Origin of the sequence: Microbacterium sp. (genome assembly GCF_031179285.1) — a bacterium.
Taxonomy (GTDB): domain Bacteria; phylum Actinomycetota; class Actinomycetes; order Actinomycetales; family Microbacteriaceae; genus Microbacterium.
Map to the genome: position 1 here is coordinate 7,760 of NZ_JAPSHY010000011.1, position 56,291 is coordinate 64,050.

Here is a 56,291-nt window from a genome sequence, read left to right on the forward strand (position 1 = left end):
GCCCGGGTGGCCGGGGCGCGGCCACCCGGGCCGGTCGCCGGATCGCTCCGGCGACGGGATCAGTACTTGCGGTCGGCCAGGACCGCCTTGGCGGCCTCGGCGGAGTCGAACTCCTCGCTCGGGACGACGATGTACGAGTCGACCTCTTCGCCGGCGAGGGTCCTCTCGACGACCTCGAGGGCGGTCTCGCCGAACAGCGGGTTGTATTCGTGCACGTAGCTGAGCTGTCCGTCCGCGAGCGCCTGCATGGCGTTCTTGGTGCCGTCGATCGTGGCGATCTTGACGTCGGTGCCGACGACGAGACCTGCCTCCTCAGCAGCCTGGGCGGCACCGAGACCCATCTCGTCGTTCTGAGCGAACACGAGCTGAATGTCGTTGTTGTTGGCCTTCAGCATGGTCTCGAAGACGCTCTTGCCCTCTTCGGCCGACCAGTTCGCGGTCTGCGCGTCGAGCTTGGTCAGCGCGGCGTCGCCGAGGCCCTCATCGAATCCCTCGTTGCGCTCGTTGACCACACCGACTCCCGCCGGACCCTCGAGCACGACGTAGTTGCCGCCGTCGGGGAACGTCTCCGCAGCCCACGTGCCGACCTGCTTGGCGACCTCGACGTTGTCGGGGGCGATGCGGGTGACGTAGAGGCTGTCGTCATCGGGCTCGATGCCGCGGTCGAGCAGGATGACCGGGATCTCGGCCTCCTGCGCACGCTTGAGCGAGTCCTCCCACCCAGATGCCTCGGTGGCGGACAGCAGGATGACGTCGACGCCCTCGTCGACGAACGACGTGAACGCGTCGATCTGCGACTTCTGATCGAGGTTGGTCGCGGGCGCGTACTTGAGTTCGTATCCGGCGTCCTCCGTGAAGGTGTCCTGAATGTTCTGCTCGTTGGCTTCCCGCCAGGCTCCCTCCGGACCGACGGCGACGAAGCCGACGGTCGTCAGTTCGCCGGAGCCGCCGTCGCCGTTCGAGCCCTCGTTCGATTCGGGCGTCGAGCAGGCGGCGAGACCGAGCGCCAGCGCGCTGACTGCGGCCAGACCCAGCACGGTGCGAATGCGCGTGTTCACGGACATGTTCTCCTCCTTGAGACGTCGGGGTTCTCCCCGGCAGATGTGTGGACCCTCGTGGTCCCCTGCGTGATTGCGGGACGCCGATCCTCCGTCGTCCTGTGGTGATGTTACCGGGAACAATTTCTGAAGCACAATACGGAACTGAAATCCGACCGAATCCGTGATCGGTTTGTTAGTTACCGGTCACAGTGCGGCCGACGTCGTCCGATCGGCCGCGATCATCTCGACGACGGTGTCGACGGTGACTCCGGGGCCGTTGCTGAGCTCGCCGATCTTCTCGCGATCCTTCAGCACGACGATGCGGTCGCTCAGCCGCACCACCTCCTCAAGCTCTGAGGAGATGAAGACCACCGCCATGCCGTCGCCGGCGAGCTGGGTGATCCGCCGCTGGATGTCGAGCTTCGCGGCGATGTCGATGCCGCGGGTCGGCTCATCGAGGATCAGCACGTGCGGGCGCACGGCGAGGGCACGGGCGAGGAGCACCTTCTGCTGCGTTCCGCCGGAGAGCAGCTTGACCGGCCGATCGAGATCGTCGGGGTCCAGGTGCAGCGCCTCCACATAGGTGTCGATCAGGGCGGCGGCTTCCGACGGTGACAGCGGCCGCGACCAGCCCCGGAGCGCCTGCAGCGACAGCACGATGTTCTCGCGCGCGGTGAGCTCGCCGATGACCCCCTGCGTGCGTCGGCTCTCGGTGGTCATGGCGATGCGATGCCGAAGAGCCACCGATGGACTGCGCAGGTCGACCTTCGCGCCGTCGACCCACATCTCCCCGCTGTCGGCGCGCACCGATCCGCTCAGCAGCGACGCGAGCTCGGTGCGGCCGGAGCCCCGAAGTCCCGCCAGACCGATGATCTCGCCGTGCTGCACCTCGACGTCCATCTCGTCGAGTTCGCCCCGACGCCCGAGCGATGTCGCCTGCAGCGCGGGCGTGCCGTCCGATGCATAATGATGGGCTTTGCGCTCCGACTTCAGAGCGCGAAGGCTCTCGATGTCCTTTCCCAGCATCTGGGAGATCAGATCGGCTCGCTCCAGGTCGCGCGTGGCATGCTCGCCGATCAGGCGGCCACCGCGCAGCACCGTCATCCGATCGCTGATCGCGAACGCCTGCTCGAGGAAGTGCGAGACGAAGAGAATCGCCACCCCTCGCTCGCGAAGGCCGCGGATGACCCGCATGAGCGTCGCGACCTCGGTCTGGTCCAGACTCGAGGTCGGCTCATCGAGAACCAGGACCCTCGGTTCGTCGAGGACTGCGCGTGCGATCGCGACGAGCTGCTTCTGAGCGGGGGAGAGCATCGACAGCGGAGTCTTCGGGTCGAGATCGTCCAGACCCAGGCGGGCGAGCGCCCCCGCAGCATCCGCTCGCGTCCGCCGCCAGTTGATGCCGAACCTGCCGCGCCTCTCGCGCCCCAGCGTCACGTTCTCGCCGACGCTGAGGTTCGGGCTCAGTCGGGTCTCCTGGAAGACGGTGGCTATCCCGGCCGCCTGCGAGTCGGCGACGCCCGAGAAGCGGCGCTCTTCGCCGGCCACGACGAGCGTCCCGGCCGCAGGCATGCAGGTGCCGGTGAGCACGGCGATGAGCGTCGACTTCCCCGCGCCGTTCTCCCCCATGAGTGCGTGCACCTCACCCTGGAACAGCCGGAAGTCGACGCTGTCGAGAGCGCGGACTCCGGGGAACTCGACCGTGATGCTCTCCAGCTCCACGATGGGCACGGCACCGGAAGCGGCCATCAGCGTACCGCCCGCGGGGCCGCCGACGATGCGCGCGGCACGAGCTCGGTCGGGATCCGAGTGAGCGGCGGGATGTCGCGCTCCTCCATCGCGGCGCGGAGCATCTCCACGACGGCGCCGCCGAGCGTCTGGAAGTCCTGGCGCACGGTCGTCAGCGGAGGGAGGAAGTGACGTGCCAGCGGGACGTCGTCGAACCCGACCACGCTCAGATCCCCCGGTACCTCGAATCCCTTGTCGTGGAGCCCGTGGATGAGGCCGATCGCCATGTCATCGTTGGCGACGAACACCGCCGTGTAGTCGGGCAGACGGTTCAGCCCCATGGCGAAGTCGTACGCGAAGTCCGCCGTCCAGTCGCCGACGACGATGGGCCGCTCGCGTATCCCCCAGGACTTCGCCCTGGAGTGGAAGGCGCGCTCCCTGGCGCGGGCATCGAGCCAGTCCAGGGGACCGGCGATGTGCAGGATGTCCCGATGCCCGAGTGCGACGAGGTGATCGACGACGAGCGTCGTCCCCGCATGCTGGTCGATCGAGACGGTCAGGAATGTCGGATCGGCATCGGCCTTCACGACCAGCATCGGGACGTTGAGTGAGATCCTCCTGAGCGCCGCGACCGACGACGAGCGCGGGGCGATCACGCACAGGGCGTCGACACCCTGGGTGACGAGGTTGTCGACGGCGTCCTGCGGCGACAGCGCATCATCGTCGTGGAGGGCGATCGGGGTCACCGAGTAGCCGGCCGCCCTGGCGGCGAGTTCGACGGCGCGCAGGATGCTGGTGGGCCCGAACGCGACGGCACTCTCGATGATCACGCCGATGCGGCGGGTGCGCTGGGTGGCGAGAGCGCGCGCCACGAGATTGGGGCGGTAGTCGAGCTCCTCGATCGCCTCGAGCACGCGCCGCCGGGTGTCGGGCTTGATGTTCGGGTGGTCGTTCAGGACCCGCGACACGGTCATGTGCGAGACGCCGGCGATCACTGCCACCTGACGGATGCCGGGCTTGTCCGAACCGACGTTCACCATGCGCACCTCCGTCGGCCCGGCCTGGGGAGATGTTACCGAGAACAGTTCCGGACGCGCAATCGTGCCGGGCGCTCACCCGCCACGCAAGACCGCGGGTCAGCCGGGACCGCGGCGTCAGCGCCGGCGCTCGCTGACGGCGACGACCGCGAACACGAGGCAACCGACCCCGGGCACGATCAGCGGTACCAGCTGCCAGGTGACGACGGCAGTGAGAAGGAGCGCGGCGACGAGGTAGACGGCGCCGGGCACATCGGCGACGAGTCGTGCCGGCACGGTTCGCACGGCCAGGCGCCAGCCGGTCTCGGCCGACCAGCCGCTCGCAGCGAGCAGCAGCGCCAGTCCGAGGGCGACGAGACCGGCCGCGCCGGCGATCCCCACCAGGGGGCCACCGGGCAGGACTCCCCCGGCGGCGAGTGACACATCCAGCACGAGCAGCAGGGCGGCGAGCACGGCCACGCCCCCGACGACGAGTCCGCCTGCCAGCGCGCGCCGGACATCGACGAGGAAGAGCCCGACGCCGGAGGCCTCCGCCGCCAGGAAGCGTCGAAGGTGCCGGATTCCGGCGGCGAGCGCCGCGGGAGCCGTGATGATCGGCAACGAGCAGGCGACGACGAGGATGCCGACCCAGAGCACCTCTCCGAACAGGGCGAAACGGTTCGCCGCCCCCGGCCACCGCAGGACGCTGCCGTCGACCTCCGGCCGACGACGGCGTTCCCGGGGTGCCCGGCGGCCCATCAGCCCTTCAGACCCTGCGTCGCGACGCCCTCGACGAGGAATCGCTGGAAGACGATGAAGAAGGCCAGCACCGGCAGCAGGGCGAGCACGGACACCGCGATGGTCGCGCCGAGGTCGGAGGTCGACGTCTGGTCGTTGAAGATGCGCAGCGCCAGGGGAACCGGCTGCTTGTCCGGCGAGTTCAGATACAGCAGGGGTCCGAGGAAGTCGTTCCAGCTCCAGATGAACGCGAAGATCGACGACGTGATGAGGGCGGGTTTGATGAGCGGCAACGTGATGGAGAAGAACACTCGCGGATGGCCCGCTCCGTCGATGCGGGCGGCCTCGTCGAGCTCGCGCGGCAGGCCGCGGATGAACTGCACCATGAGGAACACGAAGAAGGCCTCTGTCGCCAGGAACTTGCCGATCAGCAGCGGAATGAACGTGTCGACCAGTCCGAGGTTACGGAACAGCATGTACTGCGGGATGATCAGCACGTGGAACGGCAGCAGCATCGTGCCGATCATGATCGTGAAGAGCACCGCGCGGCCCTTGAACTCCACGCGGGCGAAGGCGTAGGCGGCCATCGACGACGAGATCACGATGCCGATGACGGAGCCGACGGCGAGGATCAGCGAGTTCGCGAAGAACTGCCACAGCGGCACCCCCGCCACCCCTCCCAGCACCGTGATGTAGTTGTCGATCGTCGGGTTCTGCGGCAGCAGCCCCTGGTTCGCGCCGAACTCGGAGTGCGGCTTGAACGACGCCGCGAACATCCAGACCAGCGGGTAGAGCACGATGGCGGCGAGCGCGATCGCGACGACTGCCCACACGATCGTGATGACACGTGCCTTCGTGCGCGCGCGTCCGGTGCGAACGGGGCGCCTCGCCTGACGATCGTCGACGGCCAGCAGCGTTCTGGTCTCGCTCATCGGGAATCACCTCCGTAGTGGACCCAGTTCCTCGAGGTGCGGAACATCAGGAATGCGATGACTCCGACGGCCAGCAGCAGCACCCACGCCATGGCGGATGCGTAGCCGAGCTGTCCGTCACGGAATGCGCGCGTGTACAGGTAGACGGTGTAGTAATTCGTGGCACCGGCAGGACCGCCGGTGCCGGAGCCGATGATGTACGCCGAGGCGAAGATCTGGAACGCGTGGATCATCTCCAGCAGCAGGTTGAAGAAGATCACCGGCGACAGCATCGGCAGGGTGACGTTGATGAACTTCCGCCATGGGCCCGCGCCGTCGACGGATGCCGCTTCGTAGAGTTCCGCAGGCACGCCCTTGAGGCCCGCGAGGAAGATCACCATGGGAGCACCGAACTGCCAGACGGCGAGCAGGATGATCATCGGGAGCACCAGGGCCGGGATGCCGACCCACCCGCCGATCTCGATCCCGAAGAAACTCAGCGTGCCGTCGACCGGTCCGTCGGTGGCGAACATGGCGCGCCAGACGATCGCGATCGAGACGCTGGCGCCGATCAGCGAAGGGGCGTAGAAGGCGGAACGGAAGAAGCCGGAGCCGCGGGTGCGCGCATTCAGCAGCAGTGCGATGCCGAGCGCGGCGGCGAGCTTGATCGGCGTGCCCACGAGAACGTAGGCGAGGGTGATCTGGACGGAGCCCCAGAACTTCTGGTCCTCCATCATGCGTTCGAAGTTGCCGAGGCCGATCCACTCGGGCGAGCTGAAGATGTTGTACGACGTGAACGCGAGGTAGAGCGAGAACAGCATCGGACCGGCGGTGAGGCCGATGAATCCGAGCAGCCACGGGGAGAGGAAGACGTAGCCGGCGACGGTGTCCCGTCGAAGGCCGCGACGGCGGCGCCCCGCTCCCCGGCCGTCGGCCGAGGAGCGGGTGCCGGAATCGGCGACGCGGGAAGCGGTCGGCGCGATCGCCGATTCGGTGGACATCGTGTGATCCTTTCAGCGTCAGCCGGCGAGGATGACTTCGGCCTCGTCGAAGAATTGCGTGACCGCGTCGTCGACGGTGATCGCTCCGAGGCCCAGCGACTTGCCGAGGTCCCAGAAGGTCTGCTCGATCGAACCGTAGCCGACGACGGGCACGGGGGGCGCGTCGCCGATGCGGTCGGACACCGATTCGATGTAGTCGGCGACCAGTTTGTCAGGACCCTCCAGCTTCGCGCCCTCGAGCTTGCTCGAGGAGGCCGGGAAGCCGAGGCTCGTTCCGAAGATCTCGCCCGCCTCCGGAGAGTTGACGGCGAAGTCCAGGAAGATGGCGGCGGCTTCGGGGTGCTTCGTGCTCGCCGACACGGCCATCTGCAGACCTGCCTGGCGGTAGAGATCCTTCGCACCGTCGTCACTGGTGGGTGGCGCCACCATCGACAGGTTCGCGTTGCCGGTCTCCGCCAGGTATCCGCCGAGGAAGTTCGACCAGGTCATCTCGCTCGCCGTCAGCTTCGCGCCGAGGCCGGACGTCGGGGTGATCTCCTCGAGCTTGGACTGCGGGATGCCGACGCCGTCGCGCACGGGTGCGCCCGATTCCCAGAACTCGCGGAGCTGATCCTCGTCGAAGCCGAGCTCACCCTCGTCGGTGAACAGGTTGCCGCCCTCCTGTCGCAGCAGGAGTTCGAAGTTCTGAATGCGCTGCGTGTAGTCGGTGCCGCCGAAGACGGTGCCGCCCGACGCCTCGGTGACGCTCGTCATCCACTCGTCGTAGTCCTCGTACGAGGTGCCGCCGGCGTACGGCTCCACGCCCACCTGGCCGAGAAGGTCGTCGTTCTGGAACATCGCCCACGCGCTGTAGCCGGTCGGCAGGGAGTACTGCGTCCCCTCCAGCTGACCGGTGCCGAGCAGTGCCTCATCGAACGTGGAGGTGTCGACGTAGTCGCCGTACTCGCCGAGGTCGAGCAGGAGTCCCGGCTGGCCGTATTGGCGGAGGTAGGTGTCCGAGAACTGCCAGACGTCGGGCAGGCCGTTGCCCGCCGCCTCCGTCTGACGCTTCTCCCAGTAGCTCGGGAAGTCGGTGAAGCTGCCCTCGATCGTGATGTTGGGGTGCTCTTCGTTGAAGGCGTCGATGAGCGCCTCGTAGCGGGCGGCGCGATCGTCGTTGCCCCACCAGGTGAAGGTCAGCGTGACCTTCTCGTCGGGGTCGTACTCCGAGCCGGTGTCGCCACCGGCTCCGCTGGAGCAGCTGGTGAGCGCAAGGGCGCCCACGGCGACGAGCGCCATGGTGCCGAGCCCGAGTCGCGTGGTGCGCGCGAGGCGCGAGGTGCGCGAATGGAACATCATTGTCCTCCTGGAGACGTCGCCGTGATCCGTGTCAGTGCGCCGGAAAGCGCATTCCTGATGCTAAGTTGAATCGAATCAATTCGTCAAGCCGGATGTACCGCACCGTTATAAAAGCCCTCACGGCGAAGCGCCTCACATCACGTTCCGTCGGCGTCGTCTCGAACATCGAGACGCCACACCCAGGTCGCCGATTCTCCGGGCGTCAGCTCGAAGACATCGTCGAAGAAGGGTGCGTCGCACAGCATCACCGACTCGCCGGTGCGCACGAACCACGTCGTCGGGCTGACCGGGTTGTCCGCCGCGGCCGTCATCGTCAGCACGGCTCCGCCCCCTCGAAGAGTCATCGCGTTGCCGCGGGATCCCATCGCCTTCTCCACCGGCACCGGATGGCCGTCGAGGAGCACCTCGGCATCGTGCAGGCTCGGCGCCGCCCGAAGGAACAGTCCGCCGTACCCCGCGGCAGGACGACCCGCGGTGGTCGGGCTGCCGAACCCGATCGGCTCATCGGCGACGTTCTGGAGCGCGCTGCGCCATTCCAGCGTCCAGCCCGGTTCGGGCGCCCCGTCGGCACACGCGAAGCGCAGCACCCTGGTCTCCTCCAGCAGCGGGCGCCCGGCGGCACTCCGCCAATCGAGCAGGAGACTGACGGCTGCGTCGCCCCCGTCCGACCGGATCTCGCGGACCACCTGGCTGCCGAGGTTGTCGAGCGTTCGGTATTGCCCGTCGGCGAACGTCGGTCCTCCCCAGAAGTTCGCACCCTGCGGTTCGCTCGCGAGCGTGACGTTGGCGATCGCCAGAGAGAGTCCGTGATGCCAGGGGTGGTCGGTTGGGCCGTCGTCGCTCACCACGCGACCGCTGAGGGTGCTGAGTGGGTGCAGGAATGGTCGCGGAGCGTCGCCGCCCGGCATCCGCTCGCCCGTGTCGATCACCGCGATCCGGACGTCCCCCGCCCGGACAACGAGCGTCTCGCCGTCCCGATCGACCCGGATGGGCGGGCTCTGGGCGTTCACGGCACCTCGACGGGCGCGTGGAGCGGGCCGCGCAGCGCGGGATCGGAGAGCTCGGCACGGCGGACGGACCGTCCAGCCGTCGCCGCTCGGTGCATCGCGGTCACGATCTCGAGAGCCCGCGCCGGGTCCGCGAACACCGCAGGCAACGGCGCGCCGTCCGCGATCGCGCGGTAGGCCTCGCCGAGCAGGGCGTCGTGGCCGGAGCGCTCCTCGAGGTCGGGAAGGGCCCACCCCGAGACGACGGCCGGGTCGACGCCCGACGCCGGCGTGATCCGCCAGTCCGCGTGAGTGTGCCCGTACAGGTGCTCGAGCTCGATGGTGGCGAGTTCGGTGTCGATGCGGAGCCGGCTCGACTCCCTTGCAGCGAGCGTGGTGGTCGTCATGGTGGCGATCGCACCGGACTCGAACACGACGGTCCCCTGCGACACATCCTCCATCTCGATGTCGTGAGCCAGGCGCCAGAATCTGCCGTCGGCCTCCGACCACTGGCCGAGCAGATGGGCGAGCAGATCGAGCTGGTGAACCGCCAGCCCGACGGTCGGGCCGCCGCCCTCCTCGGCCCAGGTGCCGCGCCAGGGCACGGCGTAGTAATCGGCGCCTCGACGCCAGAGAGTGTCGCACTGGGCGACGAGTGGCCGGCCCAGCGCGCCGGCCTGCAGCAGTCCTCTGATGTGGCGGACGGCACTTCCGGAGCGCTGCTGGAAGACGACCGCCAGGCGTCGTCCCGCGACCTCTCCGGCCCGCAGCATGGTGTCGAGCTCGGCGAGCGAGTTTGCCGGTGGCTTCTCGACGATCACGTCCGCGCCGGCGGCGAAAGCGAGGGCCGCCTGCTCGGCGTGCCCGGCCGGGGGTGTGCACAGGTGCACGACGTCGGGCGCGGCGCCGGCCAGCATCGACGGGAGATCCGCGAGAACATCCGGCGACCCGTGCTCCCCCGCGAAGGCGCGAGCACGCTCTTCGCTGCTGTCGGCGACGGCGACCAGGGTCACGTCACCGAGGCCCGCGATCGTCCGGGCATGAAGGTGTGCGACGCCCCCGGTTCCGAGGATCGCCGCCCGCACGCTCGCATCACCGGTCATGTTCCGTCTCTCTCACGTCGGGTGCTCTGTCCGGTCAGCCGGAGGTCGATCGCCGCACGACCAGCTCCGGCTGGAACACGATCTGCTCCGCGACGAACCCCTCGGGATCCGCCGCCTCACGCAGCAGCAGATCCACGGCCGTGTCGCCGATCAGCGCGGCAGGCTGGCGGATCGACGTCAGCGGAACCACGGCTGCGGCGGCGAAATCGATGTCGTCGTATCCGATCAGAGCGATGTCCTCCGGCACCTCGATCGCCCCCTGCATCACGAGCGCTTGCAGCACGCCCAGCGCCAGGAGGTCGTTGGCGGCGAACACCGCATCCGGCCGCTCGGACGTGGGGCGCGCGCGAAGAGCTTCGCCTGCGGCACGCCCCTGCAGCACGGTCAGCGCGTCGGTCTCGATCACCTCGAGGGAGGCGCCCGGTGTCTCGGCGACCGCCTGCCGGGCGCCCGCGAGCCGGTCGGCCACCTGCCGGATCCCCGCGGGGCCTCCGACGAAGGCCAGTCTGCGCCTGCCTTGCGCCAGCAGGTGGGCGGCCGCGAGGCGGCCGCCGGCGACGTCATCCACGGCCACCGACGAGACGCTCCTGTCAGGAGCCTGCCGGTCGACCAGGACCACGGGGGTTCCCCGCGATCGAAGCCGCTCCAGGCGCGTCAAGTCCTCACCCAGCGGGGAGATGAGCACGCCGTGAACCCGCTGTTCCTCGAACAGGTCGACGTATGCCAGCTCCTGGTCGGCGTTCTCATCGCTGTTGCCGAGCAGCACGGTCATGCCCGCTTCGGCCGCCCGGGTCTCCGCACCACGGGCGACCTCGGTGAAGAAGGGGTTGCGCACGTCGAGGACGACCAGCCCGATCGAACGGCTGCGGCCGGCTCGCAACTGGCGTGCGGCGTCGTTGCGGACGAACCCGAGTTCGGCGATCACGGCGAGGACGCGGTCAGCGGTGGCGGCGGCCACCTTGCCCGGGCTGTTCAGCACGTTCGAGACGGTCCCGACGGACACTCCCGCCGCTGCCGCGACGTCCCGGACGCTCACCGCCATCGTGCACTTCCCTCCACCGGTCAAGTCCTGCTGATGCTACCAGCGCCTCGGCAAGCGCATTCCCGGTTGCGCTGGGCGATGGGGTGCCCTATCTTTGAAACGATTCATTGCGCGGTCGCGGAAAACCCACGATCGCCCGCCGGCAGACGTGGTCGAGGGAGACGTTGATGCACCGCACGGGCACCACCCAGCGAGTCTGCTTCCAGATGCAGGTCGATCCCGCGCGCCTCGAGGAGTACCGCGAACGTCACCGCGCGGTCTGGCCGGAGATGCTGCGCGCGATCGAGGAGTCCGGCCGTCGGAACTATTCGCTGTTCCTCAGCGAAGACGGCATGCTCATCGGCTACTACGAGACCGAGGATGACGAGGCCGCGCAGCGCGCACTGGCCGCCGATCCACGCACGGCGCGATGGGAGGCGGAGATGGCTCCGTTCTTCGTCGCCCTGACGGGCACGCGTCCCGATCAGGGTGCTCCTCGGCTCGTCGAAGTGTTCCATCTCGAAGATCAGCTGCGCGCCCTCGGCGACAGCTGACCCACACTGGCTCCGACCTGAGTCCCATGACGAAAGCGACCGACATGACCACCCTCACCCCCGACGTCCTGACAGAGCTGACAGGACAGGCCATCGAGTTGCCGAGCTGGGCGTTCGGCAACTCCGGCACCCGCTTCAAGGTGTTCGGCACGCCGGGTACGCCGCGCGATCCGTACGAGAAGATCGCGGATGCCGCGCAGGTGCACGAGTACACCGCGCTCGCTCCGACCGTGGCCCTGCACATCCCGTGGGATCTCGTGAACTCCTTCGATGATCTGCGCCGGCACGCGGAAGGTCTCGGGGTGAAGCTCGGCACCATCAACTCGAACACCTTCCAGGACGACGACTACAAGTTCGGCGCACTCACCCACGAAGACCCCGCCATCCGTCAGAAGGCGATCGACCATCACTTCGAGTGCATCGACGTGATGAACGCCACCGGCAGCCGCGACCTGAAGATCTGGCTGGCCGAAGGCTCGAACTACCCGGGTCAGGCCGACCTCCGGGGGCGGCAGGATCGTCTGCAGGAATCTCTGCAGACGATCTACGCGCGCCTCGGCGACGACCAGCGGCTCGTGCTGGAGTACAAGTTCTTCGAGCCGGCGTTCTACCACACCGATGTTCCCGACTGGGGCACCTCGTACGCCCAGGTGAGCGCACTCGGCGAGAGGGCGAAGGTGTGCCTCGACACCGGTCACCACGCCCCCGGCACCAACATCGAGTTCATCGTGATGCAGCTGCTGCGCCTGGGCAAGCTCGGCTCCTTCGACTTCAACTCGCGCTTCTACGCTGACGACGACCTCATCGTGGGCGCCGCCGACCCGTTCCAGCTCTTCCGCATCCTGTTCGAGGTGGTGCGCGGGGGCGGTCTGAACAACCCCGATGTCGCCTTCATGCTCGACCAGTGCCACAACGTCGAAGACAAGATCCCGGGCCAGATCCGCTCGGTGCTGAATGTGCAGGAGATGACGGCGCGCGCCCTGCTCGTCGACCGCGACGCGCTGACCGCCGCGCAGAAGTCGGGAGACGTCCTCGCCGCCAACGCCGTGTTCATGGACGCTTTCTACACCGACGTGCGCCCGGCGCTGGCCGAGTGGCGCGAGTCGCGCGGGCTTGCCGCCGACCCGATGGCCGCATATGCGGCATCCGGCTATCAGCAGCAGATCGCCGCCGACCGCGTCGGTGGCGTGCAGGCCGGCTGGGGCGCCTGAGGGCGTCGCCACGAGACTTCGAACCGAGGACGGAACTGATGACGAACCCCACCGCCGCCGCGCTCATCGCGCGAAGCAACCGTTTGGGCGCCGAACCCAAGAACACCAACTACGCCGGCGGGAACACCTCCGCCAAGGGCACCGACATCGACCCCGTGACCGGCCGACCGGTCGAGCTGCTCTGGGTGAAGGGTTCCGGCGGCGACCTGGGCACCCTCACGGAGCAGGGCCTGGCGGTGCTGCGCCTCGACCGCATGCGCGCGCTCGTCGACGTGTACCCGGGCATCGACCGCGAGGACGAGATGGTCGCGGCGTTCGACTACTGCCTGCACGGCAAGGGTGGTGCAGCACCCTCGATCGACACCGCCATGCACGGCCTCGTCGACGCAGCGCACGTCGATCACCTCCATCCCGACTCGGGCATCGCGATCGCGACGGCCGCCGACGGAGAGCAGCTGACGGCGACGATCTTCGGCGAACGGGTGGCATGGGTGCCGTGGCGTCGCCCGGGGTTCCAGCTGGGTCTCGACATCGCCGAGATCAAGAAGGCGAACCCCCAGGCCGTCGGCTGCATCCTCGGCGGACACGGCATCACCGCGTGGGGCGACACCTCGGAAGAGGCGGAGTCGAATTCGCTGTGGATCATCGAGACGGCCGCTTCCTACATCGCACAGCACGGCGCTGCAGAGCCCTTCGGCGGCAGGCGGCCGGGTTTCGAAGCACTCCCCGAGACCGAGCGCCGCGAGCGCGCGGCGGCCCTCGCTCCCACCATCCGCAGCATCGCCTCGCAGGACAAGCCGATGATCGGGCACTTCACCGACGCCGACGTCGTGCTCGACTTCCTCGCCGCCGAAAAGGCACCGGCTCTCGCGGCCCTCGGCACCAGCTGCCCTGATCACTTCCTGCGCACGAAGGTGAAGCCGCTCATCCTCGACCTGCCCGCCACGGCGAGCCTGGAGGAGCAGCTCGTCCGGCTCCGCGAACTGCATGCGGAGTACCGCGCCGATTACCAGGCCTACTACGACGCGCACGCGACCGCCGATTCCCCGGCGATCCGCGGTGCCGACCCGCTGATCGTGCTCGTGCCGGGCGTCGGCATGTTCTCGTACGGCGCGAACAAGCAGACCGCGCGTGTGGCGGGAGAGTTCTATGTGAACGCCATCAACGTCATGCGGGGCGCCGAGGCGCTCTCGACCTACTCCCCCATCTCTGACGCCGAGAAGTTCAATATCGAGTACTGGGCGCTGGAGGAGGCGAAGCTGCAGCGGATGCCGAAGCCGAAGAGCCACCAGGGGCGCATCGCCTTCGTCACGGGCGCCGCCAGCGGCATCGGCAAGGCGATCGCCACTCGCCTCGCCGCCGAGGGCGCCTGCGTCGTCGTCGCCGACCTCGATCTCGAGAAGGCGCAGGCCGCCGCCGCAGAGCTCGGCAGCACCGACGTCGCGATCGGAGTGGCAGCGAACGTGGCGGATGCGGATGCCGTGCAGGCCGCGCTGAACGAGGCGGTGCTCGCGTTCGGCGGCGTCGACCTCGTCGTGAACAACGCCGGCCTGTCGCTGTCGAAGCCGCTTTTGGAGACCACCGAGAAGGACTGGGACCTGCAGCACGACGTCATGGCGAAGGGCTCTTTCCTCGTGTCGAAGGCGGCCGCGAAGGTGCTGATCGACCAGAGACTCGGCGGCGACATCATCTACATCTCGTCGAAGAACTCGGTCTTCGCCGGCCCGAACAACATCGCCTACTCGGCGACGAAGGCCGATCAGGCGCATCAGGTGCGGCTGCTGGCTGTCGAACTCGGCGAGCACGGCGTGCGGGTCAACGGCATCAACCCGGACGGCGTCGTGCGCGGCTCGGGCATCTTCGCCTCCGGGTGGGGCGCCAACCGCGCCGCGACCTACGGAGTCGCGGAGGAGGACCTCGGTCAGTTCTATGCGAACCGCACGATCCTCAAGCGCGAGGTCGTGCCCGAGAACGTCGCGGATGCCGTCTACGTGCTCACCGGACCCGAGCTCACCCGCACCACGGGCCTGCATATCCCCGTCGACTCCGGCGTCGCCGCGGCATTCCTGCGATGAGATTTGTCCTCGCGACTCCTCGAGTGCACGGCTCGTCGCCGAGTGCACGGGTTGTTGACGCCGACAAGCCGTGCACTCGCACGAATGCCGTGCATTCGGCGGGCTTCCGATGACGGTGCACGCGGTCGCCGCCGTCGACCTCGGCGCGACCAGCGGACGGGTCGTGATCGGCCGCGTCGGCCCGGGCGTTCTCGAGCTCGAACTCGTCTCGCGTTTCCCGAACGGCCGGGTCCACGGGCCGGCCGGGCTGCACTGGGACTTCGACGCACTCTACGAGCATGTTCTCGACGGTCTCGCGGAGGCGGTGCGCCGAGAGCCGTCGATCGAGAGCATCGGCATCGACTCCTGGGCGGTCGACTACGCCCTGGTGCGCGGCGGCCGTCTGCTCGGGCAGCCGTTCCACTACCGCGACGAGCGGACGGCACGGGGCGTCGCCGAGGTGCACGAGCTCATCCCGTTCACCGAGCTGTACGCCCGCAACGGGCTGCAATTCCTGCCCTTCAACTCGCTGTACCAGTACCGCGTCGACCCTGGGACAGCGGATGCCGACAGTGCCCTGCTCATCCCCGACCTGCTCGCATTCCTTCTCACCGGAGCACGCGTCGCGGAGCGGACGAACGCATCGACGACCGGGCTGCTCGGTGTGCACTCCGGCGAGTGGGACCTCGAACTCGCCGATCGCCTGGCGATCCCGCGCCATCTGCTGCCCGACCTCGTCGACCCCGGAACGGTTCTCGGCACTCTGCGTCCCGAGATCGCGACCCGCGTCGGCAAGGAACTCCCGGTGATCGCGGTCGGATCGCACGACACCGCCTCCGCCGTCGTCGCCGTACCGATGCTCTCGCCGGGAGCGGCGTACATCTCGTGCGGCACCTGGGGTCTGGTCGGGGTGGAACTCGCGCAGCCGGTGGTGACGGATGCTGCGCGCGAGGCGAACTTCACGAACGAGCGCGGTGTGGACGGCCGGTTCCGTTTCCTGCACAACGTCACTGGGCTCTGGCTGCTCAGCGAGAGCGTGCGCGCGTGGGAGGCGGAGGACGGCGCACCGATCGACCTGCCGAAACTGCTGGCGGCGGCATCCGCGGTCACCGGTGAGGGCTCGGTGTTCGACGCGGATGATCCGTCCCTCACCACTCCGGGCGACATGCCGGCGCGGATCGGCGCGCTTCTGCGCGCCGCAGGAGCTGCCGTGCCCGCCGAGCGCGCCGGATTCGTGCGCACCATCGTCGAATCGATCGCGGCCGCGTTCGCTGACGCTCTGCGAACGGTCGCCGAGCTCACGGGTCGCGAACTCGACAGCATCCACCTCGTCGGCGGCGGCTCACTCAACGCGCTGCTGTGTCAGGCGACCGCAGATCGTACGGGGCTTCCGGTGCTGGCGGGCCCCGTCGAGGCGACGGCGCTCGGGAACGTGCTGGTGCAGGCGCGATCCAATGCTGCCGCACCCCCGACCCTCGAGGGCATCCGGGCGCTCGTGAGCGAGACGCACCCGCCCCGGCGGTTCGAGCCGCGCTGAATCGTCGGGCGCGGGCCGGGCGGGTCAGAGCCCGAGGCGCTCGAGGTAGTCGTTCATCAGCCGGCGTTCCGGGTCGAACTCGGCCCGGAGGGCCGCGAAGTCGTCGAAGCGGGGGTAGCGGCTCTGCACCTCGGCTCCGTCGAGCGTGAACACCTTGCCCCAGTGCGGACGCGCCGTCGGCGGCAGCGCTGCCTCGAGAGTGGGAAGGAACGCGCGGATCGCTGCCTCATCGGGCCGCCATGTGAAGTGCAGTCCCACCGCGTCGACACCGTAGGACGAGCTCAGCCACAGGTCGTCGGCCTTGACCGTGCGGATCTCGTTCACCAGCAGCAGCGGGGCGATGCGTCCGGCGAGGAGCCGGATCGCCTGGATCGCGGCGACCGCATCGGCGCGCGGCACCAGGTACTCGCTCTGGATCTCCGCTCCCGCCGACGGTGTGAACTCGAGCTTGAAGTGCGGCAGGCGCTCGAACCAGGCGCCGGGTACACCGCCCTGTTCGGTGCAGGCGACGGGATCGACACCGAGAATCGGATGCCGCTTGCCCGGGGCAGGTTCCGCGCCGAGCCTTGCCAGCTGCTCGGTGCGTTCGCTCGTGTGCACATCGGGTTGGCGCTGCTTGACCCAGATCTGGTCGGCGACGTCGGTGTGCTGCCAGGTGGAGAAGATGCTCACGCTCGAACCTGCCGACGTGACGGCATCGAGGTCCGCGAGGATCTCGTCCCAGCTCGGGTGCTCGTACACGTGCTGGGCGACGGCATACGTGGGTTCAACGTCGAGCGTGACCTCGAGGACGGCGCCGAGCGCCCCCAGGCTGACGACCGCGCCGTCGAAGCCGTCGTCACCGCGGTTCAGAGTTCGCACCTCGCCCGAGGGGGTCAGGATGGTGAGTCCGCGGACGGCCGCGGCGAGCGAGCCGATGGCGTCTCCGGAGCCGTGCGTGCCCGTCGCGATCGCGCCGGCCACGGAGATGTGCGGCAGGGATGCCAGGTTCGACAGGGCGAGTCCCTCGGCCTCGAGTACGGGAGCAAGGTCCCCGTAGCGCAGGGCGCCGGCGACGCGGACGGCGTCTCGTCGATCGTTCACCTCGATCACCCGGGGCAGACGGTCCAGTGCGAGAAGCACGCCGGTGGTGTCGGCGATGTCGTTGAAGCAGTGACGGGAACCGAGGATCCGCACCGCCTCGCCGCGGGCGATGAGGCCCCGCAGCTCATCGACGGATTCGGGGTGCTCGATCCCGGTCGCCCGGTAGGTCAGATTTCCTGCCCAGTTCTGCTCCACAGCTGCTGCGTCCTCTCCGTGACCCGCCTGGTTGTCACCATGTCACCATGTGACCGAGGGCCAACCGCCATCGTCCCAGGTGAGGGGCAGCAGCGCGAGCTGGAATGCACCGCCGAGGTCCTCGTCGTAGTAGTGGATCGCGAGGGTGTCGCCCCAGACGGACTGGCCGCCCGGGCCGATGCGGGAGCCTTCGGTCGCGAGCAGCGGGGTCCCGCCGTCCTCGAGCAACGGCCTCCCCTCGCGGTCGACATACGGCCCCTGCGGTGCGTCGGCGCGGCCGACGGCGATGTTGTAGGTGCTCTTCACGCCCTGGCAGCACGCGTCGCGTGAGACGAAGAGGAAGTAGTCGCCGCCGCGCTCGAGGATGTAGGGCGCCTCGATCGCGTTCGGAGGCGCACCGCGGTCGGCGAGCGCGAGGGGCTCCGCATCGTCGGTGCGCATGCCGCTCGGCCATTCGAGTTCGACCATGCGGATGCCGCTCCAGAACGATCCGAACGACATCCACGGGGTCCCGTCCTCGTCGACGACGACGCCGGGATCGATGGCGTTGAAGTCATCCCCCGTGTCCGACTCCAGTACCGCGCCGCGGTCCACCCACTCGTAGTCGGGATCGTCGGGGTCGAGTGTCGTATTGGTCGCCAGCGCGATCAGCGAGGTGTTCTTTCCGAACCGAGAGGCCGAGTAGTACAGGTACCACGTGCCGTCATGCTCGATGAGCTCGGGGGCCCAGAGGTTGTCCACCCCGCGGATGCGGTCGTCCAGCCACGCGGGCTTCTGCTCCCACACCTCGCCTTCGTACCGCCAGTCGGTGCCGTCCTCCGACGACCGGATCTGCACGTTGCCGTCCGCGACGGTTCCGTTGCCGGTGGAGTACACGTACCAGACGCCGTCGTGCTGCGCGAGAGCCGGGTCGTGCACGGAGAGGTCGCCGGTGAGGGAGGCGGCTCCCGCCGGCGCACACGCGGCGCAGGCGAGCGCCGCCGCGATGATCACGGCGGCGCTCGCGAGACGCCTCATCAGCCGAGGGCGATCGCCGACCATGACACCGGCGGCAGCGTGACCGTGAGTTCGCCCGCGTCGACCCGGACCGTGTCGTTGGTGCGCACCGTGACGCGCTCCGGCTGTTCGAGCGTGTTCTTGGCATACACGTCGTCATCGCTGAGCGTGTGGCTCTCGAGCACCGACACGTCGCCGAGGCCGGTGACGTCGACGGTCACCGTGACCGCCTCGGTCTGACTGCGGTTCACCAGGAACACCGCCGAGCGGCCGTTCTCGGCGTCGTGGGTGGCGACGGCATCCACCAGCGAGACCTCGCCGTATGCCTCGGTCGTGTAGGTCGGCGCGTCGAGCTTCAGCTCGAGCGCCTCGCCCTGCGCGAGGCGCGAGGTGATCGAGAACGGGTAGAAGGTGGTCTGACGCCAGGCCGGTCCGCCCGGCTCCGTCATGATCGGCGCGATGACGTTCACCAGCTGCGCGAGCGACGCGCTGGTGACGCGGTCCGCGTGCTTGAGCAGCGAGATCATCAGGTTGCCGAAGACGACGGCATCCACCACGGAGTAGACGTCCTCGAGCAGGCGGGGGGCGACCGGCCAATTGTCGATGCCCTCGATCTTGTCGACACCGTGGAAGCGGTCGATGTACCAGACGTTCCACTCGTCGAAGGAGATGTCGATCTTCTTCGTGCTGCCGCGGACCGCGCCGACGTGGTCGGCGGTGGCGACCACAGTGTCGATGAAGTGGTCCATGTCGACGGCGGACGCCAGGAACGAGCCGATGTCGCCACCCTTCTCCTCGTAGTACGCGTGGCACGAGATGTAGTCGACGTCGTCGTAGGTGTGACCGAGCACGACGCGCTCCCACTCGCCGAACGTCGGCATGTGCGCACTGGAGGATCCACAGACGACGAGCTTGATGTCGGGATCGAGCTGGCGCATCCCCTTGGCGGTCTGCGAGGCGATCTTGCCGTAGTCGTCGGCGGAGCGGTGGCCGAGCTGCCATGGGCCGTCCATCTCGTTGCCGAGGCACCACATCTCCACGGCGAACGGCTCGTCGCGGCCGTTGGCGCGGCGCCGCTCGCTGAGCTCGGTGCCGCCGGCGATGTTGGAGTACTCCAGCAGGTCCAGCGCCTCGAGCGTGCCGCGGGTGCCGAGGTTGACCGCGAGCATCAGGTCGCTGCCGACCTTGTCGAGCCACGACGAGAACTCGTGAAGGCCCACCTCGTTCGTCTCGGTGGAGTGCCAGGCGAGGTCCAGGCGCCGGGGCCGCTGCTCCCGGGGTCCGACAGAGTCCTCCCAGCGGAAGCCCGAGACGAAGTTGCCGCCGGGGTAGCGGATCGTCGAGACGCCGAGTTCCCGCACCAGCTCGATCACGTCCTGCCGGAAGCCCTCCGCATCCGCGGTCTCGTGGCCGGGCTCGTAGATGCCGTCGTAGACGTGACGGCCGAGGTGCTCGACGAAGCCGCCGAAGAGGCGGCGCTGGATGCGACCGGTGACGAAGTGGGGATCGATGGTCAGACGTGCGGTGGGCATGGTGGTGCTTTCCTTCTCAGGGTCGTGGGAGGTCTGGGGCGCGCGAGCTGCTACTTGATGCTTCCGACGGAGAGCCCGCCCTGCCAGTAGCGCTGCAGGAAGAGGAACGACAGGATGAGCGGCAGCACCGAGATGAACGATCCGGTGGTGATGAGATTCCACACCTGCTCGCCACCCGCCCCCGCGTTGGACAGCGCCGTCCAGCGGTTGAGCCCGACGGTGACCGGAAGCAGCTGCGGATCGTTGAGAACGGCGAGCGGCAGGAAGAAGTTGTTCCAGGTGCCGACAACGCTCAGGAGCAGGACGGTCACGATGGCCGGGCGCAGGAGGGGAAGGGCGACCTGGAAGAAGGTGCGGATCTCACCGGCACCGTCGATGCGGGCAGCCTCGAGCATCTCGTCCGGCACGGCATCCTGCGCGTAGACGCGCATGAGGTAGACGCCGAAGGGGCTGAGCAGAGACGGCAGGATGACCGCCCACGGGGTGTTGATGATGCCGTACTGGCTGAGCAGCATGAATGTCGGGATGACGAGGGCCGTGAGCGGCACCATCACCGAGCCGAGGATCACGGTGAAGACGGCGGTACGCCCGCGGAAGCTGTACTTCGCGAAGCCGTAGCCCGCGAGCACGCACAGGACGGTCGCGCCGATCCCGCCGGCGAAGGCATAGAGGAACGAGTTGCCGATCCAGCGCCAGTAGATGCCGCCCTGGTGGCTGAACAGCCCCGCGATGTTCTCGAACAGGGCGAACGAGTCCGCGAACCAGAACGCGGGGCTCGCGAACAGGCCGGGGGTCGACTTCGTCGCGGCGACCGTGAGCCACCAGATCGGGATGACGAAGTAGATCGCCAGGATCACGAGGAAGACGTGAGACCCGATCCGGCGGCGGCCCAGGCCGCGGCGCACACCACGGTCGGCGTGGGTCGGGAGCCCGGTCGTGGTGGTCTCCGGTGCCGCGCCGTCGGCGGGGCGGGCGGTGCGGGAGAGAAGAGACATCATTTCAGTCCGCTCTGCTTGCGCGTGAGGAAGAGGAAGAAGAACGAGCCGATGAACACCAGGATGCCGAGCGAGAACGCGATCGCCGAGGCGTAGTTGAACTGGCTGTAGGAGAAGGCGAGGGAGTACGCGTACATGTTCGGCGTGTAGGACGCGTCGATCGCTCCCTGGGCGACGTTTCGCAGCACCACGGGCTCGGTGAAGAACTGCAGCGTGCCGATGAGGGCGAACATGATGATCATCACCATGGACGACGAGATCATCGGGATCTTGATCCGAGTGGCCGTCTGCCAGCCGTTGGCGCCGTCGATGCGGGCGGCCTCGTAGATCGACGGATCGATCGAGCGGAGCGCGGCGTAGATCACGATCATGTAGTAGCCGGACCACTGCCAGGTGACGATGTTCACGAGGCTGCCGAAGATGCTGTCCGGAGCGAGGAACTGCGGCGCCTCGAGGCCGACCACGCTGAACAGGGTCGCGGCTGGGCCGAAGCGGGGACTGTAGAGGAAGCTCCACATGAGTGCACCGATCACGACCGGGATCGCATAGGGCACGAAGATGAGCAGCCTCGACAGCTTCGAGAGCCACGAGCTCAGGCTGTCGAGCACGAGAGCGGCGGCGAGCGCGACGAGCAGCTGGGCCGGGATCATCACGATCGCGTACAGCAGCACGCGCCCCATGCCCCCGAGGAACAGCGGGTCGGAGAAGGCTCGCACGTAGTTGGCGATGCCGGTGAAGTCGGTGCCGGTCGCCAGCGTCGAGGTGAACAGGCTCATCCCGAACGCATACCCGAGCGGGAAGATGAGGAACGCCGCGAACACGACGAGGAACGGGGTCACGAAGAGCCATCCCCAGCGCTGCCTGCGGCGCACCAGGGTGGATCCACCGGACTGCGCGCGGTGCCCGCGGCCGCGGGATCCGGCCGTGGTGATCGTCTGGGTGGTCATGTCTGCTCTCTGCTCGTCGGAGTCGGTGCGGGGCGTCTGTCGGCGGGTGGTGCGGGGGACTCCGGCGGGGCCGGAGTCCCCCGGGTCTCATTTCAGCGTGAAGCCCTGCTCTGTGGCGTATTTCTCGAGTGACGCCTGCAGGTCATCGAGAGCAGCATCCGGCTCCTTCTCGCCCTGCACCATCGCGAACAGCTGCTCGGTGAGCTGGTCGTAGGCGTAGTTCTGGAAGGGGCTGAAGGTGAAGCCGGTGTAACCGGAAGCCGCCGGGAGGAACACGTCCTTGTTGATCTGCTGACCTCCGAAGAACGGGTACTCCAGGTCGCGGAAGTAGTCCGACTCGAGGATCGGCTTCCACAGCGGGAACAGGGCCGCCTCTTCGATGCCGATCTTCCAGGCCTCCTCCGTGCCGAAGATCTCCTTCGCGACCAGAGCCGCCGCCTCGGGGTCCTTGGCCTGGCTGGTCACGGCGAAGGTCGATCCGCCCCAGTTGATCTGCACGGGGTTCGCGAGGTCCCACTGCGGCACGGGAGCGACGCGCCACACGGCCGTCTCGTCGGCATCCGCGAGTCCCTGCAGGTAGCCGGGGCCCCAGGCTGCGGCCACATAGATGGCGTACGAGCCGTCGACGAGCTTCGTGTTGTAGTCGGCGGTGAACGCGTCGTCGGTGGCGACGAGTCCCTTGCTGACGAGGTCGTTCCAGTAGTTGAGGACCTTCTTCGAGCCCTCGTCATTGACCTCGATGCCGATCTCGGTGGGCTTGGAATTGTCGTACTCGAACGGCACGGAGCCCGCCTGGGCGAACAGCGCCTGGTTGTACGCTCGACCGTTGGTCGGGAAATCCGCCAGGACGCCGGGGGCTCCGGCATCCTTCAGCGCCTGCGCGGCCGCGGCGAACTCATCCCAGGTGGTGGGGGCCGCGATGCCGTACTGGTCGAGGATGTCCTGACGGTAGAGCATGCCCATCGGGCCACCGTCCACCGGGATCGCGTAGACCGCGTCACCCGAGGAGACGTCCTTCCAGGCGCCCTCGGTGTAGTCGTCCTTCACGTCGCCGGCGCCGTACTCGGACAGGTCGACGAGCGCATCGCGGATGGAGAAGCTCGAGAGCACCTCGGCCTCGAGCATGATGACGTCGGGCGCGCCGGAGCCGGCCTCGATCGCGGTGGAGAACTTCGTGTACTCGTCGTTGCCCTGACCGGCGTTGGTCCAGCAGATCTGTACGTCGTCGTGGCTCTCGTTGAACAGGTCGACGACCTGCTCGAAGGCCGGGTACCAGGCCCAGACGCTCACCTGGGTGGCATCGGCGTTGACGATCTTGTTCGTACACGAGTCGCCGCCGCCTGATGCGTCGGCGCCTGCGGCGCAGCCCGTCAAAGCGGCTGCCGCGACGGCGATGACGCCGGTCGCTGCGAGGATCTTCCTCTTCATGCGCTGTTTCCTCTCACGGTGCGTGGGACACCCTTGTCTCGGGAAGAGGGGCTCGAGTCGCGCGGAAGCCGGAGAGGCACACCGTCGGACCCAAGTCTCTACAACGTTGGAAAGTAAACGTTGTAGAGCCATGATGAACGAGGTTGACGCGTCTGTCAAGCAGCGTCGTCGGATCGTGATCGCGGCGGGCGCGAGAGCTCAATCCGCGCGGTGCGCGGACTCGCGCTCGACGATCCGGAACTCGGCGAGCAACTGCCGTGGTGCCTCGATCGCGTCGGCGCGCGCGATGCGATCAAGCAGCGTCGCCACAGCCGTCTTCGCGATCCAGTCCCGTCCGGGATCCACCGTCGTCAGCGACGGAATCGAGTACTCGGCCTCGTCGAGGTCGTCGAAGCCGACCACCTGCACGTCGTGAGGAACACGCACGCCGGACTCCTGCAGCACGCGCATCGCTCCGAGCGCCAGAGTGTCGTTCAGGCCGAACACGGCGTCGAACTCCACCCCTCGCGCGAGCAGCTCGCGCATCGAGTCGGCGCCGTTCGCCCGATGCCAGAGCGTGGTGTACCCCACGATGCTCTCGTCGAAGTCGATGCCGGCAGCATCCAGTGCCTGACGATAACCGCGCAATCGAAGCCCCGCCGAGCCGATCACCTCGCCCTCATGGGCGCCGATCACGGCGATCCGGCGGCATCCGCTCGCGATGAGGAACTCGGTCGCGGCCCGTGCCGCCTCGACGTTGCGCATCGTGACGTGGTCGGTGGGCCCGTCAAAGATGCGCTCACCGAGCAGCACCATTGGATAGCTCACGTCGAGCGCTCTCACGTCGTCCTGGCTCATGCCGAGAGCGCTGAAGATGAGCCCGTCCGTGAGCTGCAGCCGCGGACTGCGCAGCAGATCCAGCTCGCGAGCGCGGTCGCCGCCGGTCTGCTCGACGAGGACGACCACCCCGGCGGCCTCGGCCTCGTGGATCACTTGGGCCGCGAGTTCGGCGAAATACGCGAGGCTGAGGTCGGGCAGGGCGAGCGCGATCGCGCCGGTGCGCCCGGAGCGGAGGTTGCGTGCGGTGAGGTTCGGCGTGTAGCCGAGCTCGGAGATCGCGGCCTCGACCTTCTCGCGGGTGGACGGACGGATGTGCGGGTAGTCGTTGATGACGTTCGAGACCGTCTTGATCGAGACGCCGGCGATCCTCGCCACGTCGTGCAGCGTTGCCGCCATGCGCACCCCCTCATCCTGCGACCACTCTACAACGTTGCAGAATCGCTCCGCGCCCGCGAGTTCACCCTACAACTCCCGCCTCGCCCGAGTGCGGCCTGCGCCGTGACCCCACTTCTGTCGTGAAACCCCACTCTGTCGTGAGACTCCACTTCTGTCGTGAAACCCCACTTCTGTCGTGAGACTCCACGCCGGGCATGGTGTCTCACGCGAAAACCGAAGTCTCGCTCACGACGCCGTCTCGAGACACCACATCTGCCACCAGACACCACATCTGCCACGAGACACCATCTCGAGCACGAGACGCCACTGCCGTCATCAAACCCCGCCTGCGTTGTGAGACACCACGCCATGCATGGGGTCTCACGCGAATACCTGCGTCTCGCTCACCACGCCGCCTCGCCTCACCACCCGCACTTCTCCTCCACCGATGAGGAGTGAAGTCGTCTGTTCACACGTGCGGTGAATGACGACGCGAGGACGCTGGGCGGGCGGCGAGGATGCCGGGATGCCGTTGCTCCTCTCCGATCGCGCTGTGACCGAATCGCCGGTGCCGATCATCACCGCCGCCGAAGCGCGTTCCCTCGGCCTCCGCCTCTCGGGGCACGCGTGGCGACGCGTCCGCGTCGGGATGTATGTCGAACGCAACGCATTCGAAAAGCTCCCGCCCTGGCAGCGTTACGCGGTCCGGGTCCATGCCTTCGCACGCGCTCACCCGGATGCCGCGCTATGCCTCGAATCCGCCGCAGTCGTGCAGGGTCTTCCGCTGTTCGGCGAGCCGCGCGACATCCATGTGTTCGATCCCGATCGCCGCACGTCGCGCCGGTTCGGCGACGTTGTCGTGCACACCAGCATCCTGCCTCGCAGCGTCGAGCGCGTGCGCGGCGTGCTGGTGACGCGGCCGCTCGAGACGGTGTCCGATCTCGCGCGTGCTCTGCCACCGGCGCAGGCGCTGGCGACCGCGGACAGTGCGGTCTCGCCGGCACAGGGTGGCGGCCTTCGGGTCGAAGATCTCCAGGCCTTCACGGACAGCGTCCCGGACCGGCGCGGGCGCGCACGCGCACGATGGGTCTGGGAGCGCGCCGACGGACGCGCGGAGTCGCCGGCGGAGAGCATCAGCCGTGCCGTCATCGAATGGAGCGGGTTCGAAACGCCCGAGCTCCAGCGGGAGTTCCGCTACGACGGCCACCTCGACCGCGTCGACTTTCATTTCCCATCATGCGACGCGATCGGCGAGTCAGACGGCTGGCAGAAGTATCAGCTCGACGACGGTGCGTCAGCCGCGCGGCGACTCGCCGACGAGAAGCGTCGCGAAGACAGACTCCGGCGTAACGGCCACGCCTTCGCCAGATGGGACCTCGCGGATGCCTGGCGGGTGGCCCCGCTCGTGCGCGCACTCTCGTCCGCCGGTGTGCAGCAGACCGCCCCGGCGCAGTCAGCGATGCTGGCGTCGTTCGCCCGCACGGCGTTCTCCGCGTGAGACACCACTTTCCGCGCGAGACACCTCACCCCACCTGGTGTTTCGCGCCGCGACTGGCGTTTCACGCCGCGACTGGTGTGTCAGACAGAAGCTGTTCGTGCGTCACGCGGAACCGCCGTCACGGGCAACTCCGCTAATGTGACGCGAATGGCACTCACCGACCTCCCGCTCGATCAGCTGCGCACCTTCCGTCCGGACGTCGCGGAACCGGCAGACTTCGACGAGTTCTGGACGCGCACGCTCGAAGAATCACGCGCACTCGCCTCGGCGCCGAGGATCGCACCGGTCGCGACCCCGATCACGGAGCTGATCGTCGAGGACCTCACCTTCAGCGGATTCGGCGGCGAGCCGATCCGCGCCTGGATCACTCGCCCTCGCTCCGACCGGCCTCTGCCGGCCGTGGTCGAGTACATCGGCTACAACGGCGGGCGCGGAGCGCCGGGCGAACGCCTGCAGTGGGCGGCAGCCGGCTACGTCCATGTACTGATGGACACCCGCGGACAGGGCAGCGGCTGGGGATCCGGCGGGGACACGCCGGATCCGCACGGCTCCGACGGTTCCGTGCCCGGCTTCATGACCCGCGGCATCCAGAACCCCGAGACGTACTACTACCGCCGGGTGTTCACGGACGCGGCGCTGCTGATCGACGCCGTGGCCGACCTTCCCACCGTCGACGCGGACCGCATCAGCGTGACCGGTGGCAGCCAGGGCGGCGGCATCAGCCTGGCGGCGGCCGCGCTGAACCCCGCGGTGCGCGCCGCGATGCCCGACGTGCCGTTCCTGTGCCATTTCCGCCGATCGGTGCAGTTGACGCCCGAAAATCCCTTCAAAGAGGTCGAGCGCTATCTCGCCGTGCACCGCGGCCGGGTCGATGAGGTCTTCGAGACGCTCTCGTACTTCGACGGCGTGAACTTCTCACGTCGCATCTCGGCGAGCGCCCTCTTCTCGGTCGCGCTGATGGACGCCGTCGTGCTGCCCTCCAGCGTGTTCGCGGCATTCAATCACTGCGGCTCGCCCGACGCTGAAATCGCCGTCTACGAGTTCAACGGTCACGAGGGAGGGCAGATCGTGCAGTGGCTGCGTCAGACCGAGTGGCTCGCCGCACGCCTGTAGCGACAGCGGCCACGCGCCTCGTCGTCAGTCGGTGACGTGCCGCTCCTCGACGCCGTCGTAGTGCGACAGCGGACGGATGAGGGCGTTGGATCCGGCCTGCTCGATGATGTGGGCGGTCCAGCCCGTCACCCGCGCCGCGACGAACAGCGGCGTGAACGTGAGCGTGTCGAAGCCGATGAGGTTGTACGCGGGCCCTGACGGGTAGTCGAGGTTCGGGTAGATCCCCTTGCGCGCGACGAACTCGCTCTCGAGCGCGTCATAGAGATCCGCGACCTCGGTGCGACCGTAGTGCTCGACGAGCGTGTCGAGCGCCCCCTTCATGGTCGGCACGCGCGAGTCGCCCTTCTTGTACACCCGGTGCCCGAAGCCCATGATCTTGCGCTTCTCGGCGAGCGCGGTGTCCAGCCACGACGACACGTTCGCAGCGTCGCCGATCTCGTCGAAGATGTGCAGCACGGCCTCGTTCGCACCGCCGTGAAGCGGTCCCTTGAGGGCGCCGATGGCCCCGACGACGGCCGAGTACAGATCGCTGAGCGTCGAGGTGATCACGCGCGCCGTGAAGGTCGACGCATTGAAGGAGTGCTCGGCGTACAGGATCATCGAGCGGTTGAACGCGTCGACGACCACCGGATCGGGCAGCTCTCCGAAGGTCATCCACAGGAAGTTGGCGGAGTAGTCGAGGTCGTCGCGGGGCGCGATGACGTCCTCGCCGCGACGGCGACGCTGACCGTAGGCGACGATCGCCGGCAGTGCCGCGAACAGGCGGATGCTGCGCTCGAGGTTCTCCTCGGCAGTACCGCCCGCGTCCAGCACCGATCCGCCCGCCGCGGGGTCGGTCGCGCCCAGCAGGCTCACCGCGGTGCGAACCTCATCCATCGGATGCGACTCCCGCGGCACCAGATCGATGGCCGCCTTCACGTTGTCGGCGAGGGCGCGATGTCGGCGCTCCTCGAGGCGGAATGTCGCCAGCTCCTCCGGAGTCGGCAGCTCGCCGTGCCACAGCAGGTACGCCACAGCCTCGAACGGCTGGGTCGCTGCGAGCTCCTGCACCGGATAGCCGCGGTAGAGCAGGCTGTTGGTCTCCGGGTTGACCTTCGAGATCGCCGTCGTGTCGACGACAACGCCGGCGAGGCCCTTCTTGATGTCGGGGTCGGTCATGGTCACTCCTTCGTGATGGTGAAGTTGAAGACGCCGGAGTCGAAGTGGTTGTAGGACTCGTAGTCGATGAGGTCGTAGAGATCGGCGCGGTGCTGCATCTCGCCGAGCCGTGAGGTGAGGTGCCCCTCCTCGTTCAGCGTATCGAGTGCGCGTCCGGCTGCTCCCATCGCGATGCGCAGCAGCGAGACCGGCCAGATCACGATGCTGACGCCGGCGTTCTGCAGCTGGGCGGTCGAGAACAGCTCGCTCTTGCCGAACTCGGTCATGTTCGCCAGGATCGGCACGTCGAGTGCCGTCGCCATGGCCTCGAACTCGGCGAGGTCGCGCATCGCCTCGGGGAAGATCGCGTCGGCCCCGGCATCCACCAGCGCCTTCGCCCGATCGATGGCCGCATCCAACCCCTCCACCGCGCGGATGTCGGTGCGGGCCATGATGAGGAAGTTCGCGTCGCGCCGGGCGTCGGCCGCCGCGCGGATGCGTTTGATCGCAGTGCTCTCGTCGACGACGCTCTTGCCGTCGAGGTGCCCGCAGCGCTTGGGATTGACCTGGTCCTCGATGTGGGTGCCGGCGAGCCCTGCATCCTCGAGCTCCTGGATCGTCCGCGCGACGTTCATCGGCTCGCCGAAACCGGTGTCAGCGTCGACGATCGCCGGTAGGTCGGTCATGCGGGCGATCTGCTTCGCCCGCCCCGCGACCTCGCTCAGCGTGGTGAGTCCGATGTCGGGGAGGCCTAGGTCGGCCGAGAGCACCGCTCCTGAGATGTAGACGCCGTCGAAGCCCTTCTGCTCGATGAGGCGGGCCGAGAGAGGGTTGAACGCGCCGGGAAACTGCAGCAGCTCACCCGAGCCGAGCCGCTCCCGCAGCAGCCGCCGCTTCTCACCGGGTGCGACGTTCGAGTACAGCATCAGAACAGCCCACCGGGCGCCGGCGTGATCTCCAGCAGTCCCGGCCTCGCGATGATCGAGAGTTCACCGACCTCGGCTGCGGGGAGTTCCGGCAGGCGCTGGACGAGCGAGAGGAAGCGCTCGATCTCGGCGGGTTCGAGCACGGGCTCTGCGAGGATGCGGAACTTCGCGATGTAGTCCTCTCGGGCGAACGGACGGGCTCCGAGCGGATGGGCGTCGGCGACGGCGATCTCGTCGACGACGGTGCTGCCGTCGGTGAGGCGGATCTCGACGCGACCTCCGAACGCCTTCTCGTCTGGGTCCTCGGAGTGGTAGCGGCGCGTCCACTCGGCATCCTCGGCAGTCGTGACCTTCTGCCACAGCGCGATCGTGTCCTGGCGCGACGCGCGCGACGGCGTGTACGAGTCGACGTGGTGCCAGCCGCCGTCCTGCAGGGCGACCGCGAAGATGTACGGGATCGAATGGTCGAGCGTCTCGCGCGAGGCGGTCGGGTCGTACTTCTGGGGGTCGTTCGCGCCGGAGCCGATCACATTGTGCGTGTGGTGGCTGGTGTGGATGACGATCGACTCGACGTTCGCCGGATCCGCGAGCTGCGGGTGGGCGCGGTGCAGCCGGCGTGCGAGGTCGATGAGCGCCTGCGCCTGGTACTCCGCGGAGTGCTCCTTCGTGTACGAGTCGAGGATGGCGCGCTTCGGCTCCCCCGCCGCCGGAAGCGGCACCTGGTACGAGGCGTCCTTGCCGTCGAGCATCCAGGCGATCACGCCGTCCTCGCCCTCGTAGATCGGCGAGGGGCTCGTCTGCCCGCGCATCGCCCGGTCGACGGCCTCGACCGCCATCTTGCCGGCGAAGGCGGGGGCGTGCGCCTTCCACGTCGAGATCTCGCCCTTGCGGCTCTGCCGGGTGGCGGTCGTCGTGTGAAGCGCCTGGCCGACCGCCTGGTAGATCGTCTCGGGGGTGAGCCCGAGCAGGGTCCCGATGCCGGCGGCGGCGGACGGGCCGAGGTGGGCGACATGATCGATCTTGTGCTTGTGCAGGCAGATCGCGCGCACCAGATCCATCTGGATCTCGTAGCCGGTGGCGATGGCCCGCACCAGCGCACGGCCGTCGGCGCCGGTGTGCTGGGCGACGGCGAGGATCGGCGGGATGTTGTCGCCGGGGTGCGAGTACTCCGCTGCCAGGAACGTGTCGTGGTAGTCGAGTTCGCGCACCGCGACGCCGTTCGCCCACGCCGCCCACTCGGGGCTGGTGCGCTTCTCGAGCGGGGCACCGAACACGGTCGCGCCCCCTCCACCGGTCGACACCGGGTGGCTGAACGCCTGGGCCCTGGCGGCGTTGATGGGGGCTCGAGTCAGGGATGCCGCCGCGACCGCGGCGTTGTCGATGACGCGGTTAATGATCATCTCGGTGACGTCGCTCTCGACCTCCACCGGGTCGGCGGCGACCTCGGCGATCTTCCAGGCGAGCTGAGCCGTGCGATCGAGCTTCTCTTCGCTGCGGTGGACGCGGACGTGATGGGTGATCGTCATTGCATGCCTTCGGTGTCGTGGGGAGTGTCGTCGGAGAGGGAGTCGAGGATGCCGGCGAGCGCGTTGTGCAGGTGCACGTGCGTGGCGTGGGCGGCGAGTTCGCCGTCGCGGGCGGCGAGCGCCTCGGCGATGGCGCGGTGCTCGGCCGCGGATGCCGCCAGCCGGGCCGGCCGGTCGCTGGCCATCCTGCGCACGCGCACCAGATGGGTCCGCACGGTGCGCAGGGCTGCGGCCAGGTAATCGTTGGCGACGGCGGCATCCAACGCCGCATCGAACCGGCCGATGAGTTCGTAGTACTCCGCTCGGCCGGCGCCGGCTGAGAGGTCGACGGCTGCGAACTCTCGCGCGAGAGCTGCGAAGTTAGCGGCGTCGCCGCGGGTGGCGGCGAGACGGGCGGCGGACTCCTCGAGCGCCCGGCGGATCTCGAAGAGCGCACGAATGTCGTCGGCATCGAGGTCGGCGACGACGGTGACGCGCGGCGACTGCTGCACGACGAGCCCGTCGGCGCTGAGCCGCCCCAGCGCCTCGCGCAGGGGCGTACGACTCACGCCGAGTCGCGCGGCCTGCTCGACCTCGCCGAGCACCATTCCGGGAGCGAGGGCGCCGGACTGGATCTCCTCGAGCAGGACGGCGTATGCGCGATCGCTCGCTGAGATGCGCTCCGAGGCGAGAGTCATGCCCTCATTGTATACACAATCAGCACTCTCCACGTCGGTACGCAGGATATTCACGTTCAGGGTATACAAACCTGACGAGCGCCGTCGGGTGAGGCGGCGGGGTCACCTCTTCGTCGCAGTGCGCTCCGCTTCGGACGGGAGAGGTTCGAGCTGCACGGTCGGCACGGGCTCGCCCAGTTTGACGATCACCACGCCGGCGAGAACCAGTGCACCGCCCAGCGCCTGCAGCGGGTCGGGCAGCTGACCGAGCATCAACCAGGCGAACAGCAGCGCGGCGACGACCTCGGTGAGTGCGACGAACGACGCCAGGCGTGAGCCCAGCATCCGCGTCGACGCGATACCGAGCAGGAACGCCAGAGCCGTGGCGATGACGCCCATCGCCAGCACCGGCACATACCAGGGCACGCTTCCGGACCGGTACTCGATGGGCGCCGTGGTCCACGCGATCGGCAGGACGCCGATGACCCCGGCGAGGCCCAGCCCGATCGCGCCGAGCAGCATGCCGCTCCCGGCGAGCGCGATCGGCGGGAGCCCGGTGTCGGTGCGGCCGGAGAGGACGAAGTACATCGCCGCGCCGACCATCGCCCCGAGAGCCCAGAGGATGCCGATGGGATCGACCTCTGCACCCGTGATGACGTCGAGCATCAGCACGAGCCCGACGAAGGCGATGATCGCACCGATGATGCTGCGGCGGCTCGGCCGCTCTCCGCGACGCAGCCAGAGCCACAGCACCACGGCCACCGGCGCGGTGTATTCGATGAGCAGGGCGAGGCCGACATCCATCACGGCCACGGCCTGGAAGTAGAACAGCTGGGTCGCGCCGACCGCGAGAAGGCCGTACGCCGCGATGAATCCGGCACTCCGGCGTACCGCCCCCCACCGACCGCGCAGTGCGACAAGCGTCGGGACGAGCAGGACGACCGCTGCCACCGAGACACGCGCGGTGACCGCAGCACCCGGAGTCCATCCGGCATCGATGAGTCCGCGGGCCCAGGAGCCCGACATCCCGAAGGTGAACGCCGCAGCGACCGCCAGCGGCAGACCGAGCCGGATGTTGCGCACTGTCGTGTCATCTGCCACTTTGCTCATGGTCGATGACGCTACTCCGCGGGGATGTAAGGTGTCAACATGATCTTCACCGATGACACGGAAGAGACGCTTCGCGCGGCGGTGTGGCTCGTCAACTCCGCCGCCCCACCTGAGACGCTCCGCGACCTCGAGGACGAAGATGTCTTCCTGCGCGAGTTCACCTACACCGGCCGCATCGACCGCGACCAGCGAGAACTCTCGTCACTGCGGGAGCTGCGTCCACGGCTTCGCCGCATGCTCCTCGCTCCCCGCGATGACATGGTCAAAGAGGTCAACAGTGCCCTCGCGGCATCCACCCTGACGCCCCGGCTCGTGCGTCACGACGGTGCCGATTGGCATCTCCATGCCGTCGGCGACGATCGGCCCCTCACGGAGCGCGTGCTCATCGAGACCGCGATGGCGCTGATCGACGTGATCCGCGCCGACGAAGGATCCCGGATCTCGATCTGCGCCGACGACGAGTGCGAAGCGCTCGCGCTGGACCTCTCGCGCAACCGCTCCCGCCGGTACTGCTCGACGATCTGCTCCAACCGCAACGCCGTCGCCGCGTACCGCGCGAGGCGTCAGGACGCCTGACGCTCCGAGGCCGGTAGCGTGGGAGCACGATGGCGAACACCTCCGGCGAATCCGACCAGGCCCGCGGCGGCGCGGAGGTCGTCCCGCCTGCGCCCGTCTCGCCGTACATCCCGCCGACGACCGTGCCTCTCGCCCCGCCCGTCCCCGCATCGCCCGCTCCTGCGGTGACCCGGGTGATCCCGCATCCCGGTCCCCCACATCTCACCGCGCCCCCTTCGCAGGCGTCGCCGCCGGCCCCCGGGTGGGTGCCCGCCGCCGTGATCGCGACGATCGTGGTCGTCGTCGTCACAGCGATCATCGCCGCCACCGCACTGCTGACCTCCCAGCCGGACGCACCGGCACTCCCGACGCCAGCGGCCACGGCATCGCCCGATGAGGGCGCGGACCCCGGGAACGGCGCGGTCGACGCCAGTTCGATCGAGGGCCATCTCGAGGCGAAGATCGAGCAGTACAAGCGCGCCCGCGACGACGGATCACTGTGGACGCAGATTCCCCGCAGCGACTTCAATCTCACCGCAGTCACCGCCTTCCTCTTCTTCCTCACCGACATGAAGCTGGCGGCATCCTTCGGGGTCGATGATGCGACCGCCGGAGAGTACCTCGCCGAGTCCGCGGAGCTCGAGAGGCTGCTGCTTGCGCAGGAGCCACTGGGGTCCGACATCGAGATCACCTTCAGTGAGGACCGGGTGTTCCGCTATGACGGTGACACCGGCGAGGGCGGGTATTCGACGGAGTGACCCCGGTACGCTCGAGGGCGTGACCACCTGGACCAGCACCGCGATCGCCCTGCTGGAGGCTGACGCCAATCGCAGCGCCGACACGCATCTCCACCTCTTCCCGCTGCCCGTGGAATGGGACATCGACCTCTATCTGAAAGACGAGTCGGTGCATCCCACCGGCTCGCTCAAGCACCGCCTCGCACGTTCCCTCATCCTCTACGGACTGGTGAACGGACGCATCGACGAAGACACCACCCTCGTGGAGTCCTCGAGCGGGTCGACAGCGGTGTCCGAGGCGTACTTCGCCCGGATGCTCGGGCTGCCGTTCATCACCGTGATGCCGCGTTCGACCAGCCAGGAGAAGATCGACCTCATCGAGTTCTACGGCGGACAGTGCCACTTCGTCGATCGGGCGGAGGACATGTCGCCGACGGCACAGCGGCTGGCCGCGGACTGCAACGGGCACTATCTCGACCAGTTCACCTACGCCGAGCGCGCCACCGATTGGCGCGGCAACAACAACATCGCCGAGAGCGTGTTCAACCAGCTCGCCCAGGAGCGGCATCCGATCCCGCGCTGGATCGTCACGGGCGCCGGGACCGGCGGCACCAGCGCCACCTTCGGCCGATACGTGAAGTACCGCCGGTACGCGACGCAGGTCGCAGTGGTCGACCCTGAGGGATCGGCCTTCTACGACGGCTGGGCTGGCACCGTCGACCCGCCGGCCGGCAGGCCCAGCCGCATCGAGGGGATCGGCCGGCCGCGCGTCGAGCCGTCGTTCGTGCCGACGGTCATCGACGAGATGATCCGCGTGCCCGATGCCGGGTCGATCGCCGCGATCCGCGTGCTGAAGGAGCGCACGCTCCATTGGGCAGGAGGCTCGACCGGGGCGAACCTCTACGGAGCGTTCGAGCTGATCTCGCGGATGCGCGCAGCCGGCGAGTCCGGCAGCGTGGTCACCCTCATTTGCGACAGCGGCATCCGCTACGCCGGCACGTACTACTCCGATGATTGGGTCGCGGCCCAGGGCTGGGACCTCGCGCCGCACCGCGCTCGCCTGGAGCATTTCCTCGACACCGGCACCTGGGACTGACCGTCCCGCACGTTGCGGTCGCAATTCAGGAGAGTCGAGCAGACACGCCCCTGATCCGCCTCTCTCGGGCCGAGGAGCGGTCATTGTTCCTGAGTTGTGAACGGCGCCGGCCGGGGACCGCCGGCCTGAGGCTGGGGGCGCTGAGCACTCCTCGCTACGCTGACCCCATGACAACTCTGATCCTCACCGTCGCCGGCGCCGATCGCCCGGGTCTCGTCGCCGCCGTCGCCGATGTCGTCGACGCCCACGGTGGCAACTGGGAGAACAGCCAGCTCGCCGAGCTCGCAGGCACCTTCGCCGGTGTCATCGAGGTATCGGTGGCCACGGAGCGAGCCACCGAACTCGAGGCGGCACTGCGGGGTTTGCAAGGACAGGGCATGCTCACGGTCGCCGTACTCACCGGCAGCGAGGCGACCGCTGCGACCGATGGCGAGCGGCTGACGATCCAGGTGCTCGGCAACGACCATCCCGGCATCGTCCGCGAGGTGTCCGTCGCGCTCAACGCGCACGAGCTCAGCATCGATGGTCTGACCACGACCACCAGGGATGCCGCGATGTCGGGCGGCCGGCTGTTCGAGGCCACCGTCGTGGCGCGGGTGCCGGCATCCGTCGACCTCGACAGGCTGCGCACCGACCTGGAGCGCCTCGCGGCCGAGATCCAGGTAGACATCACGCTCGGCTGAGCCGGTCAGCCGGCGGCATCTCCCTCGCGCTGTTCTCCCTCGACGTCCGTGTACCGGCGCACCCAGTACTCCGTGTAGGCCACGTGCGACGATGCGGCGGCGGATGCTGCCACGGGGTCAGCGGCGGCCAGTCCGCGCAGGATCGCGCGGTGTCCTGCGTCGGAGTGCAGCTTGAGCTCGGCGGCGTCTCCCGCATCCGGGATGCGGTAGGCGCGTGACCGCGACCGCAGCACGTCGATCAGGCTCGTGAGGGCGCTGTTGCCGGCGGCCTCCGAGATGGTCATGTGGAACTCATGGTCGAGCCGGGAGTGATCTTCGAAGTCGTCGCTCGCCTCGATCTGGTCGAGAAGCCCACTGAGCGCCTCGACCGTGTCGGGGCCGATCCGTGCAGCGGCGAGCGCGGCTGCGTGCGGCTCCAGCACCCGCCGCAGCTCGGTGAGCTCGAGCACCCCCGCCATCGGCAGGAGTCCGACGGTGAGGGAGAGGCTCCCGATCAGGTCGGCCGCCCGCAACTCGCTGACATAGCTGCCAGAGCCGTGGCGCGTGTCGAGGACGCCGAGGGCCGCGAGGGTGCGGATGGCCTCGCGCAGCGACCCCCGGGAGACGCCGAGCCGCTCGCACAGCTCGCCCTCACTCGGCAGTCGATCGCCCGGGCGCAGCGCGCCGTCGGCGATGAGAGCCCGCAGCCCGTGCAGCGCCTTGTCCAACGCGCTCATCGTGTTCCTCCCTGGCACCCGGATCTCCTGCGAGTCTGTCGGACAGCCGTCGCTCGACAAACTTGTATGACGACTTTGTAAAATTGTGCCCGATCCCTCGCCTTGAGATGCCGCTTATGGCAAAGTTGTGCAACAACTCTCTTACTCGCTGATGAGGATTCATGCCAGCCGCCCCCTTTCCCGCACCGCTTCGACTGACGTCGTTCGACCGCGCTCGAGACGCGTGGCCGCTGGATCCGGCGATCGTGCACCTCAACCACGGATCGTTCGGTGCCGTCCCCTCGGCGGTCGTCGCGCATCAGGATGCGCTGCGGCGACAGGCCGACCTCAGCCCGGTCGAGTGGTTCCCGCGCATCGCCGAGCGAGTGCGAGCCGCTCGTGAGCGAACCGCACCGTTCGTGGGCGCTCGCCCCGAGGACAGCGCCTTCGTGCCGAACGCCTCGGCCGCGGCGACTGTCGTCTACAACGCTCTGCGTCTCGAGACCGGCGACGAGATCCTCGTCACCGATCAGGGCTATGGCGCGATCACGATGGGGGCGCAGCGTCTCGCCCGGCGCTTTGGCGCGACCGTGCGGGTCGTCGAGCTTCCGCTGCTCGCCGACGACGACGAGATCGTCGAGCGCTTCAGCGACGCACTCACCCCGCGCACCAGGCTCGTCATCATCGACCAGATCACCTCCCCCACCGCGCGCGAAATGCCGACGCGGCGCATCGCCGACAGCGCGGCCCGGCACGGCGTGCGCACCCTCGTGGACGGCGCTCACGCACCCGGCCTCATCCCCGACGCAGCGGCAGCCGCCGGCGGCGACTGGTGGTTCGGCAACCTGCACAAGTGGCCATGCGCCCCGCGTGGCTCGGCTCTGCTCGTGACCGCGGCCCATGATCGGGATGATCTCTGGCCCCTCATCGACTCGTGGGCTGCGCGCGAGACGTTCCCCGCCCGTTTCGACACCCAGGGCACGATCGATGCGACGACCTATCTCGCCACACCGGCAGCGATCGACTTCATCGAGAACGAGTTCGGCTGGCAGCAGGCGCGGGAAGCGATGGCACAGCTCGTGGATGCCGGTGCCGAGATCATCGCCGAGGGCTTGCGCCCCTTCGCCGACGAAGAGCCGCTCACGACCCTGCCGTCGCCGGTGCCGTCGATGCGCCTCGTCCGCCTTCCGCTGGGTCTCGGCGCCACTCGCGAAGAGGCCGATGCGCTGCGCATGGAACTGCTCGACGAGACCGGCGTCGAGACGGCGTTCACCAGCTTCCGCGGCATCGGATACTTCCGCCTGTCGGCGCATCTGTACACCGAAGCATCCGATTTCGACGCGTTCGTCGGGCGCTGCATCCCGCAGATCCTCCGCCGCGCCGGCATCCGGTCTGCCGAATCGATCGTCGTCCCCTGACCCTGCATCCCCACCCGAATCACCAACTGAGAGGCACATCGTGAAGAACAAGATCTTGACGACAGCGGCGGGAGTCGGCACCGTTGCCGTTCTCGCACTCACCGGCTGCTCCGCCGGAGGCGGCGCGTCCTCCGACGGAGCCGTCACCCTGCAGATGGTCGAGAGTCTGACCAACCCCGCCCGTACCGACCTGATCAGGGGGCTTCTCGACGACTTCGAGGAGAAGAACCCGAAGATCAAGGTCAACCTCATCTCGCCGCCGACCGAGCAGGCCGACCAGAAGATCCAGCAGATGCTGCAGTCCGGTAAGGGAGTCGACGTCCTGGAGGTGCGCGACATCACCGTCGGACCGTTCGCGAACAACGGCTGGCTCCACGACCTCACGGACGACCTCGAGGACTGGGACGGCTGGGACGCGCTGACGGACAACGCCAAGTCCGCATCGGTCGCCGAGGACGGCAAGAGCTACTTCGTGCCCTACGGCTTCTACGGTCTGTCGCTGTTCTATCGCACCGACCTCGTCGCCGACGCCGGTTTCGACGGACCTCCGCACAGCTGGAAGGAACTGCTGGAGCAGGCATCCGCCATTCAGGACCCGGCGAACAACGTCTACGGCTACGCGTTCCGCGGCGGCCCGAACGCGAGCAGCAACGTCGTGGCCGCCATCGAGGCGTACACGATCGACGACCTGAACGTCGATGACGCCTTCCTCATGGAAGACGGTTCCACGATCTTCGCCGCCCCCGAGGCGCAGGAAGCCGTCGACGACTACTTCGCGTTGTTCGAGCAGGCCTCGCCGCCCTCGGCCGTATCGTGGGGCTACCCCGAGATGGTGGCCGGCTTCACCAACGGCACGACCGCCTTCCTGCTGCAGGATCCCGAGGTCATCGCCACCGTGCAGGACTCGTCGCTGACCGAGGACCAGTGGGACACCGCTCCGCTCCTCGTCGGGCCCTCCGGCAAGGCCGCACAACCGCTGGCGGTCGCCGGCTGGGGCGTGGCGCAGAAGAGCGAGAACAAGGACGCGGCGGTGAAGCTCGTCGAGTTCCTGTCATCGGCCGAACCGGCGACCGAGTTCGCGCAGGCCAACAGTCTCGTGCCGATCATCACCGAGGCTGCCGACGACGAGTTCTACTCCTCGGGCCCGTGGACCAGCTACGTCACCATGACGGAAGACCCCGAGACGTACGTCAACGTGCGCCAGCCGCGAGGTGTCAGCTGGTGGACGGAGTGGATCCAGAAGGCGGATCAGGATGTGCAGAACGTGCTGCTCGGCAACATGTCCACCAGCGACCTGCTCGCCTCGTGGGACGCATTCTGGACTGAGAAGTACGCCGCGGAGAAGGGCTGACCCGTGGCCCGCTCCGATCGTCAAGGAGGCTCCGTCGGCATCGCCGGCGGGGCCTCCCCGGCATCCCGCAGGCGCCCCTTCCGAAGTCGTCACGCGCTGACGCTGCTGGCCTTCCTCGCGCCGGCGATCGTCTTCGTGTGCTGGTTCACCTACTGGCCGATGCTGCAGGGTGCCCGCATGGCCTTCCACGACTGGAATCTCTGGGACCTCACCTCGACCCCGTTCGTCGGCTTCGCCAACTTCGTCGCGGTGTTCCAGGATCCGGCCTTTCCGATCGTGGCGTGGAACTCCGTGCTCTGGGTCGTCGGCTCGCTGGTGCCGCAGCTCGTGATCGGATTCCTGATCGCGCTCGCGCTGCGCAAGCGTTTCCGCTTCCGCGGCCTGTATCAGGCCCTGGTCTTCTTCCCGTGGGCCGTCTCCGGCTTCCTGATCGGGATGCTGTTCCGCTGGATGTTCAATGCCGAGTTCGGCGTGGTCAACGACCTGCTCATGAAGGCGGGCCTCATCGACGCTCCCCTTCCCTGGCTCGCGGACCCGAAGCTGGCGATGTTCGCGGTGATCGTGGCGAACATCTGGTACGGGGTGACGTTCTTCGCGATCATGATCCTCGCCGCTCTCCAGTCCGTTCCGGACGAGATGCTGGAGGCGGCGAGCCTCGACGGAGCCGGACGGTTCCGGCAGCTGTTCTCGATCATCATCCCGTACATCTCGATGACGCTGTTCCTCACGATCCTGCTGCGCATCATCTGGATCTTCAACTTCCCCGACATCATCTACGCGATGACCAACGGTGGCCCCGCCAACCAGACGCACATCATCACGACCTGGATGGTCAATTACACCCAGCAGGGCAACTACGGCATCGCAAGCTCCATCGGGCTCATCGTCGTCGCGTTCCTGTTCGTGTTCTGCGCGTTCTATCTGATGGCGATGCGGAGGGCTCAGCGATGACCATGACAGGCACTCACCCGACAGGCGCGTCGCAGACGCGGAGGATCACCGTTCCCGATCCCGCAGCCGCCCCGCGCCCGAAGCCGCGGGTCACGGTCGGCGGCGTGGCCCGTGTCGTCGGGCTCGCGCTGTGGCTCGTCATCACGCTGTTCCCGCTGTACTGGATCGCGCTGACGTCGATCAAGTCGCCTGGCACGATCAACCGGTTCCCGATCGAGTACTGGCCGAGCGAGCCGTCGCTGGAGAACTACGTCGGCCTGTTCCAGCACAGCTCGTTCGGCGTCTTCCTCGGCAACTCGGCTCTGGTTGCGGTGATCGGCGGCGCGGTGGCGACGCTGATCGCCTTGCTCAGTGCGTACGTGCTTGCGCGGTTCGAGTTCCGCGGCAAGGGCGCGATCCTCATCGCGTTCCTCCTGACGCAGATGATCCCGGCGTTCATCGCGCTGGGTCCGCTGTATTCGATGATGACCGAGCTCGGCCTCGTCGACACCAAGTCGGGGCTCATCCTCGTGTACATCGCGATCTGCATCCCGTTCTCGACGGTGATGCTGCGAGGTTTCTTCGCGAACGTGCCCGACGCACTCGAGGAGGCGGCCATGATCGACGGGTGCTCCCGCCTCGGCGCCCTGTTTCGGGTGCTCGTGCCTGTGATGACCCCCGGGATCATCGCCGCGTTCATCTTCAACTTCGTGAACTGCTGGAACGAGTTGTTCCTGTCAGTCGTCCTGATGAACACCGACGAGAACCGCACCGTGCCGTCCGCATTGAACGGCTTCATCTCGACCTTCAACATCGATTGGGGTTCGATGTCGGCTGCCGCTGTGCTGACCATCCTGCCCACCATGGTGATGTTCGCGCTCGCGAGCCGATGGATCGTGCAGGGCCTGACCGCCGGGGCGGTCAAGGAGTAGCAGCGACACGACGAAGGCCGCCGTTCCGGGGAACGGCGGCCTTCGTGCTGTCATGGGCCGGGTCGGTCAGACCAGGCGCGACTTCGGCGAGACCGTGTACGTGTTCTCGGGGTCGGAGAACACCGCGTCACCGAGGGCGGTGTCGATGGCGGCCATCGTGTCGGCGTCGAGCGTGACACCCGATGCCTTCACCGTGTCGGCGAGCTGCTCGGGGCGCGAGGCTCCCACGAGCGCGGCCGCGATGTTCGGGTTCTGCAGCACCCAGGCGATGGCCAGCTGCGGCATGGTGAGCCCGGCGTCGGCCGCGATCGGCTTCAGCCGTTGCACGGCGGTGAGCACGTCGTCGGTCAGGAAGCTCTTGATGAAGTGCGCGCCGCTCTTCTCGTCGGTGGCGCGCGAGCCCTCCGGCACGGGCTGTCCTGGCAGGTACTTGCCCGACAGGACGCCCTGCGCCATCGGCGACCAGACGATCTGCGAGATGCCGAGCTCTTCAGATGCCGGCACGACCTTGCCCTCGATGACGCGGTGCAGCATCGAGTACTGCGGCTGGTTCGAGATGAGCTGCACGCCCAATTGCTTCGCCAGCGCGTGGCCTTCGCGCAGCTGCTCGGCCGTCCACTCGGAAACGCCGATGTAGAGGGCCTTGCCCTGGCGGACGACATCGGCGAAGGCCTGGAACGTCTCCTCGAGCGGGGTCTCGTAGTCGAACCTGTGCGCCTGATACAGGTCGACGTAGTCGGTGCCGAGGCGCTTCAGGGAGCCGTTGATCGACTCGAGGATGTGCTTGCGAGACAGGCCGGTGTCGTTCGGCCCCTTCGGGCCGGTCGGGAAGTACACCTTCGTGAAGATCTCGAGACCCTCTCGGCGCTGACCCGACAGCGCCTTGCCGAGCACGACCTCGGCGGCCGTGTTCGCGTAGGTGTCTGCGGTGTCGAATGTCGTGATCCCGGCATCCAGTGCCGCGTGCACCGTCTTCAGCGCCGCGTCGTCTTCGACCTGCGAGGCGTGCGTGACCCAGTTGCCGTAGGTGATCTCCGAGACCTTGAGACCGCTGTTACCGAGGAAGCGATAGTTGACCATGTATCAACGCTACTTGCTCGCGCGGGTGGCGGGGACGGATCGACCGGTCTCACGCAGGTGCCGGAGCGCGGCGATCACGTACGACTGTCGAAATCCCGACGACGATCACGGCGATCGCGGCGAGGGCGCTCACCACGTACAGCGCCACCGCCCACGGGGAGTAGTCGGCGCCGCTGATCCCGAACGTGTCGGCGAGACCCATACCGGCTCCGAACGACGCGGCGAAGTATGCGAAGGCCCCGAAAGTCAGTAGCGCGAGAAGAGTCATCCCGGGGACGATCGGCGGCGCCTTCGTGATGACGGAGACCACGGCGACCCCGACAGCCAGCGCCACCCCGATCCCGAGGATGAAGAGAACTCGCTCGTGCCCCAGGCTCTCCCCTGCGCCTGACATCTCTGCGCGGATCGCATCTAGCGTGAGTCCGGGCGCGGCGGCGAGCGGATTCAGGACGAGGATCTGCACCGCGGCGAGCGTCGCATACGCGGTGACCCCGAGCACGCCGGCGATCGAGATCCACAGCGTCTGCGTCTGGCGCGTCATGCGCTCACTCTAGAACGCGCCATCGAGAGACTCCCGATACTCCCGCCATGCGGCACCCAATCGGCGGACCCCTTCGACGAGGACGTCGTCCGGCGCCGTGAACGGAAGACGGATGTGATCGTCGGGCGAGACGGACGCAGCGAATGCGGCACTTCCGGCGACCGACACACCGTGGCCGGCGGCGAGGCGCGCCACGGCGGCGGCCGATCCGATGGGCAATCGGGCCCAGAGCGAGAGACCGCCGCGGGGCGGGTCGTACGTCCAGTCGGGTAGGTGTTCGGCGAGTTGCTCCTGCAGCAGCCGCAGCTTCTGCGCGTGCCGTCTGCTGCTGTCGCGCCGCTGCTCGTCGGCGTGAGCGATCAGGTCGAGGGCGAGCAGCTGCCCGGGAACGCTCGTCGACTGATCCGCGAGTTGCCTGGCACCGCGCAGTCGTCGCACGAGCACGGGGTCGGCACGCAGCCATCCGATCCGAAGCCCCGCCCACGCCCACTTCGACACGGACTCGACCACGATCACCGGTGCGTCCGGGCGCTCAGCCGCCAGCGACGCCGGAACCACGCCGTCGAAGGAGATGCCGGCGACGACGCGGTCCTCGATCACCGTCACGCCGTACTGCGCGGCGAGCTCGGCCACTCGATGTCGGGCCGACGCGGGCAGTCGCGTGCCGGTCGGGTTCTGGTGGTGCGGGTTGAGCGCGACGAGTGCCGGCCGGAGCCGCGCCATCGCCACCTCCAGCGCGTCGACGTCGAGGCCGTCGCCGGTCATCGGCACACCGTGGACTGTGCCGCCGCGGAGGCCGACCGAATCGGTCACGCCCGGCCACGTGACCTCCTCGGCCAACACCACGTCGCCCGGGCCGACGAGCGCGTTCACGACGAGGCTGATCGCCTGCTGCGCGCCATGCGTCACGAGGATCTGTTCCGCGGTGGTCGGTGTGCCTTCGGCCTGGAACAGTTTGGCGATCTGGGCGCGCAGTGCGGGGAGCCCGGCGGGATCGGTCTCGGGCAGCAGCGCCAGGTCGAGCCGCGGTTCGTGTTCACGGATGAGCCGCGTCGTGAGGTTCGACAGATGAGGGACGGTGCGCAACAGGTCGATCGCGTTGGGGAGGGCCGAGAACAGCACCTCGCCCCTCCCGGGCCGTTGGAAGGGAACCGCGGATGCCGCCACTCCGGCGATCCTCGTGCCACTGCCCTGCCTCCGCTCGACGAGACCATCTTCGGCGAGTCGCGCGTAGGCCACGACGACCGTGCCGCGAGAGACAGAACTGACCGCTGCCAGGGTGCGCTCCGCCGGCAATCGATCACCCGGACGCAGCTCTCCGCTTTCGATCAGCCCGGCGATGCCCCGCGCCAATCGCGTCGCGAGCGTGCCCTCCCCCTGCGTCCATCGGCCGAGGCGAGCGGCCAGCGTGTCGGAGGACACCTCGCCTGCTCGCACGAGAGTCGGGGCATCATCGACCGATCGCTGGCCCACTGGCTGAAGATTGGCCCTGTAGCGCTCGTCCATAAGGCTCGATTCTGGTCCAATGAACATCACATTCGCACGAAGAAGCTCGTTTCATACACCAATGAATCCCGATTGGACCATTGCCGACCTGCTGCAGTGGGTCAGTGACGACCGGCACCAGCACGATGCGAGTCTCCGAGACCCGCTCGTCCTCATCGAGTCGGCATTGACCGGCAGTTCGTGGGCCCGTCAGCCGTCGACCGTCGCCTTGACCCGCTCCATCGCCGCCGCCGTCCGCGCTACGCCATCGCTCGGCTCGCTCTCGATCGGCAGCCTGGTCCGGCGTGCCGACGCCGCGTAAGAGCGCGCGAACGCGCCGGCCGTCGACGTCACAGACAGTCGCGTGCGGTCACGCCAGGGCGGCGGAGGCGGCCTCGTCTTCGGTCGTGGCGACCAACTGCCCGCAGGCGCCGTCGATCTCCTTGCCGCGGGTGTCGCGGAGGGTCGTCGGGATGCCGGCGTCGTTGAGCCGGCGCACGAACTCGTTCTGCACCGGGATCTCGGACGAGGTCCAGATGGAGCCGGGCGTCGGGTTCAGCGGGATCGGGTTGACGTGCACCCAACCCCGACCGCGCGCGTTCAGCTTCTCTGCGAGAAGGTCCGCCCGCCAGGCGTGGTCATTCATGTCCTTGATGAGCGCGTACTCGATCGAGACGCGGCGCCCCGTCTTCTCGTAGTACTCGCGTGCGGCGTCGAGGGCCTCGTCGACCTTCCAGCGAGAGTTCACCGGGATCAGCTCATCGCGCAGCTGGTCGTCCGGCGCGTGCAGCGAAAGGGCGAAGGTCACGGGGATGTTCTCGTCGGCGAGCTTCTTGATCGCGGGCACGAGACCGACCGTCGACACGGTGATACCCCGGGCGCTCATGCCGAGGCCGTCCGGCTGCGGTGCCACCATGCTGCGCACGGCATCCATGACTCTCTTGTAGTTCGCGAGCGGCTCGCCCATGCCCATGAAGACGATGTTCGAGACGCGCTCCATGCTGTGGTCGTCGGCCTTCTTGCCGCCGAGGCCGCCCTCGGCGATCAGGCGGTTCGCCCTCACGATCTGCTCGATGATCTCGGCGGTCGACATGTTGCGGGTGAGACCGGCCTGACCCGTCGCGCAGAACGGGCAGTTCATGCCGCAGCCGGCTTGACTCGACACGCAGAGCGTGATCCGGCCCGGGTAGCGCATCAGCACGGACTCAACGAGGGCGCCGTCGTGCAGGCGCCAGAGGAACTTGATGGTGTCGCCGCGGTCGGTCTCGAGCCGCCTGACCTCGGTCAGCAGTGGCGGCAGGAGGCCGGCGACGAGTTCGTCGCGCGTACCGGCGGGAAGGTCCGTCATCTCAGCCGGGTCGGAGGTGTAGTGACGGAAGTAGTGGGTGGCGAGCTGCTTCGCACGGAATCCAGGGAGTCCGAGCTCCTTAACCTTCTCGATGCGCTCGGCCGGCGTGAGGTCGGCGAGATGTACGGGCGGCTTTCCGCGCTTGGGGCTGGCGAACTGCAGCAGCGGACGCCCCTCGGCATCCTTCTGCTGGGTCCAGCCCTCCGTCTTGGGCCTGACCTGCTGCCCGCCGGTGGTGCGGATCTTCCCCGGCGAGGCGGCGGGCGACGCGGATGCCGTCGCAGAACGCGGCTCGCGCGCGCGGGGAGTGTCAGTCATGACTACCAGGGTACGCGGTGACGGATGGGAGGCTGCTGGGGCGACGCGGGCGACGGTGATGACCGTGGTTCTGCCGTGAGCGCTGGACGTCATTCGCGGACAGCGCCCTCAAGCATCCCCTTGATGAAGTGCCGCTGCAGGAAGACGTAGAGAGCGACGACCGGCAGTGCCACCAGCACCGCACCGGCCGCGAGGAGCGACGTGCCCTGCGTGTACTGCCCCTGGAAGAAGGCCAGACCGAGGGGCGCCGTGCGCACCGCCCCGTTGGGCGACATCACCAGCGGGATGAGGAACTCGTTCCAGGTCCACATGAAGGTCAGCAGCACCAGCGTGAGGATCGCCGGCCTCCCGATCGGAACCAGGATCTGCCACAGGATGCGCAGGCTGCCCGCGCCGTCAAGACGCGCCGCCTCGATCATGGCGCGGCTCGAGGTACGGAAGTAGGTGCGCATCCAATAGGTGCCGAAAGCGATGGACATCGCGATCTGCGGGAGCGCGACGCCCCACACCGTGTTGGTCAGCCCGAGCATCCTCATGTCGAAGAACAACGGCACGATGAACGCTTCGGTCGGCACCATGATGCCCAGGAGGAAAAGGTAGAAGAAGAACGTGGCTCCGCGGAATGTCATCGTCCCCAGGGCATAGCCGGCGAGGATCGACACGGTCACCGCGACCACGACGACGATCACCGCCACCGCGACGCTGGTCAGCATGTACTGGCCGAATCGTCCCACTTCCCAGGCCTCGGCGAAGTTCGCGGGATGGAACCAGCCACCCTCCCGCTCCGCCGTCGCGCTCTGCGGCCCGAAGGCCGTTGCGAGCATGACGCCGACGGGGCCGAGCACGATCGCCGCGAACACGAGCAGGATGACGTAGTTGGCGGCGTTCTCGAACGCAGAGACCTTCACTTCTTCTCTCCGATCACGTTGACGAGCGCATTGATCGCGAACACGATCACGGTGAGGACGATCCCGACCGCCGCTGCCGCTCCGACCTCGCCGAGTTCGAACGCGCGCCGGTAGACCTCGTAGCTCGGCACGGTGGTCGAGTTGCCGGGCCCGCCTCGCGTCGTGACATAGACGAGGTCGAAGGTCTTCAGAGCGGCGACGATCGTCAGCGTGAGGGCGACCGTGATCTCGCCCCTGACCGAAGGCAGCGTGAGGGCGAAGAATTCACGGACGGCCCCTGCGCCGTCCAGGCGCGCGGCCTCGTAGAGCTCACGAGGTGTCCGGCTCATGCCGGCCATCAGCAGCACGGTGACGAGTCCTGTCGACACCCATGTCCCGATCAGTCCGACCGCGGGCAGCGTCCACACGTAGTCACCGAGCCACGCCCGTGTCAGGGCGTCGAGTCCGATCGCGCGCAGGAACTGGTTGAGCGGCCCGTCCGGAGCGTAGATCTGGCGCCATGTCACGGCGACCACGACCATGGCGATCACCTGAGGGAGGAAGATGATCGTCCGGAAGAAGCCCAGCCCACGAACGTTCGAGCGCGTCAGGATCGCGGCAAGGACGAGTCCGATCAGGAGCGGGATGACCGCGAAGAAGATGATGAGCACCAACGCATGCCAGAAGGCTTCCCGAAGCTGCCCGTTGCGAGCGATCTCGACGTAGTTGTCGAGACCGACGAATGTGGATGCCCCCAGGCCGTCCCATTCGAAGAACGAGAACTGGACGGCACGTCCGAGTGGGAAGAGGAGGAAAGCCGCGTACAGCACCAGCGCGGGTGCCAGGTATGCGAACGGAACCCACCGACGCTGTGAACGGCCGGGGCGCCGGGCAGCCCCCCGGCCGTTCAGAACCGCGTCAGCCATTCGATGCGACGAACTCCGCATAGTCGGCCTGAAGCGCCTCGGTGAAGGCGTCGGGCGTCAGCCTGCCGTCGATGAGTCCTTGCAGGGCGTCGCCGAGTGTGTCGCTGAACGTGGGTGTCGCATAGTCCAGATAGGGGAGCAGGGCGCCTTCCTCGGTGACCCGTCCGAACTCGGTGAACACGTCGGCCTGCACACCTTCCGACGGCGCAAGGTCAGCGGTGCCGTTCACCGGCATGTTGCCGGTCTCGGCCAGGATCGACATCGCCTCATCGCTGGTGATGAAGTCGATGTAGGCCGCCGCGACATCGGTGTTCTCCGCCGCCGAGGTGATCGCGAACGGGAGCCCGGTTCCCCCCGTCGTCGCCGGAGTCCCCCCGGAGGTGTCGGGCACGAAGAAGCCCACATCGTCACCCATGGCGTCCTCCAGGTCCGCGGCCAGCCACGAGCCACCGATGAGGAACGTACCCTCCCCGTCGCCGAAGGACTGCCATGCGGCGTCGTAGTCGGAGCCATTGGGCCCGTCGTTGAAGTACCCCTTCGCTGACCAGTCGGCGAGCTGCTGCGCGGCCGCGGCGTTCTCGTCCGATGTCCACTCGGCCCCTTCGTTGCCGAGGCCGAGATCGCGGATCGTGTCAGCGTCGACGTGCTCACCCTGGATCGGGCCGAACACATGGATGGCGGGCCATTTGTCGATGTTGCCGAGCACCAGCGGTTTCTGGCCGGCGCTGTGCGCCTTCTCCAGCGCGCTCTCGAACTCCGTCCAGTTCATGGGGACCTCGACTCCGAGGTCTGCAAGAGCTGACTTCGAATAGAACACGCCGACGATCTCCCCCACCTGCGGCAGGCCGTAGATCGTCCCGGCCCCGAACTCGACCGCACCTTCGCCGTAGGTGGAGTACTGCAGGACCGAGTCGGGGAAGCGATCGCTCCATCCGTACAGTTCCGCGTAGTCGTCGAGCCCTCGCAGTTGTCCTGCCTTCACGAAGGCGCCCATGGTGTTGCGGCCGTTGTTGGCCTGTACCACGTCTGGGGCATCCTCGCCGGTGAGGGCGAGCCGGAGCGTCGTGTTGAGATCTTCGAACGCCTGCGACTCGCGATCGATCGTGACGTTGGGATACTTGTCCTCGAAGGCGGCGTTGAGCTGCTCCATCTGCTCGTTCTGTCCCCCACGGACCTCCTGGTCCCAGACGGTGAGCGTGACCTCGCCTGCGGCCGCGACGTCGGTGCTGATGTCGGTGCTCTGCTCGTCAGGAGACGCCGGGCCACCGGTACCGGGTGCGCATGCCACAAGCCCCAAAGCCAAGGCGGCACCGGAGACGGCCGCCAGGGATCGCATGTGTCGATTCATCGGGTTCCTTTCATGGGTGAGATCCAACTGGTCGCTCAACATCACGGAGTACGGAGGAGGGCAGGGCGTCGGGCGCTCCCGCCACCTCGGCATGCGTCCCGGGAGGGATGACACCGTCCAGGAAGTCGTATCGGGTGCGGAGCTCGGCGTCTCCGCTGTCGCGGTTCTCTCGCCACCAGCGGCTGATATCGCCCCAGCCGGGAGCCGAGAGTGCGCTGCCGCGGCGCGTCACCGCGATTCCGCTGGCCAGCACGGCGAACGCCGCCTGCTCATGCAACGCCAGCCCCAGAAGGCTCGCGCGGACGAGCGCTGCGGTGAACACGTCACCCGCTCCGGTCGGATCCAGCACGGGGACAGAGAGCGCCGGCACGATGACCTCGATGCCCGAGGCCGAGTCGATCGCGACCACGCCGTCGGCTCCGCGTGTCACGACCACGAGCGGCACGCGTTCGGCGAGGGCTCGCGCTGCGCCGACGGGATCCGCGGCGCGCGTGTACGCCATCGCCTCTCGCTCGTTGGGAGTGAACGCGTAGCAGGCGTCCAGCGGAGCGAGGTCGGCGCCGAGCCAGCGCTCGGAGGAGTCCCACCCGATGTCCGCGAAGATGCGGGTTCCGTCGTCGGCGGCTCGTCGCCACCAGGAATCATGAGCAGCGTCGAGGCTCTTCAGGTCCGCGATGATGACGCGCGCAGACGTCGCGGCATGGATGCTGCGCGCTGCAGCCGAGACGCCAGGGGCGTAGGTGATCATGCTTCGATCCCCGGCAGAAGACAACGCGACGGTCATCGGCGTCGGCATCCCGACGATGCGCCGCGACGATGACAGATCGATGCCCTCCTGGTCACACAGCACCGTCCAGCACCAGTCACCGAAGGCGTCCGACCCGAAGGGGGCGGCCATCGAGGTGCGCAGACCCAGACGTGCCGAAGCCACGGCGAGGTTCGCGATCCCGCCCGGACTGATGCCGACGACATCCGCGAAGACCTCGGTGCCGTTGTGGGGACTCGAATCCAGTTCGGCGAAGCCGTAGTCAAGGAAGACCGGCCCCGCGAGAGCCACGTCCCACTCGTATTCGGTCACCTGCCCGCTCCTTCTCATCCACATCGATTCCAGGTTTGTTAGACCATACTCGCAAATGCGCACTGATGCATACTGATGCTCGATAGTGACTGATATGCTCGGCCGCATGCTCACGACCACACGTCAGGCTCGCATCCTGAATTCGCTGCGCACCGACGGGCAGGTGACTGTGGAGGAGCTCGCCGATCAGTTCGGCGTGTCCGCCTCGACCATCCGGCGCGACCTGAACGCGCTCAGCTCGGAGGGACTCCTGCGCAGAGTCCGTGGTGGGGGCAGTATCGAATCGGATCGGGTTCCCTTCGCCGATGTGCAGCATCAGCAGGCGGAGGAGAAGTCGCGCATCGCGGCGACCGCGGCCGGCCTGGTGCGCGATGGCGACATCGTCCTGCTCGACATCGGCACGACGACGTCTCTGCTGGCGCGCGCGCTTCGTGGCCGACGCATCACTGTGGTGACCTCGAGTCTCGCAGCGGTCGACCAGCTGCGAGACGACGACGCCGTCGAGCTCATCATCCTCGGCGGCGCCGTCCGCAAGAACTACAACTCCATGGTCGGCGTTCTCACCGAGCAGGCGCTGGCGCAGATCCGTGCGACCATCTGCTTTCTCGGCACCAGCGGCATCCGCTCCGATGGAACGATCATGGACACCACCGGCATGGAGGTGCCTGTGAAACGCGCGATGATCGAATCCTCTCAGCGCGTCGTCGTCCTCGCGGATGCGACGAAGCTGCCGGGCGTCGGGTTGCTCAGCGTCTGCGGCGCCGAGTCCGTCGACACGCTCATCACCGACGCCGACCGGGCATCCGAGACGGTGCGATCCATGCAGGACAACGACGTCGAGGTGATCTTCGCATGAAGCTCACGATCGTCGGCGGTGGCGGTTTCCGGGTGCCTCAGGTGTTCGAAGCCGTCGCGGCCGAGGGCGCACCGACGAGAATCGACGAGCTCTGCCTGTACGACGTCTCCCCCGAACGCCTGGCCGTCATCGGCGCGGTGATCGACCGGCTTTCCGTCTCGTATCCGCACGCTCCTCTGGTCACGACCACCACCGACGTCACCGAAGCGATGCGCGGTGCGGACTTCGTCTTCTCGGCCGTGCGGGTGGGCGGCACGAAGGGGCGGATCGTCGACGAACGAACGGCCCTGGATCTCGGTGTGCTCGGGCAGGAGACGGTCGGCCCGGGCGGACTCGCCTATGCGCTGCGCACGGTTCCGTTCATGGTCGAGCTCGCCAGGACGATTCGCGACGTGGCTCCTGACGCATGGGTCATCAATTTCACGAACCCGGCAGGCATCGTCACCGAGGCGATGCGCGCGATTCTCGGCGACCGTGTGGTCGGGATCTGCGACACCCCCATCGGACTGATGCGCCGCGCCGTTGCGGCGACGGGCGCCGCGACGACGCAGAGTGAGGTCTCGTTCGACTATGTCGGATTGAACCACCTGGGCTGGCTGCGCGCCGTCACCGTGGACGGGCAGGACCGGCTGCCCGGCCTGCTGTCTTCGGATCGGGCGCTGGAGTCCATCGAGGAGGCGCGCCTGATGGGGTTCGATTGGGTGCGCGCGCTCGGAGCACTGCCGAACGAATACCTGTACTACTACTACTTCACGCGGGAGGCGACCGCGGCGATCCGTGCGGCCGATGCCACGCGCGGCGAGTACCTGGACGCTCAGCAGTCGGCGTTCTTCGCCTCTCGCCCAGCTGACCCGCTGCACGAGTGGCAGAGCGTCCGCCACGCGCGGGAATCGACATACATGGCCGAATCCCGCGGGGAGGGCGAGTCTCGACATGACGAGGACGTCGATTCCGGCGGATACCAGCAGGTGGCGCTGGACCTGATGGCGGCCATCGCGACCGGCCGCCCCGCCACCATGATCCTGAACGTCCGAAACGGCGGCCTCGTCCCGCAACTGCCGGAAGACTCGGTCGTCGAGGTGGGCTGCGTGGTGGACTCCGACGGTGTGCGACCGTGGCGAGTGGCTCCGGTCTCGGGCGACATGCTCGGTCTGATGACCGCGGTGAAGTCGGCCGAGCAGCTGGTCATCGAAGCGGCCACCCTGGGTTCCCGCGAGCTGGCATGGCGAGCGTTCGCCGCTCATCCGCTCGTCGACTCGGTGACGGTCGGCCGGAAGCTCGTCGACGGATATCGCTCGCGGTTCGCGTCGCTGGGTGAGCTGCTGAGCTGACTCCGCGCGGGTACTCAGCCCAGCAGCGGACGCTGCGCCCCGCGGTCCTGCACGTACCGCGCCCTCGCGCTCTGCGCGGTCTCGGTTGCACTGAGCTCTGCGACCGGGACGTCCCACCAGCCCTCGCCGTCCGGAGCGTAGATCGTCGGGTCGCTGTCGATGTGGATCACGGTGGCTCGGTCCGAGGCCTTGGCCGTGGCCACAGCGTCGCGGAGATCGTCGATCGCGGAGGCTCCGCGAGCGATCTCGATGACGTCGATGCCGTAGCTGCGTGCGTTCATGGCGAGATCCACGGGGAGGATGTCGCCGCTCTGGAAGTTGCGCGCCTCGTGATCGTAGCTGCGGTACTTCGTGCCGAAGCGTGCCGTCCCCACCGTCTCGGAGAGGTGACCGATCGAGGCGAAGCCATGATTCTGGATCAGGATGACGATGACCTTGAGGCGCTCGGCGACAGCGGACGCGAGCTCCGAACTGAGCATCAGATAGGAGCCGTCGCCCACCATGACGACCACGTCGCGGTCGTCCCCTGACGCCTCCAGGCCGCGTTTCACGCCGAGTCCGCCCGCGATCTCATATCCCATGCAGGAGTACGCGTACTCGACGTGGTAGCCGAGCGGGTCGCGTACGCGCCAGAGCTTGTGGAGATCGCCGGGGAGGGAACCGGCGGCTTGCACGATGACGTCCTCGTCGGCGACGGCCGCGCGAACCGCGCCGATGATCTCCGGCTGGCCTGGCAGCTCTCGGCCCGTCGACGCCAGCGCGGCATCCACCGCCGCGTCCCACTCGGACTTCTCCCCCGCGATCCGCCCGGCCCACTCCGTCGATACGCGGACGCCGTGAAGCTCACCGGCCAGTGCGGTCAGCGCTTCCCTCGCGTCGGCGACCAGCGGCAGTTGCGTGCCGTGTTTGTAGGCGTCGAACGCGGCGACGTTGACGTTGACGAAGCGTGCGTCCGGGTCCCGGAAGGCGGTACGGGATGCTGTGGTGAAGTCGCTGTATCTGGTTCCGATGCCGATCACCACGTCGGACTCGGCCGCGAGGCGATTCGCCGCCGTGGACCCGGTGGCACCGATCCCGCCGAGGTTCTGCGGATGGTCCCACGCCAGGGCGCCACCGCCGGCCTGTGTCGTCGCCACAGGGATGCCGGTCGCTTCCGCGAAGGCTCGCAGCGCGTGCTCGGCTCCGGAATAGATCACGCCGCCGCCGGCGACGATGATCGGCCGGCGAGCCTCGCGGATCGCGGCGACGGCGCGCTCCAACGGCCCACGTTCGGGCAGCGGTCGGCGGATGTGCCATTCGCGCTCCTGCAGGAACTCGAGCGGCACATCCAGCGCCTCCGCCTGAACATCCTCGGGCAGGGCGATCGTCACGGCTCCCGTCTCGGAAGGGTCGGTGAGCACGCGCATGGCGGCCAGCGCGATCGAGAAGAGCTGCTCGGGGCGCTGCACCCGGTCGAAGAACACCGACAGCGGCCGGAATGCATCGTTCACCGTGAGCCCGACGTCGTGCGGTCGCTCCAGCTGCTGGAGAACGGGGTCGGCGACACGGGTGGCGAAGGTGTCGCTGGGAAGCAGCAGGGCCGGCAGGCGGTTGGTGGTCGCCAGCGCCGCACCGGTGAGCATGTTCGTGGCGCCCGGACCCACGGACGCCGCACTGGCGAACGTGGCCCTGCGGCGCCGCATGCGAGCAAAACCCACCGACTGGTGGACCATCGCCTGCTCGTTGCGGGCCTGGTGGTACGGCATGAGGTCGGGTTGCTCGAGGTTGGACTGATGCAATGCCTGTCCGAGACCTGCCACATTGCCATGGCCGAAGATTCCGAACATCCCGGGGATCGTGCGCTCGCGGATGTCACCGTCGACCGTCCACTGTCTGGCCAGGAACTCGACCAGCGCCTGCGCGACCGTCATCCTCTTCGTCTGGTTCATTGCGCTCTCTCCGTGCTCTGAGGGATCGGGCGATAGGGAAGCCGTGAGTCCAGCTCCTGCCCGGCCCAGCTGTCGCGCACCCATGCGTGCGCCGGGTCGTCGGTGATCAGCCAGCGCCGGTGGGGATCCGGGCCGGCCATGACGTTCAGGTAGTAGAGGTCGTATCCTGGCGCCGCGACGGCGGGACCGTGGAATCCGAAGGGGACGAGCGCGACGTCGCCGGTTCGGACCATCGCATTGATCTCGATCTCGCCGGCGGGGGATCCGTAGGTCGAGAAAAGCCCGAACGCGGCATCGTCGGCATCCGCTCGCCCCCCGTCACGGGCCGGCGCCGCCTCGAAGTAGTAGATCTCCTCCAGTCGCGACTCCTGGCCGGGCACGTGCTGGTCATGCTTGTGAGGCGGGTACGACGACCAGTTCTCTGCCGGCGTGATCACCTCGCACACGATGAGCCGCGCCGCATCCAGCGACTCGGGAGTGCCGAAGTTGTGCACCTGCCGGCTGGAGGCACCGGTTCCGCGCAGCTCGATCGGTGTCTCGGCTGCCGAGATGTGTCGCGTGGGGTGCACGGCGGACGTCGGCGATGTCGCCACCGCCACTCGGCCGTCACCGCTGATCACGGCTGTCGCGACCGCAGAGAGGTAGAGCACGTCGGTGGGTCCGTCGAAGACGGATGCCCGTCCGGCAAGGAGAACCTGCGAACTCCTGCCGTTCTCGGTGTAGCTCGCCGAGAAGGAACCACTGAGAGGAATGATGATCCGCTCCATGCCCGCCTCGGGCAGAGCGAGCGTCGCCCCCTTCTCCAGCACGCCGATCCGCAGGCCGGTGTGCTGCCAGCCGGGGGTGGATCCGTCGACGACCGTCTCCCAGCCGTCGTGGGCAAGGGTGCCGCGGCGATGGAACCAGCGCGATGGGTCTGCGCTCATTGTGGGCTCCTCGTCAGACTCGGTCGTCAGCTGTTCTGCGGGAAGCCGAGGTCGATCCCGCCGTGCGTCGCGGGGTCGAGCCATCGGCTCGTGACGGCCTTCTCGCGGGTGAAGAAATCGAAGCCGTGCACGCCGTAGGCCTTGGCGTCGCCGAACAGAGACGCCTTCCAGCCACCGAAGGAATGGTAAGCCACCGGAACCGGGATCGGCACGTTGATCCCGATCATCCCCACCTCCACCTCGTGCTGGAACCGGCGGGCTGCCCCGCCGTCGTTGGTGAAGATCGCAGTGCCGTTGCCGAAACGACCCGAGTTGATCAGGTCCACTCCCTCCTGGAAGGAGCTGATACGCACCACCTGGAGCACCGGTCCGAAGATCTCCTCCTGGTACGCCCGCGACGTCGTGGGGAGATCGTCGATCAGGGTCGGGCCGAACCAGAATCCGCCCTCCTGCCCTTCGACCGCTCTGTTGCGGCCGTCGACGACGATCCGTGCGCCGTCCTGTTCGGCGATGTCGACGTACGACGACACTCTGTCGCGGTGCTCGGCGGTGATGAGCGGCCCCATGTCGGGTTCGCCCTCGGCTCCGCCCGCTCCGTCCCCGAGGCGCAGATCTCCGATACGCGTGGCGATCCGCGCGATCAGTTCGTCGGCCACCGGCTCGACCGCGAGAATCACCGACACGGCCATGCAGCGCTCACCGGCCGCACCGTAGCCCGCGTTGACCGCCTGATCGGCGGCGAGGTCGAGATCGGCATCCGGCAGCACCAGCATGTGGTTCTTCGCGCCGCCCAGCGCCTGCACGCGCTTGCCGTTGCGGGCCGCCGTCTCGTAGATGTACTGGGCGATGGGAGTCGACCCCACGAACGAGATCGACTTCACCGCAGGACTCTCCAGCAGTCCGTCCACCGCCTGCTTGTCCCCCTGCAGCACCGTGAACACCCCATCCGGAAGACCGGCCTCTGCCCAGAGGCGGGCGAGCCAGAGCGCGGCTGAGGGGTCCTTCTCGCTGGGCTTGAGGATGACGGCGTTTCCTGCAGCGATCGCGATGGGGAAGAACCACATCGGGACCATCGCCGGGAAGTTGAACGGGGAGATGATGCCGACGACACCGAGCGGCTGCTTGAGTGAATAGACGTCCACTCCGGTGGAGACGTTCTCGGAGTACGCGCCCTTGACGAGGTGCGGAAATCCCGTGGCCAGTTCCACGACCTCCTGCCCGCGCAGGATCTCACCCATCGCGTCCGAGAGCACCTTGCCGTGCTCTGC

General features: G+C 68.0%; 51 protein-coding genes (1 of these 51 cut by a window edge). 17 read left to right on the forward strand and 34 right to left on the reverse strand.

All coding sequences use genetic code 11. The annotated features are described in order from the left end of the window. Positions 1-59 precede the first annotated feature (59 nt). From RIN18_RS08865 to RIN18_RS08910, 10 genes are all read right to left on the reverse strand, one after another. A complete protein-coding gene (locus tag RIN18_RS08865) occupies positions 60-1,064 on the reverse strand; it encodes a substrate-binding domain-containing protein (RefSeq protein WP_309103602.1) in 1,005 nt (334 codons plus the stop codon). A 180-nt stretch (positions 1,065-1,244) separates the two neighbouring features. Next, complete coding sequence (locus RIN18_RS08870) at positions 1,245-2,789, reverse strand: sugar ABC transporter ATP-binding protein (RefSeq protein WP_309103603.1); 1,545 nt, start codon at positions 2,787-2,789, stop codon at positions 1,245-1,247. Then, complete coding sequence (locus tag RIN18_RS08875; RefSeq protein ID WP_309103604.1) at positions 2,789-3,808, reverse strand: LacI family DNA-binding transcriptional regulator; 1,020 nt, start codon at positions 3,806-3,808, stop codon at positions 2,789-2,791. The genes RIN18_RS08870 and RIN18_RS08875 overlap by 1 nt, the downstream gene beginning before the upstream one ends. A 114-nt stretch (positions 3,809-3,922) precedes the next feature. Continuing rightward, positions 3,923-4,543, reverse strand: a complete 621-nt coding sequence (locus tag RIN18_RS08880; RefSeq protein WP_309103605.1) for a hypothetical protein — start codon at positions 4,541-4,543, stop codon at positions 3,923-3,925. Next, on the reverse strand, positions 4,543-5,454 hold the full coding sequence (locus RIN18_RS08885) for a carbohydrate ABC transporter permease (protein ID WP_309103606.1): 912 nt from the start codon (positions 5,452-5,454) through the stop codon (positions 4,543-4,545). Before RIN18_RS08885 ends, RIN18_RS08880 begins: the two co-directional genes overlap by 1 nt. Continuing rightward, a complete protein-coding gene (locus RIN18_RS08890) occupies positions 5,451-6,434 on the reverse strand; it encodes a sugar ABC transporter permease (protein WP_309103607.1) in 984 nt (327 codons plus the stop codon). Before RIN18_RS08890 ends, RIN18_RS08885 begins: the two co-directional genes overlap by 4 nt. Positions 6,435-6,452: 18 nt before the next feature. Beyond that, positions 6,453-7,772: an extracellular solute-binding protein gene (locus tag RIN18_RS08895; protein WP_309103608.1), complete on the reverse strand. Its 1,320-nt coding sequence runs from the start codon at positions 7,770-7,772 to the stop codon at positions 6,453-6,455. A gap of 137 nt (positions 7,773-7,909) precedes the next feature. Then, positions 7,910-8,782, reverse strand: a complete 873-nt coding sequence (locus RIN18_RS08900) for a DUF6807 family protein (protein WP_309103609.1) — start codon at positions 8,780-8,782, stop codon at positions 7,910-7,912. Then, positions 8,779-9,861 carry a Gfo/Idh/MocA family oxidoreductase gene (locus RIN18_RS08905; protein WP_309103610.1) on the reverse strand — a complete coding sequence of 361 codons (1,083 nt, stop codon included), beginning with the start codon at positions 9,859-9,861 and terminating at the stop codon, positions 8,779-8,781. The genes RIN18_RS08900 and RIN18_RS08905 overlap by 4 nt, the downstream gene beginning before the upstream one ends. 34 nt (positions 9,862-9,895) lie before the next feature. Then, on the reverse strand, positions 9,896-10,903 hold the full coding sequence (locus tag RIN18_RS08910; protein ID WP_309103611.1) for a LacI family DNA-binding transcriptional regulator: 1,008 nt from the start codon (positions 10,901-10,903) through the stop codon (positions 9,896-9,898). A 167-nt stretch (positions 10,904-11,070) separates the two neighbouring features. Here RIN18_RS08910 and RIN18_RS08915 point away from each other — a divergent pair, with 167 nt between their 5' ends. From RIN18_RS08915 to RIN18_RS08930, 4 genes are all read left to right on the forward strand, one after another. Next, positions 11,071-11,436 carry an L-rhamnose mutarotase gene (locus RIN18_RS08915; RefSeq protein WP_309103612.1) on the forward strand — a complete coding sequence of 122 codons (366 nt, stop codon included), beginning with the start codon at positions 11,071-11,073 and terminating at the stop codon, positions 11,434-11,436. Positions 11,437-11,480: 44 nt separating this feature from the next. After that, the gene (rhaI, locus tag RIN18_RS08920; protein WP_309103613.1) at positions 11,481-12,647 is read left to right on the forward strand and encodes an L-rhamnose isomerase; all 1,167 of its coding nucleotides are present in this window, start codon (positions 11,481-11,483) and stop codon (positions 12,645-12,647) included. Positions 12,648-12,685: 38 nt separating this feature from the next. Then, positions 12,686-14,722 carry a bifunctional aldolase/short-chain dehydrogenase gene (locus RIN18_RS08925; protein ID WP_309103614.1) on the forward strand — a complete coding sequence of 679 codons (2,037 nt, stop codon included), beginning with the start codon at positions 12,686-12,688 and terminating at the stop codon, positions 14,720-14,722. A gap of 109 nt (positions 14,723-14,831) precedes the next feature. Continuing rightward, the gene (locus tag RIN18_RS08930; RefSeq protein WP_309103615.1) at positions 14,832-16,238 is read left to right on the forward strand and encodes a rhamnulokinase family protein; all 1,407 of its coding nucleotides are present in this window, start codon (positions 14,832-14,834) and stop codon (positions 16,236-16,238) included. A gap of 24 nt (positions 16,239-16,262) precedes the next feature. Here the strand turns inward: RIN18_RS08930 and RIN18_RS08935 are convergent, their stop codons facing one another. The 7 genes from RIN18_RS08935 to RIN18_RS08965 all read right to left on the reverse strand — a co-directional run bounded on the left by RIN18_RS08935 (position 16,263) and on the right by RIN18_RS08965 (position 24,629). After that, positions 16,263-17,516, reverse strand: coding sequence for a D-arabinono-1,4-lactone oxidase (locus tag RIN18_RS08935; RefSeq protein ID WP_309103616.1), 1,254 nt, complete (start codon positions 17,514-17,516; stop codon positions 16,263-16,265). 42 nt (positions 17,517-17,558) lie between these two features. Continuing rightward, positions 17,559-18,533, reverse strand: coding sequence for an arabinan endo-1,5-alpha-L-arabinosidase (locus RIN18_RS08940; RefSeq protein ID WP_309103617.1), 975 nt, complete (start codon positions 18,531-18,533; stop codon positions 17,559-17,561). Beyond that, positions 18,533-20,044 (reverse strand): alpha-N-arabinofuranosidase, encoded by a 1,512-nt coding sequence (locus RIN18_RS08945; RefSeq protein WP_309103618.1) that lies wholly within the window; start codon positions 20,042-20,044, stop codon positions 18,533-18,535. The genes RIN18_RS08940 and RIN18_RS08945 overlap by 1 nt, the downstream gene beginning before the upstream one ends. A gap of 50 nt (positions 20,045-20,094) precedes the next feature. Then, complete coding sequence (locus tag RIN18_RS08950) at positions 20,095-21,039, reverse strand: carbohydrate ABC transporter permease (protein ID WP_375163516.1); 945 nt, start codon at positions 21,037-21,039, stop codon at positions 20,095-20,097. Next, a complete protein-coding gene (locus RIN18_RS08955; protein ID WP_309103620.1) occupies positions 21,039-21,986 on the reverse strand; it encodes a sugar ABC transporter permease in 948 nt (315 codons plus the stop codon). Before RIN18_RS08955 ends, RIN18_RS08950 begins: the two co-directional genes overlap by 1 nt. 87 nt (positions 21,987-22,073) lie before the next feature. After that, positions 22,074-23,414: an extracellular solute-binding protein gene (locus tag RIN18_RS08960; RefSeq protein WP_309103621.1), complete on the reverse strand. Its 1,341-nt coding sequence runs from the start codon at positions 23,412-23,414 to the stop codon at positions 22,074-22,076. A 198-nt stretch (positions 23,415-23,612) separates the two neighbouring features. Beyond that, complete coding sequence (locus RIN18_RS08965; RefSeq protein WP_309103622.1) at positions 23,613-24,629, reverse strand: LacI family DNA-binding transcriptional regulator; 1,017 nt, start codon at positions 24,627-24,629, stop codon at positions 23,613-23,615. Positions 24,630-25,134: 505 nt separating this feature from the next. Here RIN18_RS08965 and RIN18_RS08970 point away from each other — a divergent pair. Both RIN18_RS08970 and RIN18_RS08975 read left to right on the forward strand, forming a co-directional pair. Then, on the forward strand, positions 25,135-26,106 hold the full coding sequence (locus RIN18_RS08970; protein ID WP_309103623.1) for a hypothetical protein: 972 nt from the start codon (positions 25,135-25,137) through the stop codon (positions 26,104-26,106). A 147-nt stretch (positions 26,107-26,253) separates the two neighbouring features. Next, complete coding sequence (locus tag RIN18_RS08975; protein ID WP_309103624.1) at positions 26,254-27,219, forward strand: acetylxylan esterase; 966 nt, start codon at positions 26,254-26,256, stop codon at positions 27,217-27,219. 24 nt (positions 27,220-27,243) lie between these two features. Here the strand turns inward: RIN18_RS08975 and RIN18_RS08980 are convergent, their stop codons facing one another. From RIN18_RS08980 to RIN18_RS09000, 5 genes are all read right to left on the reverse strand, one after another. Beyond that, positions 27,244-28,377 carry a bifunctional 2-methylcitrate synthase/citrate synthase gene (locus tag RIN18_RS08980; protein WP_309103625.1) on the reverse strand — a complete coding sequence of 378 codons (1,134 nt, stop codon included), beginning with the start codon at positions 28,375-28,377 and terminating at the stop codon, positions 27,244-27,246. A 2-nt stretch (positions 28,378-28,379) separates the two neighbouring features. Next, positions 28,380-29,282: a methylisocitrate lyase gene (prpB, locus tag RIN18_RS08985; protein WP_309103626.1), complete on the reverse strand. Its 903-nt coding sequence runs from the start codon at positions 29,280-29,282 to the stop codon at positions 28,380-28,382. Further along, entirely contained in the window at positions 29,282-30,808 is a 1,527-nt protein-coding gene (locus tag RIN18_RS08990) for an MmgE/PrpD family protein (RefSeq protein ID WP_309103627.1), read from the reverse strand. Before RIN18_RS08990 ends, prpB begins: the two co-directional genes overlap by 1 nt. Next, entirely contained in the window at positions 30,805-31,485 is a 681-nt protein-coding gene (locus RIN18_RS08995) for a GntR family transcriptional regulator (protein ID WP_309103628.1), read from the reverse strand. Before RIN18_RS08995 ends, RIN18_RS08990 begins: the two co-directional genes overlap by 4 nt. A 102-nt stretch (positions 31,486-31,587) precedes the next feature. Continuing rightward, a complete protein-coding gene (locus RIN18_RS09000; protein ID WP_309103629.1) occupies positions 31,588-32,574 on the reverse strand; it encodes a DMT family transporter in 987 nt (328 codons plus the stop codon). Between the two features lie 39 nt (positions 32,575-32,613). Between RIN18_RS09000 and RIN18_RS09005 the strand changes: the two genes are divergently transcribed. From RIN18_RS09005 to RIN18_RS09020, 4 genes are all read left to right on the forward strand, one after another. Further along, positions 32,614-33,150, forward strand: a complete 537-nt coding sequence (locus RIN18_RS09005; RefSeq protein ID WP_309103630.1) for a CGNR zinc finger domain-containing protein — start codon at positions 32,614-32,616, stop codon at positions 33,148-33,150. 29 nt (positions 33,151-33,179) lie between these two features. Further along, positions 33,180-33,887 (forward strand): hypothetical protein, encoded by a 708-nt coding sequence (locus RIN18_RS09010; RefSeq protein ID WP_309103631.1) that lies wholly within the window; start codon positions 33,180-33,182, stop codon positions 33,885-33,887. Positions 33,888-33,906: 19 nt separating this feature from the next. Further along, positions 33,907-34,962 carry a PLP-dependent cysteine synthase family protein gene (locus RIN18_RS09015; protein WP_309103632.1) on the forward strand — a complete coding sequence of 352 codons (1,056 nt, stop codon included), beginning with the start codon at positions 33,907-33,909 and terminating at the stop codon, positions 34,960-34,962. A 167-nt stretch (positions 34,963-35,129) separates the two neighbouring features. Beyond that, the gene (locus RIN18_RS09020) at positions 35,130-35,645 is read left to right on the forward strand and encodes an ACT domain-containing protein (protein ID WP_309103633.1); all 516 of its coding nucleotides are present in this window, start codon (positions 35,130-35,132) and stop codon (positions 35,643-35,645) included. A gap of 5 nt (positions 35,646-35,650) precedes the next feature. Here the strand turns inward: RIN18_RS09020 and RIN18_RS09025 are convergent, their stop codons facing one another. Further along, entirely contained in the window at positions 35,651-36,361 is a 711-nt protein-coding gene (locus RIN18_RS09025) for an FCD domain-containing protein (protein ID WP_309103634.1), read from the reverse strand. 161 nt (positions 36,362-36,522) lie between these two features. On the opposite strand from RIN18_RS09025, the gene RIN18_RS09030 reads away from it, so the two are divergent. The 4 genes from RIN18_RS09030 to RIN18_RS09045 are packed head-to-tail and all read left to right on the forward strand — an operon-like array spanning position 36,523 to position 40,971. Further along, positions 36,523-37,758 carry an aminotransferase class V-fold PLP-dependent enzyme gene (locus RIN18_RS09030; RefSeq protein WP_309103635.1) on the forward strand — a complete coding sequence of 412 codons (1,236 nt, stop codon included), beginning with the start codon at positions 36,523-36,525 and terminating at the stop codon, positions 37,756-37,758. A gap of 40 nt (positions 37,759-37,798) precedes the next feature. Continuing rightward, entirely contained in the window at positions 37,799-39,109 is a 1,311-nt protein-coding gene (locus RIN18_RS09035) for a sugar ABC transporter substrate-binding protein (RefSeq protein ID WP_309103636.1), read from the forward strand. A gap of 3 nt (positions 39,110-39,112) precedes the next feature. Next, positions 39,113-40,060 (forward strand): sugar ABC transporter permease, encoded by a 948-nt coding sequence (locus RIN18_RS09040; protein ID WP_309103637.1) that lies wholly within the window; start codon positions 39,113-39,115, stop codon positions 40,058-40,060. After that, positions 40,057-40,971 (forward strand): carbohydrate ABC transporter permease, encoded by a 915-nt coding sequence (locus RIN18_RS09045; RefSeq protein ID WP_309103638.1) that lies wholly within the window; start codon positions 40,057-40,059, stop codon positions 40,969-40,971. The genes RIN18_RS09040 and RIN18_RS09045 overlap by 4 nt, the downstream gene beginning before the upstream one ends. Before the next feature lie 66 nt (positions 40,972-41,037). Here RIN18_RS09045 and RIN18_RS09050 read toward each other — a convergent pair whose 3' ends face one another. From RIN18_RS09050 to RIN18_RS09060, 3 genes are read right to left on the reverse strand one after another with little or no spacing between them, the layout of a single operon-like run. Next, positions 41,038-42,051 carry an aldo/keto reductase family protein gene (locus tag RIN18_RS09050; RefSeq protein WP_309103639.1) on the reverse strand — a complete coding sequence of 338 codons (1,014 nt, stop codon included), beginning with the start codon at positions 42,049-42,051 and terminating at the stop codon, positions 41,038-41,040. A 49-nt stretch (positions 42,052-42,100) separates the two neighbouring features. Further along, entirely contained in the window at positions 42,101-42,592 is a 492-nt protein-coding gene (locus tag RIN18_RS09055; protein ID WP_309103640.1) for a hypothetical protein, read from the reverse strand. 9 nt (positions 42,593-42,601) lie between these two features. Further along, positions 42,602-44,014, reverse strand: coding sequence for a PLP-dependent aminotransferase family protein (locus RIN18_RS09060; RefSeq protein ID WP_309103641.1), 1,413 nt, complete (start codon positions 44,012-44,014; stop codon positions 42,602-42,604). A 145-nt stretch (positions 44,015-44,159) separates the two neighbouring features. On the opposite strand from RIN18_RS09060, the gene RIN18_RS09065 reads away from it, so the two are divergent. Then, positions 44,160-44,399 carry a hypothetical protein gene (locus RIN18_RS09065; protein ID WP_309103642.1) on the forward strand — a complete coding sequence of 80 codons (240 nt, stop codon included), beginning with the start codon at positions 44,160-44,162 and terminating at the stop codon, positions 44,397-44,399. A gap of 48 nt (positions 44,400-44,447) precedes the next feature. Here RIN18_RS09065 and rlmN read toward each other — a convergent pair whose 3' ends face one another. From rlmN to RIN18_RS09090, 5 genes are all read right to left on the reverse strand, one after another. Further along, positions 44,448-45,743, reverse strand: coding sequence for a 23S rRNA (adenine(2503)-C(2))-methyltransferase RlmN (gene rlmN, locus RIN18_RS09070; RefSeq protein WP_309103643.1), 1,296 nt, complete (start codon positions 45,741-45,743; stop codon positions 44,448-44,450). 89 nt (positions 45,744-45,832) lie between these two features. Then, positions 45,833-46,651, reverse strand: a complete 819-nt coding sequence (locus RIN18_RS09075) for a carbohydrate ABC transporter permease (RefSeq protein ID WP_309103644.1) — start codon at positions 46,649-46,651, stop codon at positions 45,833-45,835. Then, positions 46,648-47,556 (reverse strand): sugar ABC transporter permease, encoded by a 909-nt coding sequence (locus tag RIN18_RS09080; protein ID WP_309103645.1) that lies wholly within the window; start codon positions 47,554-47,556, stop codon positions 46,648-46,650. The genes RIN18_RS09075 and RIN18_RS09080 overlap by 4 nt, the downstream gene beginning before the upstream one ends. Next, positions 47,549-48,892 carry an extracellular solute-binding protein gene (locus RIN18_RS09085; protein WP_309103646.1) on the reverse strand — a complete coding sequence of 448 codons (1,344 nt, stop codon included), beginning with the start codon at positions 48,890-48,892 and terminating at the stop codon, positions 47,549-47,551. Before RIN18_RS09085 ends, RIN18_RS09080 begins: the two co-directional genes overlap by 8 nt. Before the next feature lie 22 nt (positions 48,893-48,914). Continuing rightward, positions 48,915-49,982 (reverse strand): PfkB family carbohydrate kinase, encoded by a 1,068-nt coding sequence (locus RIN18_RS09090; protein WP_309103647.1) that lies wholly within the window; start codon positions 49,980-49,982, stop codon positions 48,915-48,917. A 106-nt stretch (positions 49,983-50,088) separates the two neighbouring features. Between RIN18_RS09090 and RIN18_RS09095 the strand changes: the two genes are divergently transcribed. Next, the gene (locus RIN18_RS09095) at positions 50,089-50,838 is read left to right on the forward strand and encodes a DeoR/GlpR family DNA-binding transcription regulator (RefSeq protein WP_309103648.1); all 750 of its coding nucleotides are present in this window, start codon (positions 50,089-50,091) and stop codon (positions 50,836-50,838) included. Then, positions 50,835-52,169, forward strand: a complete 1,335-nt coding sequence (locus RIN18_RS09100; RefSeq protein ID WP_309103649.1) for a 6-phospho-beta-glucosidase — start codon at positions 50,835-50,837, stop codon at positions 52,167-52,169. Before RIN18_RS09095 ends, RIN18_RS09100 begins: the two co-directional genes overlap by 4 nt. A gap of 14 nt (positions 52,170-52,183) precedes the next feature. On the opposite strand, the gene iolD is transcribed toward RIN18_RS09100, so the two are convergent. The 3 genes in view from iolD to RIN18_RS09115 are tightly spaced (at most 26 nt apart) and all read right to left on the reverse strand, a layout consistent with a single transcriptional unit that may run on beyond the window. Beyond that, positions 52,184-54,097 (reverse strand): 3D-(3,5/4)-trihydroxycyclohexane-1,2-dione acylhydrolase (decyclizing), encoded by a 1,914-nt coding sequence (gene iolD, locus RIN18_RS09105; RefSeq protein ID WP_309103650.1) that lies wholly within the window; start codon positions 54,095-54,097, stop codon positions 52,184-52,186. Continuing rightward, positions 54,094-55,023, reverse strand: a complete 930-nt coding sequence (iolB, locus tag RIN18_RS09110) for a 5-deoxy-glucuronate isomerase (RefSeq protein ID WP_309103651.1) — start codon at positions 55,021-55,023, stop codon at positions 54,094-54,096. Before iolB ends, iolD begins: the two co-directional genes overlap by 4 nt. 26 nt (positions 55,024-55,049) lie before the next feature. Continuing rightward, a protein-coding gene (locus RIN18_RS09115; protein WP_309103652.1) for a CoA-acylating methylmalonate-semialdehyde dehydrogenase crosses the window boundary here: on the reverse strand, positions 55,050-56,291 show its 3' portion. Its footprint extends 282 nt past the window's final position; only the last 1,242 of its 1,524 coding nucleotides appear in the window; its start codon lies beyond the right edge, outside the window — the gene reads right to left on this strand; its stop codon occupies positions 55,050-55,052.

Excerpts from the sequence above, each read along its gene's own strand:
- RIN18_RS08865 (WP_309103602.1), bottom strand. The coding sequence starts at position 1,064 with ATGTCCGTGAACACGCGCATTCGCACCGTGCTGGGTCTGGCCGCAGTC.
- RIN18_RS08870 (WP_309103603.1), bottom strand. The coding sequence starts at position 2,789 with ATGGCCGCTTCCGGTGCCGTGCCCATCGTGGAGCTGGAGAGCATCACG.
- RIN18_RS08875 (WP_309103604.1), bottom strand. The coding sequence starts at position 3,808 with ATGGTGAACGTCGGTTCGGACAAGCCCGGCATCCGTCAGGTGGCAGTG.
- RIN18_RS08880 (WP_309103605.1), bottom strand. The coding sequence starts at position 4,543 with ATGGGCCGCCGGGCACCCCGGGAACGCCGTCGTCGGCCGGAGGTCGAC.
- RIN18_RS08885 (WP_309103606.1), bottom strand. The coding sequence starts at position 5,454 with ATGAGCGAGACCAGAACGCTGCTGGCCGTCGACGATCGTCAGGCGAGG.
- RIN18_RS08890 (WP_309103607.1), bottom strand. The coding sequence starts at position 6,434 with ATGTCCACCGAATCGGCGATCGCGCCGACCGCTTCCCGCGTCGCCGAT.
- RIN18_RS08895 (WP_309103608.1), bottom strand. The coding sequence starts at position 7,772 with ATGATGTTCCATTCGCGCACCTCGCGCCTCGCGCGCACCACGCGACTC.
- RIN18_RS08905 (WP_309103610.1), bottom strand. The coding sequence starts at position 9,861 with ATGACCGGTGATGCGAGCGTGCGGGCGGCGATCCTCGGAACCGGGGGC.
- RIN18_RS08910 (WP_309103611.1), bottom strand. The coding sequence starts at position 10,903 with ATGGCGGTGAGCGTCCGGGACGTCGCGGCAGCGGCGGGAGTGTCCGTC.
- RIN18_RS08915 (WP_309103612.1), top strand. The coding sequence starts at position 11,071 with ATGCACCGCACGGGCACCACCCAGCGAGTCTGCTTCCAGATGCAGGTC.
- rhaI (WP_309103613.1), top strand. The coding sequence starts at position 11,481 with ATGACCACCCTCACCCCCGACGTCCTGACAGAGCTGACAGGACAGGCC.
- RIN18_RS08925 (WP_309103614.1), top strand. The coding sequence starts at position 12,686 with ATGACGAACCCCACCGCCGCCGCGCTCATCGCGCGAAGCAACCGTTTG.
- RIN18_RS08930 (WP_309103615.1), top strand. The coding sequence starts at position 14,832 with ATGACGGTGCACGCGGTCGCCGCCGTCGACCTCGGCGCGACCAGCGGA.
- RIN18_RS08940 (WP_309103617.1), bottom strand. The coding sequence starts at position 18,533 with ATGAGGCGTCTCGCGAGCGCCGCCGTGATCATCGCGGCGGCGCTCGCC.
- RIN18_RS08945 (WP_309103618.1), bottom strand. The coding sequence starts at position 20,044 with ATGCCCACCGCACGTCTGACCATCGATCCCCACTTCGTCACCGGTCGC.
- RIN18_RS08950 (WP_375163516.1), bottom strand. The coding sequence starts at position 21,039 with ATGTCTCTTCTCTCCCGCACCGCCCGCCCCGCCGACGGCGCGGCACCG.
- RIN18_RS08955 (WP_309103620.1), bottom strand. The coding sequence starts at position 21,986 with ATGACCACCCAGACGATCACCACGGCCGGATCCCGCGGCCGCGGGCAC.
- RIN18_RS08960 (WP_309103621.1), bottom strand. The coding sequence starts at position 23,414 with ATGAAGAGGAAGATCCTCGCAGCGACCGGCGTCATCGCCGTCGCGGCA.
- RIN18_RS08965 (WP_309103622.1), bottom strand. The coding sequence starts at position 24,629 with ATGGCGGCAACGCTGCACGACGTGGCGAGGATCGCCGGCGTCTCGATC.
- RIN18_RS08970 (WP_309103623.1), top strand. The coding sequence starts at position 25,135 with ATGCCGTTGCTCCTCTCCGATCGCGCTGTGACCGAATCGCCGGTGCCG.
- RIN18_RS08975 (WP_309103624.1), top strand. The coding sequence starts at position 26,254 with ATGGCACTCACCGACCTCCCGCTCGATCAGCTGCGCACCTTCCGTCCG.
- RIN18_RS08980 (WP_309103625.1), bottom strand. The coding sequence starts at position 28,377 with ATGACCGACCCCGACATCAAGAAGGGCCTCGCCGGCGTTGTCGTCGAC.
- prpB (WP_309103626.1), bottom strand. The coding sequence starts at position 29,282 with ATGCTGTACTCGAACGTCGCACCCGGTGAGAAGCGGCGGCTGCTGCGG.
- RIN18_RS08990 (WP_309103627.1), bottom strand. The coding sequence starts at position 30,808 with ATGACGATCACCCATCACGTCCGCGTCCACCGCAGCGAAGAGAAGCTC.
- RIN18_RS08995 (WP_309103628.1), bottom strand. The coding sequence starts at position 31,485 with ATGACTCTCGCCTCGGAGCGCATCTCAGCGAGCGATCGCGCATACGCC.
- RIN18_RS09000 (WP_309103629.1), bottom strand. The coding sequence starts at position 32,574 with ATGAGCAAAGTGGCAGATGACACGACAGTGCGCAACATCCGGCTCGGT.
- RIN18_RS09005 (WP_309103630.1), top strand. The coding sequence starts at position 32,614 with ATGATCTTCACCGATGACACGGAAGAGACGCTTCGCGCGGCGGTGTGG.
- RIN18_RS09010 (WP_309103631.1), top strand. The coding sequence starts at position 33,180 with ATGGCGAACACCTCCGGCGAATCCGACCAGGCCCGCGGCGGCGCGGAG.
- RIN18_RS09020 (WP_309103633.1), top strand. The coding sequence starts at position 35,130 with ATGACAACTCTGATCCTCACCGTCGCCGGCGCCGATCGCCCGGGTCTC.
- RIN18_RS09025 (WP_309103634.1), bottom strand. The coding sequence starts at position 36,361 with ATGAGCGCGTTGGACAAGGCGCTGCACGGGCTGCGGGCTCTCATCGCC.
- RIN18_RS09030 (WP_309103635.1), top strand. The coding sequence starts at position 36,523 with ATGCCAGCCGCCCCCTTTCCCGCACCGCTTCGACTGACGTCGTTCGAC.
- RIN18_RS09045 (WP_309103638.1), top strand. The coding sequence starts at position 40,057 with ATGACCATGACAGGCACTCACCCGACAGGCGCGTCGCAGACGCGGAGG.
- RIN18_RS09050 (WP_309103639.1), bottom strand. The coding sequence starts at position 42,051 with ATGGTCAACTATCGCTTCCTCGGTAACAGCGGTCTCAAGGTCTCGGAG.
- RIN18_RS09055 (WP_309103640.1), bottom strand. The coding sequence starts at position 42,592 with ATGACGCGCCAGACGCAGACGCTGTGGATCTCGATCGCCGGCGTGCTC.
- RIN18_RS09065 (WP_309103642.1), top strand. The coding sequence starts at position 44,160 with ATGAATCCCGATTGGACCATTGCCGACCTGCTGCAGTGGGTCAGTGAC.
- rlmN (WP_309103643.1), bottom strand. The coding sequence starts at position 45,743 with ATGACTGACACTCCCCGCGCGCGCGAGCCGCGTTCTGCGACGGCATCC.
- RIN18_RS09080 (WP_309103645.1), bottom strand. The coding sequence starts at position 47,556 with ATGGCTGACGCGGTTCTGAACGGCCGGGGGGCTGCCCGGCGCCCCGGC.
- RIN18_RS09085 (WP_309103646.1), bottom strand. The coding sequence starts at position 48,892 with ATGCGATCCCTGGCGGCCGTCTCCGGTGCCGCCTTGGCTTTGGGGCTT.
- RIN18_RS09095 (WP_309103648.1), top strand. The coding sequence starts at position 50,089 with ATGCTCACGACCACACGTCAGGCTCGCATCCTGAATTCGCTGCGCACC.
- RIN18_RS09100 (WP_309103649.1), top strand. The coding sequence starts at position 50,835 with ATGAAGCTCACGATCGTCGGCGGTGGCGGTTTCCGGGTGCCTCAGGTG.
- iolD (WP_309103650.1), bottom strand. The coding sequence starts at position 54,097 with ATGAACCAGACGAAGAGGATGACGGTCGCGCAGGCGCTGGTCGAGTTC.
- iolB (WP_309103651.1), bottom strand. The coding sequence starts at position 55,023 with ATGAGCGCAGACCCATCGCGCTGGTTCCATCGCCGCGGCACCCTTGCC.